Raw genomic sequence first — 56,478 nt, 5'->3', positions numbered from 1 at the left:
GGACGAAGCAACCAGCGCGCTGGATACGCGCACCGAACGCGCCATCCAGGAGGAATTGCGGCAGATCGCCAGAAACCGCACGACGCTGATCATCGCCCATAGGCTCTCCACCATAGCCGATGCCGACGAAATCATCGTGCTGGACCATGGCAGGGTGCTGGAGCGGGGCTCGCATCGCGAACTGCTGGCCAGGGACGGCCGCTATGCCCAGATGTGGGCCTTGCAGCAGGCCGGACAGGATGACGAAGCACTGGTTTGACAAATATAGTACCGGATTGGTACTATTTGGTTTGACGGGTTGAACCAGGAGAAAGCGTAGATGCTGCGCATCAGCAAAATCATTGATTACGGCACTTTGGTGCTTACCTACATGGCCGGGTCCCCGGACCGTGTATTCAGTGCCGCCGATCTTGCCGCTACGCTAGGCCTGGGCCAGCCCACCGTCAGCAAGGTGCTCAAGCTGCTGGGCCAGCGCGAACTGGTCAAAAGCAGCCGTGGCGCGCGGGGCGGCTATGTGCTGGGGCGGCCCGCCCACGACATCAGCATCGCGCACATTATAGACGCTCTGGAAGAACAGCCTTTCGGCCTCACCGAATGCACCTCGGTGCCGGGGGCATGCAGCGTCGAGGCGGGTTGCCATATACGCAGCAATTGGCAGCGCATCAATTCCGTCATCCGCCATACGCTGGAAGACGTCAGCGTGGCCGACATGCTCAGCCCGACACCCATTGAATTTCCACTGATTGCCCGGCCTTTGCCCGAGTCGAAAGTCAGAACCCGGGCGGCCCAGGCCCAGCCCACGACATGGAGTTTTCCTGAATGAATACCGTAACCGACAGCATCGACTCTTTTCTGGACCGCGAATATTCGGCAGGATTTGTCACCGCGATAGAATCGGACACCATCCCCAAAGGCCTGTCGGAAGACACCATACGCTTGTTGTCGGCCAAGAAGGGCGAGCCCGAATTCATGCTGGAATGGCGTCTTGCGGCATATCGCCACTGGCTGACCATGACGCTGCCCGAATGGGCCCAGGTCAGTTTCCCGCGCATCGATTTCCAGGATATCAGCTACTACTCGGCGCCCAAGAAGAAAGACGGCCCCAAGAGCCTGGACGAAGTCGACCCCGAATTGCTGCGCACCTACGAAAAACTGGGCGTTCCGCTGCACGAGCGCGCCCGGCTCGCCGGCGTCGCGGTGGACGCGGTTTTCGACTCGGTATCGGTCGCCACGACCTTCCGCAAGCAGTTGGCCGAAGTCGGGGTGATCTTCTGTTCATTCTCGGAAGCCGTCAAGGATCACCCCGATCTGGTGCGCAAATACCTGGGCACGGTGGTGCCCACCAGCGACAATTATTACGCGGCGCTGAATTCGGCCGTGTTTTCGGATGGCTCCTTTGTCTACATACCCAAAGGCGTGCGCTGCCCCATGGAGTTGTCGACCTATTTCCGGATAAACGCGCAAGATACCGGCCAATTCGAGCGCACCCTGATCATCGCCGATGAAGGGGCTTCGGTCAGCTATCTTGAAGGCTGTACGGCGCCCATGCGCGACGAAAACCAGTTGCACGCCGCAGTGGTGGAACTGGTCGCGCTGGACGACGCCCGCATCAAGTACTCGACGGTGCAAAACTGGTACCCGGGCGACAAGGACGGCAAAGGCGGCATTTATAACTTCGTCACCAAGCGCGGCGACTGCCGCGGCGCGCGCTCGCGTATTTCCTGGACCCAGGTGGAAACCGGGTCGGCCATCACCTGGAAGTATCCCAGCGTCATCCTGCGCGGCGATGACTCCACCGGCGAATTTTATTCCGTGGCGCTGAGCAACCACAGGCAGCAGGCCGATACCGGCTCGAAAATGATACATATGGGCCGCAATACGCGCAGCACCATCATTTCCAAGGGCATTTCGGCCGGCCACGGCAGCAACACCTTCCGCGGCCTGGTGCGCATGACCCCCAAGGCGGAAAACGCGCGCAACTACACGCAGTGCGATTCGCTGCTGATCGGCAAGCGCTGCGCGGCTCATACCTTCCCCACTATCGAAGTGCAGAATCCCTCGGCCAGCGTCGAGCACGAGGCGACGGCCTCCCGCATAGGCGAGGATCAGCTGTTTTACGCCATGCAGCGCGGCCTCTCGGCCGAGGATGCGGTATCCATGATAGTGAACGGGTTTTGCAAGGAAGTTTTCAAGGAATTGCCAATGGAATTTGCAGTCGAGGCTCAGAACCTGCTCGGCGTAAGTCTGGAAGGCAGCGTAGGCTAAGGAGAAGTTGTAATGCTGAACATCAAGGATTTGCACGTTTCGGTCGAGAACAAATCGATATTGCGCGGGCTGAATTTGACGGTCAATGCGGGTGAAGTGCACGCCATCATGGGGCCCAACGGCTCCGGCAAAAGCACTTTGTCGCAGGTGCTGGCGGGACGCGAGAGCTACAAGGTGGAAAGCGGCTCGGTGGACTGGATGGGCCAGGACCTGCTGGCCATGCCTATCGAAGAGCGCGCGCGCTCGGGCCTGTTCATGGCCTTCCAGTACCCCATAGAAATTCCCGGGGTCTCGAACGCCTATTTCCTCAAGGCCGCGGTAAACGCCGTGCGCCGCCATCAAGGCCTGCCCGAGCTCGATGCGATGGATTTTCTCAAGCGCGTCAAAAGCGAAATGAAAGCGGTGGGCATGAAGGAAGAATTCCTGTACCGCTCGGTCAACGAAGGCTTTTCGGGCGGCGAGAAAAAGCGCAATGAAATTCTGCAGATGACCTTGCTGGAGCCCAAGCTGGCGATACTCGACGAAACCGATTCGGGCCTGGACATCGACGCCCTGAAAGTGGTGGCCGACGGCGTCAACCGCCTGCGTTCGCCAGAGCGCGCGCTGGTCGTCATTACCCATTACCAGCGCTTGCTCGACTACATCGTGCCCGATTACGTGCATGTGCTGGCCGGCGGCAAGATCGTCCGCTCGGGCGGCCGCGAACTGGCGCTCGAGCTTGAAGAGCGCGGCTACGGCTGGATCGGCGAATCCGCGCCGGCCCCGAAGGGGCAAGCGGGAGCCGCGGCATGAGCACTGCACAAACCTGGGAGGCCGATTTCTCGGCCCGCGAGCAGGGTTTGGCGGGCGCCGGGCTGCCTTGGCTGGCCGCCATGCGCAAGCGCGCCATTGCGCGATTCGCCGACGAGGGCTGGCCCACGACCAAACAGGAAAGCTGGCGCCACACTTCGCTGGCCACGCTGGAGCAGCAGTCCTTCCTGCCGGCCGGCAAGGCTGCGCCCGCCGAGCTCGCGCAGGCGCTGCGCCAGGGCGAAACAGGCCATTGGATGGTATTCGTCGATGGCCGATTCGCCGCTGAGCTCTCGGATATCGGCTCCCTGCCGGCGGGCGCCCAGCTGACCCCGCTGTCGCAGGCGCTGGTGGATGCGCCCGACCAGGTGCAGGATGCCTTCGGCGATGAATCGCGGGGGTCGAGCAGCGCCGCATTGAATCTCGCGCTGGCGGCTGACGGCGCCTTCATCCGGCTGGGCCGCGGCGTAGCGCTCGAAGATCCGGTACACCTGGTGTTTATCGCCGCCAGCGGGCGGGCGGCCAGTTTTCCGCGCAACCTGATAACCGCCGAAGCGGGCTCCCAGGCGACCATCATCGAGCACTATGTGGGGCAGGGCGACAGCGCAACGCTGACCAATACCGTCACGCGCGCCAAGCTGGCGTCCGATGCGCGCATCACGCACGTCAAGCTGCAGCAGGAAAGCGCGCAGGCCTTCCACCTTGGCGCCCTGGACGCCGAGCAGGACAAGGGGTCGGTTTTCAACTCGCATTCCATGTCCTTCGGCGCCCGCCTGGCGCGCCACGACATCGCCACCACGTTCACCGGGCAGCGTTGCGAGACTCTGCTCAACGGCCTGTATTATGTCGACGGCCGGCGCCATGTCGACCACCACACGCTGATCGGACACGCGCAGCCGCACGGGGTCAGCCGCGAGTATTATCGCGGCATACTCACCGATACGGCGCGGGGTGTCTTTGGCGGGCGTATTCTGGTTTCGCCGGGCGCCGACGGCACGGACGCCGTGCAGCGTTCCGACAGCCTGTTGCTGTCGCGCCTGGCCAAGGCCGATGCGCGTCCTGAACTGGAGATCTACGCCGACGATGTCAAGTGCGCGCATGGCGCCACGGTCGGCCAGATCGACGAAGAAAGCATGTTCTACCTGCGCGCGCGCGGCCTGGACGAAGTCCATGCGCGCAGCCTGCTGACTTATGCCTTTGCCGCGCAGTCGCTCGAGCGCATCGAGCTCGAATCCGTGCGCCGGCGCGTGGCCGGCGCGATACGCACGCTCCTGCCCGGCGGCGCCAGCCTGGGAGGCCTGCTATGAACGCCCCTGCGCTGGCCGCGAGCCGCGCGCCGCTGCTGGACCGCGGCGCCGACTTTCCCATATTGTCCCGCCAGGTGCAGGGCCGCCGCCTGGTGTATCTGGATAATGGCGCCACCACCCAGAAGCCGGCGGCGGTGATCGACGCCGAACGCCAGTTCTACGAGCAGTCCAATGCCAATATTCATCGGGGCGTGCACTGGCTGTCGCAGCATGCCACCGATCTGTATGAGCAGGGGCGCGAACAGGTGCGCCAGTTGCTCAATGCCGCCCGCCACGAGGAAATCGTCTTCACGCGCGGCACGACCGAAGCGATCAACCTGGTGGCCTGCAGCTGGGGGCAATCGGCATTGAAGCAGGGCGACGAAATCGTGCTCACGGGCATGGAGCATCATTCCAACATCGTGCCGTGGCAGTTGCTGTGCGAACGCAGCGGCGCCGTGCTGCGGGTGGTGCCGGTGACCGACAGCGGCGAGCTCGATCTGGACGAATACCGCGCCCTGCTCGGGCCGCGCACCCGGCTGGTCTGCGTGGCGCATATCTCCAATGCCCTGGGCACGATCAATCCGATTGCTGAAATAGTGCGCCTGGCGCACGAAGCCGGCGCCAAGGTGCTGGTCGATGGCGCGCAGGCGGTCGCTCACCAAGCCGTCGACGTGCAGGCGCTGGGCTGCGATTTTTATGTCTTTTCCGGCCACAAGCTGTATGGCCCGACCGGGATCGGGGCTTTGTACGCGCGCTACGACGTCTTGAACGGCATGCCTCCCTGGCAGGGCGGCGGCGACATGATACATACTGTCAGCTTCGAGCGCAGCACCTATGCCGATGTGCCCCAGCGCTTCGAGGCCGGCACGCCGAACATCGCCGGCGTCATCGGCCTCGACGCCGCCATACGCTACGTTCGGGAAGTCGGCCTGGAGGCCATCGCCGCCCACGAGCAGTCGCTGCTCGCCATGGCGACCGCCGAACTGCAGGCGCTGCCTGGCGTTCGCCTGATAGGCACAGCGGCGCACAAGGCCGGCATATTGTCCTTCGTGGTCGACGGAATCCACCCGCACGACCTGGGCACCATCCTGGACATGGAAGGAGTCGCCATACGGGCCGGCCATCATTGCGCAATGCCGCTGATGACGCGCTTCGGCATCCCGGGCACCGCCCGGGCATCCCTGGCGCTCTACAACACGCAAGAAGATGTCGACGCCCTGATGGCGGGGCTGCGCAAGGCGCAAAAATTGTTTGGAACAGGACGCAAGGATGACTGAACCGTACGGCGATCTACGAGAGCTCTACCAGGAAGTGATCTTCGACCACAACCGCCATCCGCGCAATTTCCACGCGATGGACGACGCCAGCCACACCGCGGTGGGGCACAACCCCCTGTGCGGCGACCAGCTGACTATTTATGCGCGGGTCAAGGACGGCATCGTCCAGGAGGCCAGTTTCGTGGGTCATGGCTGCGCCATTTCGACCGCTTCGGCGTCGCTGATGACCGAGGCCGTCAAGGGCAAGCCCATTGCCGAAGTCGAAATGCTGTTTCGCGATATGCATGCCATGCTCACAGCGGCCCATCCCGAGGGCCGGGACTTCGGCAAGCTTGAAGTCCTTTCAGGGGTGCGCGAATTTCCGGCCCGAGTCAAGTGCGCCACGCTGGCCTGGCACACTTTGCACAATGCCATTACCCAGGCCAAGGATACGGCTCGCACCGAATAAGAGGCGCATTATGAGTTATGCACGTCAAGAAGTGATCGTGAACCGGGATTGCCCGGCGGTGACCATTCCTTATGGCTCTCCCGTGACCATTGAAGAAGGGTGTTCGGCGACGATCACCCAGCAATTGGGCGGAAGCTACACGGTGATGGTGGAAGGCAACCTGTACCGGATCGAAGGCGCGGATGGCGATGCGCTGGGCTTCGAGCCCGACGAGGCGCAAGTGCATGTGCCGGAAGGTCCGGTCACGGCGCAGTCGGTCGAGGATGCCGCCTGGAGCCTGCTGGCGACCTGCTATGACCCCGAGATTCCCATCGATATCGTCAACCTCGGGCTGGTTTATAGCTGCATAGTGTCGCCGGCCGGCGATGATCAGTTCCGCATCGAAGTCCAGATGACGCTTACGGCGCCGGGCTGCGGCATGGGAACGATGATAGCCGACGAGGCGCGCAGCAAGTTGTTGTCTATACATGGTGTCGACGAGGTCAAGGTGGACCTGGTCTGGGACCCGCCATGGAGCCGGGAAATGATCAGCGAGCCGGCGCGTTTGCAAATGGGTCTGTTGTAAAGCCTGGACCGGGGCCGGCCCGCAATTGCGGCCCCTTGAATACACCCTACATTCTTACACTCAAGGAGCAGTCATGATCAAGAAAGCATCGGCAGTCTGGAAGGGCGGCATCAAGGACGGCGGCGGCACCATTTCGACCGAGACGGGCGTGCTGGACCATGCCCCTTACGGCTTCAAGGCGCGCTTCGAGGACGGCCCGGGAACCAATCCCGAAGAGCTCATCGCCGCGGCGCACGCCGGGTGCTTTTCAATGGCTTTGTCGCTCATGCTGGGCGAGGCCGGCCTGACCGCTGAAAAAATAGAAACCCAGGCGGCCGTAACGCTGGAGAAGGTCGGCGACGGCTTTGCCATCACTTCCAGCCATTTGACGCTGGTGGCCACGATACCCGGCGCCGACCAGGCCAAGTTCGACGAGATCGCCAATCAGGCCAAGGCCGGTTGTCCGGTATCCAAACTGCTTAACGCCAAAATCACCATGGACGCCACGCTGCAAGCCTGAGCGTTTCCTTGCTTCTTCCCGCAGCAGCCCGCATGGCGCGCCGTATCGGCCGACCCGGTCAGCGGTTCAGGACCTGACTCCGACGCTATGCCTGGCTTGCGGGCTGGACCTGACATCGATGGCGGACTGGCCGTCGATGCCAGGCTTGGGCGGATCCGCGCAGGCCTGCTGGGCTCCGCTGATCGACGCCCACCCCAGCGTGGCACCGCGCGACACCGCCGCATACACGGCGGCGTTGCGGTTGTGGACATCGAGGCGCTGATACAGCGTTTCGGTGTGGGCTTTGGCGGTGGCGACCGAAATGTTCAGATAGCGGCCTACGGTTTTCATCGGATAGCCGCGGGCCAGCAGAACCAGCACTTCGTATTGGCGCGGCGTCAGGCCCAGCATCTGGCATTCGGAGTTGGCTTCGGGAACGATCTTGCTCTTGACTTCCGCGGGCGGCGGCCACTTCACGGGTTCGTACAGCGGCATCAGCGATTGCGTCGCCTTGTTTATATTGGGTCGCAGCGGAAAGCAGGTGCCTCCGGCGAGGACCAGCCGCACCGAGGCTTGCAGCACTTCGGGCGGTACGTTTTTCAGCACGTATCCGGCTACGGAAGGCGGCAGGCCTTTTACCGATTGCGGCATCTCGCTGCTTTCCGACAGCAGCAGCATGGCTTTCGGCGAATAGGCGCGATCGGCGGCGGTGGTCAGATCGTGGATATCCTCCAGCGATGACACTGACAACAAAAGCAGGTCGCAATGGCGGGATGTTGCAGCTTCATGTGTAGGGGCGGCATAGTCGGCGCCTTCGAGCTTTACGCCGGATACGACATCTGACAAGAGCTGCAAGATACCGAGCCGTAGCAAAGGATGAGGCTCGACGACAATAATGATCGGCATTCTTTCTTCTTCCTAAGTTCCACGTCGCTTGTTGCGTCGATCGGGAGGCTGAAGCATCCGAGGAGTTGCAGAGCTGACTGCCCTTCACACGACATCCGGGCAATGCATGTCAGCGGCTCTTTCGCATCATATTCAGCCATCTGTCAGGTTTCGCGCTGGGCGAAACAAATGATCCAATTGGATTATTACGTTTTGTATGGTATTGGCACACGGCTTAATACGCAAGTATTTACTTACTTTAGTAAACGGCCGTAAGTTATTACTATAATTAACAAATTTCTCCGCCTAAATATTATTTTGGGCAATCGAAATGATAGCGCCTTTCACCGGCCCCGCTTTCGGTCAGTATCAGGTCTATCTGGCAGTCGTCGGCGGGGGAGCGGTTCAATGACATGCGTGACAATGCGGCCGGCACGTTCGCCACTATGGTGACTACGCCCCCTTGTCCCAGTACCGACTTGCCCCCGCTGCCTTGCCTTACCGCGCGGACCTTATATCGCAGCGTCATATTCTCAGTGCTCTTTACGTATGGAACGATGACAGCGGGTTGAGTTTTCGCAAAGGTTTCGAGCCAGACCTGTATATCGCTATCTGCAGCCATGTTTTTCCCCTTTGTTGTATTCTGATTTGTATCAAATTTACAACGCCGCCGGCAGCGAGAATCATTCCAATTCTTGTTGGGCGGGTCACGAGCAAGCAGCGTGCCTGCCCGTGACCGATTCCGCGATAGCGCCGTTATCCGACGCTATCGTTACCGCTGATTGATATACGCGGTGTTGTAGGCGCCGCTGGATTGCGAGACCGTCGCGGTCTTGTTGGCTCCCGTTTGAAGAATGGTCGCTTCCTGGCCTACGCCGACCTGGCTGATGGAGGCGACCAGGTTTTTGCCGGCCTGGGTAATATAGGCGTCGTTGTATTTACCGACTTGGCTGATGTTGGCCTGGTCGGTCTGGGTGCCCGTGCCATTCTGGACAATGCCGGCGGTATTGCGTACGCCGGCTTGATAGATGGAGGCTTCGACGTTGCTGCCGGTCTGGGTTGCCCATGCATCGTTGTTCGAGCCGCTGGCCTGATTGATGCTGGCGGTCTGATTCAGACCGTTGGTCCAGCTGCCGTCGACCCAGACTTGGCTGTGCCGGCCGTTCTTGACCCAATGGCCCGTTCCCCATGCGCCGCCTTGATCAATGGTTGCCGATCCGGCGCTGGCGGTCTGGATGATGGTGGCCAGGCCGCCGTCGACCTGCTCCTGCAGGACGACGGCGTCATTGCGGAATCCATCCTGGGAAATGGTGGCGACGGCTCCGTTGTTGTCATACTGTTCAATGGAGGCGTCGTTATACCAACCCTTTTGATAGACCGTGGCATTATCGGCTGCCATTGCCGCGGTGGCGCCGTAAGCCAGGGTGATGCCCAGGGCGAGTGCAGACAATTTGATACTCATATATTTCTCCTGAAAATAAAGACCAGGTACTGCAGGTTAATCCGGCGGTCTTTAATACCGGACTACTGGACGACGCTACGGCTGCTATGCTTGCGCCTAGTTGCCAGGGGCCACTAGCGCAGCAGAAGTCTTGTTCACGTCCGCGGCTAAGTCGATCGGGGTAGCGGCGTAGTTGGTTTCTTCCCGCAGGTAGTTCTGGATGATCGGCAGGTTCCAGTCGCTTTCATTCTTGAGCACCCAGTTCCTGTCCTTGAGGCCTTGCACGGTCAGGTGCAGCACCGCCGCTTCTATCGCTTCCTTGACGCACAGCTGGGCGGGCTCATTGCTCGTGACGCCGCCCTCGATTTCCAGCAAGTCCTTGAAGTTCACGAACTTGTAGACGCTGGGGCGCACCTCGTACGAGAAAATGGTCTTGGTGGTGGATACGGTCTGCAACACCTGGCCGGTGCGGATGTCGACGCTGCGCAAGCCTATCGTCACCTGATCCATGCGGTACTGGGTGGACAGCCCGACTCCCAGGAATTTGGCTCCCAGCCCGCCAGTCCTGACATTGCTTTCATAGGAAATGATTCCGCCATCTATCAGGATGGAGGCCGGCACCAGCGCCGGGATATAGATTTCGGGCGCATCCTTGGCCTGCGAACCGTCCAGCGCCCGGACTATCCGGCGCTCGGTCAGCAATTCCTGCAGGCTTTCCCGCTCGACGGGGGTGAACCAGCCGGATTCCTTCAGGGCCTTGACCAGCATCGAGGCGGCCCCTTGCGTGACGGAAGTCGAAAATGAGCTGTCCGGCGAGGGCTTGTACTGCCCGGTCTGGTCGCGGAATCCATACACGGCCACTACGACTTTCCCCTTGGGCGGCGGCAGCTTGCGCAAATCGTGCGATGACGGCGTGGGCGGCGTCAGCTGCGCGGCGGTCGTGACTTTGACGGGGGTGCTGGGCACCGCGCAGGCACCGAGCGCGCCGCACATCATCGCGGCCATGCCGGCGCTTGCCAGGCGCCGATAGGCGGCGCTGTTTTTCTTGTCGGTATTCATCCTGGATTGCTCACATTGAAAACGGTCGTAGCGCCTGTCAGCTTGTCTATCGTGGTGATGGTCAGGTTGTTCGGGTTGGTCGCGGAGACCGCGACGGTGATGGTGAAGTTGCTGGTTTCGAGGCTGCCCGGTATGAAATTGCCGTTCGCGTCCATGATCTGGGCGCTGGCGGCGTTGGACATGCGGTTGACGACGTTGCGCTCTATCGCCTCATTGAGCAGCTGGGCGGGCGTCTTGTCCTCTATGCCGTACCTGTCCGAATCGATATCGGGGTCCTTGTGCTTGTTCGTCGCCAGCGCCGAGTTCAGCAGCACCGACCCGTTCAGCGGATTGCCGCCAAAGGAGGGATTGAACGGGTAATACACCAGCTCGGTGGCGGCGGCCTGGCCGGCCAGGGCCCAGGATGCAAGCATCAAGGCGTTGCGCAGGCGATAGGGTTTTCTCTTCGACACGGTAGCTTCTTTCATTTACATCTCCTCTGGCCCCAGGTCAGGGCTTTTAACCATGATGCGTTCGACTTCACTGTCGGTGATGTTCTGGTAGACGATCTCTACCGCGGCCGCGCTTATCTTCTTGGTCGCGGCCCGCGCGGGCGGCAAAAAGGCGTGAAACATTTTTTTTTGCCGGAATTGCACCCATATCTCGCTGCCGAAGCGCGCCGATGGGCGCTCGTATATCGAAATCGAGAACTGGCCGCCGGTGTCTTTCTGACGCCACAGTGAGGTGAAATACTGGTAGAAATCCTGGCCCAGCACCGTCACGGTGCGATTGACCACGACACCGGCCAAAGGATCGTCAAATACGCTTTTCCGGGGTCCGTTCGCACCATTCATGCCATTCGCGCCATTCGCGCCATTCGCGCCATTGAGGCCGGGCTTGGGCAGCTTGTCCTTGGCGACGGCGGCCTTGCTTTCGGCCGCCTCTGTCGCCTGCGTGGCGTCCTTGATTACCGTCATGGCGGCGGCATGGGCGGCCTGGCCGCACAAAGCGAGGGCCAGCGGAGCCAATACGGTGGCGAATGTGCGCATCTAATCCTCTCCCTGCCGCGGTTTCGCGTTATTGTTGCGGTTAAGCGATACGACAAAGGTCAGTGCGTGCTGCATCGTTGACCTCTTCCCCTTGCTGCTTATGGTTACATTCCTGAGTCTTTTCTTAACTTGAAGAAACCAAATGCTTTGATGTATCTTAAGGTCCTACGCTGCGAGATACATGCGTCAGAAGGCGTAGGCCGCACTCCGCTGTATGTCTTAGTTCATGCTCCGCCAAATGACCGAGGCCAAAAGCGTTCTTTCGCCAGGCGTCGTTACGCCACTTTGACCGCTACATAGGCCTTGTCGTCGTCGGCGCGCTGCATGCGCAATTGGTCGGTTTCCAGGTGCGCAATGGCGCCATCCGGGGCGTGGTAGATCACCGTCACCCGGCTGTCCTGGATTTCACGCAATTGGTTGCAGGACAATCGAAAGTGCTGGGCCACGCTGGCGTCGTCTATGGGGGCCGGCGCGCGCACGCGGCGCAGGTCTTTGAAGAAAAGCTTGCGGTAGCGGGCCCACAGGACGAGCAGCAAGGCGTTGAAGGCGGCCACCAGCAGGTAGGCCGCCAGCGTCGTCGCCGTGGGCAGGAAGGGGTCGAGGATGGCGATTCTCGGGCTGTCGTAGGTGCCGTCGATGATGCTGGCCACGCCTTTGGTGAACAGATAGAAAAAGCCTATCCAGCCTAGGGCGGTCAGCGTCGCGTCTATGGCCTGCGCGATGGACGAGCGTTGGGTGGTGATGATCATGACAACTCCTTGATGCCGCGATCCGGGCTCGACCAGCGGGCGCGCTGGCGCCGGATGCGAAGCATGACTTTGGGGAAACTGCACAGGGTGGTGAACAGGTTGATGATCCAGTAGGCGAACGGATACCAGATGATCCAGTACAGCGAACGCGCCAGGGTAGGCTCGTAGCGCCGGTCTATCAGTATGCTGACGGCGAACTGCATCAGGCAGACCATGGCCAGCACCATGCCGGTGAATGAGGGAGGCATGAGTATCGACACTTGTATGTTGGGCGGCAGCGCCACGGCGTGGCCCAGCAGCCACAGCACAATGGAAAGGGCGAATGCGAAAGCCCAGGCAATCGACAGGCAGTATTCGAGCAGCAAGGGCCATAGGCGGCGATGCCGCCAGCTCCAGATGGTGAGCAGGTTCTTCAGAAAGACTTCGGCGCCACCCTGCGCCCAGCGCAGGCGCTGTTTCCACAGCCCATGCAGGGTTTCGGGCATCAGGATCCAGCACAGGGCGCGCGGCTCATAAAAGACCGCCCAGTTTTCGCGCTGCAGTTTCCAGGTGATGTCGATGTCCTCGGTGATCATGTCCAGGCTCCAGTAGTCCACCTGGGCCAGCGCCTGGCGCCGGAACGCCGTAACCACGCCGGAAACCGTGAACAATTGCCCATAGACGCGCTGGGTGCGCTTGATGAGTCCGATGATCGAGGAAAATTCGCCCACTTGTATGCGCCCGATGAGCGTGGACCGCGTGCGGATGCGCGGATTGCCGGTGACGGCGCCCACGCCTGGATTGTGTATCAGGGGGGCCGCCAGGTAGCTGACCGCATCCCTGTCGAGCAGGGCATCGCCGTCGATGCAGACCAGGTAATCGCTGCAGGCCGCCATCGCGCCCATGCGCAGCGCCATGGCCTTGCCCTGGTTGTGCGCCAGATGGATGACGCGCAGCCTCGGATGCTCGGCGGTAAGCTTGTCGAAAAGCGCCGCGGTGCCGTCGGTGGAGCCGTCGTTGATGGCGATGACTTCGATATTGGGATAGTCCTGCCCGAGCGCGGCCAGTATGGTTTCTTCGCCGTGGTCCGCTTCGTTGTAGCAGGGGATGATCACGGTGATCAATGGCTGGCCGGGAAACTGGGGCGGCCGGTGGGGCCGCCAGGCCCAGTGCCGTTCCCAGTGATACCAGAAGTACAGCCCTCCCGCCATCCAGATGCCTGACATGAACAGGGGATAGAAGAACACGAAGTTGAGCAGTACGCTGCTGGTCAGGACCAGGGTGAGCCCGAACGGGGCGCCCAGCGCGATGCACAATACCAGGAAGGCTATGAGTCTATCGATCATTGGAAGGGATACCAGGCGTTGGAAATGGCGGGCCGGATGATGTCCAGCCGGGGCTGATTCTGGGTGAAATCGTCGGGGTAGTAGCCGAAGCTGCGCGCTCCGCTCAGTTGCAGGCGCCTGAGCCAATGGGCCATCAGCGCAGAGTCCACATGCCCCGAATCCTCTTGTCCGGCGGATGGCCGCCAGTCGCGGCCCTGCACCTCGAAGACGGTCTTGTTCAAGGCGCCAGGCCGCGATCCGACCGCCTTGACGAGCTTGTCCAGCCACGCATCGGCATGGTCTGCATGAATGTTTTCCATCCACGGCATGGCCATGGGCGCGGTCCAGTCGTAGGCCGCCAGGAAGTCGTCCAGGTTCTGCGCGAACCAGGCTTCGCTCTCAGGATGAAGAATGGGCTCGGCAAAGATATTGCGCGCCGTCTTGATCTGCGGCCCGCGGATGGCGCGCACATGCTCGGCCAGCGTCTTGGTGAAATCGATCAGGTACTGGCTTTTGTAGCGGGTCCAGCGCTGCAGGGTGGCAGGATCGGCGCGCAATTCCCGGAGCGTGCCGGGCAGGCCGGCCGCGCGGTAGGCCGCGAGCGCCTGCGGGCCGGCGTCCTCGAAGTCCGACAGGATCGCGTCGTCGTGGAAAAGGATGCCATTGAAAAGCGCGTGCCGGGAAAGGTCTTCATACAGATCGATGATCTGTTGCCGGGCGCGGGGATCGAAGGGCGACAGGCGCTGATATTGTTGCGGGTTTACGGCGGTGGCGCCGGTCGACGGATCCCAGCTGGCCACGCGCGCGATCGAAGGCGCCAAGTCATAGCTCAGCACCGGCAGCCAGGCATAGACATCCACGGCGGCGCGGCTCTTCAGTTGCCAGGCGGCGCGATTGAACAAGTCCGCCCGCATGGGCAGATGGCGGTTGGGAAAATACACCGACTTGACCAGCCCGTCGCCCGCGGGGTCGGCAAAGGCCTGCAGGAAAACCGTGGTGATCCTCATGTCGGCGATGCGCTGCACCAGGTCGCCCAGGTTGCGGTCCATTTGCGCCGGATCGGGGTCGTACACATAGTCCAGGTCGACATGCGCCACCCGCATCACCAGGTTGTTCTCCATGACCATGCTGGCATTGGCGAAATTGCGCAGTTGCGGATCGTTCGACACCAGCACGCGCGGCGTGTCGGCCAATTTGCCGGCGTCCCCCAGGCCCTCGTCCAGCGTCAGCACGAGGGGATAGCCGTTGGCCTGGATGATCCTGGAGGCTTGCCCGCTGGCGGCGCCATAAGGCCATACCCAGACGCGCGGCGCCTTGCCCGTCACCCGGCGGATTTTCCCGGTGATCCGTTTTACATCATTGGCGATGCGCGCCTCGTACGCGGCATCGGTTTCGTATTGTCCCGTGCCGGCATCGTAGGCATGGGCCGCCGCGGCGGGCTGCTGGTTGCCTTGCGGATTCGCCGGGACGCCATAGTGCAAGGCATCGGTATGGGCGCCGATTTCCACCAGCCCGGAACGCGCGACTTCCCTTATCTGGTCCCAGGTAAGAAAGCGCTCGCGTTCCGTCGGGCGGCCTCCGAAATCGACGTCCTGGTCCTCGGGCGTGTCCACCCATACGCCCACGGGCGCCAGGATGGCCGGCCACCCATAAGCCTTCAACAGCGGGAACACGCGCGTATAGAAGCTGCGGTAGCCATCATCGAAAGTCAGCAGCACGGCTTTTTCCGGCAGCGGGGCGCCGCCCTTGCTGGCCGCCAGGATTTGATCCACCGTAATGGGCCGGTAGCCGTTCTCGCGCAGCCAGGCGAATTGCTCCGCCAGGTGTTCTGTCTTGACGCTGACGAAGGCCTGGTCCGGATCGCTGTCCTCGATATCGTGATAGGCCAGCGCCAGGTATTTATTCTTGGGCCAGGGCTCGTTGAAATTATGGCTGGGGCGCTGCTCCGGCGGAACGAAGGCGGGAATATCCTTGGCGCATCCGTTCAAAAGGAAAAGCGAGCACAGCAGGCCGGCCAGTGAGCGTATGCGGGGTAGGTGGGCAAACATGGCGGCTCTCTAGAAACGGAAGTTCATTTCGAACAGGATGCGCAGCTCGCGTTCGCGGACGCCGTCGTACGGCCGGCTGATGCCTGTCAGCGTGGCGCCGATGTCGGCCGCGTCATTGAAGTGATAGCGCATGCCATAGCCCAGGGCGGCGATGGCGCCGGGGCTGTAGCCGCGTTGCGCATAGACCCCGCCCCCCAGCAGGAAGCTTTGCTCCCATACGGTTTCGTAGCGGCGATAGAGAATATGGGTAAGGTTGACCGTCGGCACGGCTTCCAGGTCCGCCCGCGGGTTGAAATAAGGGACGTTTTCCATGGAATTGCGCGACGCCGCGATACTCATTTGCAGATCGGCCTTGAGCCTGGGCGATGTGTATAGCCTTTCGCGCCCCGAAATGACCGCGGTCAGGCGGTCGTTGCCGTCGCTGAAACGCGCGGGAGACAGGGAAAAAGTCCATTCGCGGCGTTCGTTGGCGCGCCAGCGCACAAAGGCGCCCAGGGTGTTCGATGAAATGTCGCTGCGCAAGGCGCGCAAGGGGGTGTCGCGCGAGCGCAGTTCCGCCGAAGCGCCCACTTGCCAATGGTCGTCGAATTCATAGGCGCCTGTGGCCCGGGCGCCCGGCTTGGTGCCATAGCCATAGTTGTGGGTGGAGACTTCCAGCTCGGCCGTCAAATCGCGCCCGCGCCATTCCAGTCCGGTGCGCAGCCAGCGGTAGTTGCCGCGGCCTTCTTCGAAATCGCCGGTGGCGTAGCCGCCGCCGCCGAAAACACGCCAGTTGTAGTCCAGCGGCGCGGAATAAAGCACGGTATCGATGCCGAAGTCGCCGCTGCCGCTTACCGGACTGTCGGAGGCTATGCCGCCATTGCCCGTCACCCTGAGTTCGGCTTTGTTGTGGACATCCCATCGGCGCGCCAGGGTGTCGGTGGATTTTTCCTCGGGAAAGCGGGCCGCCAGGTCCAGGGCCAGGGATCTCGCCTGGCGCCATTCCTGCAAGTCCAGGGCCGTCAAGCCTTGTCCGGCTTCGAGCTCCACCGACCGCGGCTCCAGGGCCTCGGCCATTTTCAGCTGCGCTTCCGAGCTTCGGGGCCGGTCGCGCCCCCGATATACGTTGGCCAAGGCGGCGCGCAAGCCCACATTGCGCGGCGCCTGGCCCACCAGTTCCTCCAGGCGGCTTTGCGCGGCCACGGTATCGTCGACATAAAACAGGCCCAGAGCGGCGGTCTGCTCCGAATACAAATGCAGATCATTGGGGATCTTCTGGGCAACGCCCTTGATGTGCCGCCAGGTCGGCTGTCGCGCCCGGGCGGCCTCTATCACCCGGGTCGCCTCATCGAACTGTTCGCTTTCTATCAGGGAATAGAACAGCCCTGTTTCGTTGCTCAAGCGATCGCCCGGGCTGTCCAGTCTGCTGGCGCTGTCGTTGATCACCTGCCGGTAGAGATGGGCGGCGGTTTCCGGCTGGCGCAGATAGAGATAGGCGCCCGCCACGTCATCCAGCGCATAGCGCGGAATTTCGATGCCTTCGGCCTGCAAGGCTTCATAGCCGGCCACGACATCCTGCATGCGCATGCGGGTGTACAGAGCCTGCAGCCTATCCACCCGGATACGCAAGAGGTCATTGCGCGCCTCGGGCCCCAGCGCTTCCCACGCGGGAATCAGGCGCTCATATTCGGCCAGCGCGCGGTCGGCGATCACAAAGCGTTCCGATTCCTGGCGAGCGGGCATGTCGGCCAGCCGCGACAGTTCGGCGGCATGGTCGGCCTCCAGGTTGCGCAACTGCGTGTCGCTCATCAGCCCGGCGTGCTGCCTGGCTATGGCGAGCGCCGCCACAGGCAGCCCGGCGTGCTCAAGGGCTGCGACGTACTCGCGGATGACATAGGGTTTTGTGGGCGCCAGTGTCCTAGCCTGGTCGGCCTCCTGCAAAACGGCGTAGGGCGAATGCGCGCCCCTGTAGGCATAGCCCAGCGCCAGGCGGACATCGGGGTCGCCGGGATGCTCCGCCACTTGTTCTTCGCCCAGGCGGACGGCCTCGTCCGTTCGTCCCGCATCCGTCAATACCATGATCTCCCCGACGACGAAGGATGTCTGGCGCGGGTAGCGCGACCTGCCTTGCCGATAGCGGGTCAGCGCATCGTCCCAGCGCTGCCTGTCGCGGTAGGCTTGCGCCATGGTCTTGAGCACATCGGCGGGGGGGCGGTTGGGCGCGGGCTGCAGCGCCTCATAGGTGGCGATGGCTTCATCCGGCCTCGCCGCCCATCCGGCAATCAGGATGTGGTCGTAGGCGGCGCGCAGGTCCCCGGGGTGCTGCGCCCCGTGCTCGCGCAACATGGCAAGGGCGGGCTCATAGTTGCCGCTGCGCGCCCCGCGTATCAGCGCGTCGTAATCGGCGCGCGATACCCGGGCCGACGCCGTGTTCGCGGCCAGCAGCATTGTCACCAGGATCAGGCATTGAAAGGCTGGCTTCATGATCGCCCGCTTAACTGGAAACTGGCGGAATCGATCGTTTTCCGGACTGGCACATGGTGTCCTTCCCTTGCGGTTTTCATTCGTTTTATTGGTGGAGGGCAGCGGGAATCCAGGATGTATGGCCTTATGCCAACACGCGCCCCCTCCATGCCTGCCAGAATTTTTAATATCTGGATACAGACTTGGTTAAATGCATCATAGAGACGAATACCCGCCGGCAAAATGCGGTATATGGCTTACGCTGCGCCTGAGGCGAACGCCTTACGCCGATATGTGGAATATGCCGCCGGAGCGCCAGCCCGCGGGCGGCGCGATGCGAACGGCCCGCCGCGCCGTCGACGGGAGTCGCAGGCAGGGGCGGTTCGGCGGGAGAGCGTTGCGGCGCTTGCGCCGCGGCGTCCCCGGCCGCCGGGGCCGGGGTTGTCCGGGTGATGCCGGATTAATTGATGCCTGGCTGATTGATGCTGAGCTGATTGATGCTGAGCTGATCGATGCCTAGCTGATCGATGCCTAGCTGATCGATGCCTAACTGATCGATGCCGAGCCGATTGATGGCGGCCTAATTGACCTTGATATTGGCCTGCTTGGCCAACTCCCGCCACATAGGCAGTTCGGCCTGCACGACTTCGTCCAGCTCGGCGGCGGTCCCGCCTACCGCCACCGCTCCCTGGGCCAGGAAGTCATCCTGTATCTTCTTGTCCCGGGCCGCGCCGGCAACGGCGCGCTGGATTTTTCCGATGATGGCGTCCGGCGTATGGGCGGGCGCGAAGATGGCGTACCACGAGTCGACATTGAAGCCGGCTATGGTTTCGGAAACCGAGGGCACGTCGGGGAATACCGGGGTGCGTTCCTTGGTCGACACCGCGAGCGCCTTCAGCTTGCCGCTTTTCACGAATTGCGTAACCGAGGGCAGCGACACCCACAGCAGAGGTATGGTTCCGCCCAGCACGTCTATCGTGGCCGGGCCGCCGCCGCGGTATGGGATATGGGTCAGTTTGAGCCCGGTTTTCAATTTGAGCAGTTCGCCGGCGATATGGCTGGGCGAGCCGGTTCCCGCCGAGCCGTACGGAATATCGTTTTCGGAGTGCTTGGCGTAGTCGATCAGCTCGGCCAGGGATGAAGGCGGGAAGGCCGGGTTGGCCACCAGGATTTGCGGCGCGGACGCCACCATGGAAATAGGGGAAAAATCGGTCCCGGTGTCGAACGACAGCTTGTCATAGATGGCGGGGTTGATGGTATGGGACGACAGCGTAATCAACAAGGTATAGCCATCGGGCTGGCTCTTGGCGACGTAGGACGTGCCTATGGTTCCCCCGGCCCCGCCCTTGTTCTCGATGACCACCGGCTGGCCCAGCGCCTTGCTCAGCGGTTCCTGCAGAATGCGGGCGGCTACGTCCACGCTGCCGCCCGCGGGATAGGACACGATCAGGCTTATCGGCTTCGCGGGGTAGGCGTCCGCGCCGGCGGCCTGCGCCGGCGCGGACGCCATGAGCACGGCCGCCGCAGCCGCCGCCACGGCCGTGCCGGCCGTTAGAAGGCCTGGCGCCTTGCCCGAATGAAAACCGCGTTTATTCCGCTGCATGCTGTGGCCCCTTTCAAGCCGCAGCCCCTGCTGCGACCGGCTTTCTGTTTAAGAGTATGGTTGCTCTACGACCGAAAATTCTATGGGTGTTTCTTGCCGTCCACAACGACGATTCTTGTATATAGTAATTATGAATCGCGCCTTGCGCCGCTTTATTTATTATGATCCTGTGCCGAGAACGACATTAGGCGCCATTTACTGGCGAGTCGGCATGGCTCATGTGGCGGTCTCCTGACGGTAAAGGTGCTGGCCGGCCCACGCAAGGACCGGTTTACTGAAAGCGGGAAATGGAAAAAGGTTCGATCGGCAGGTCGGTCGCGCCCCGCGCGATGAGATCGGCGATGATTTTCCCGACAATGGGACCCAGCTGGAAGCCGTGCGCCGAGAATCCAAAGGCATGGAACAGGCCTTCTTCCGTCGAGCTCGGGCCGATCACAGGAATGGTATCGGGCATGCTCGCTTCGATGCCGGCCCAGCCGCGGTTGACGATGGCGTCCTTCATGTGGGGGAAGAGGTCGCACACCGTTCGCGCTCCCATGGCCAAAGAGTGAAAGTCCAGTTCGGTGCTGTTCCGATCGCGATCCACCCAGGCCAAACGGCCGCCGCCGATCAGGACCGTGCCATTGCTGCGTTGTTTGAACGACAGTGGCCGGCCGGTGCCCAGTACGACGGGACGCAAGAACTGAGGCATGCGAGTGGTGACGAGCATCATCGGTCCGATGGCTTCCAGAGGAACCGGTTCGCCGGCCTGAGCGCTTATCTGGTCGGCCCAGGCACCGGCGCAGTTCACCACGACTTCCGTCTGGTATGTGTCGTGATCGGTCTTTATGTGCCAGGCGCCGTGCTGGCGCGTCAGCGTGCGCACTCGGGCGCCTTCGACGAATCGACTTCCCAAACTTTGCGCTTTCAATCGAAACGCCCGCGTGGTCTGGTAGGGATCGGCCGAGCCATCGTCGCGCACGATCAAGCCACCCCTGATTTGCGGCGCGATGGCCGGAATCATTGCGCGGATTTCATCCGCTTCGATCCATTCTTCGTGGGTATAACCGTGCTTATGCATGATGCTGAGCCGGGTCCTCAGGGTTGCGACGTCTTCTTCATTTTCGGCCACGCGCATTTGGCCGTTCTTGTCGAAGCCGCAATCGTCGTCGACCAGTTCGAAAATGTTGAGCCACATCTGACGCGAGGCGAGTGACAAGGGGATTTCGGCCAAGTGCCGTGACAAGCTTCGCACGCCTCCCGCGTTGACGCCGGAGGCGTGGCGCCCGATGTAGTCTTTTTCCAGCACCAGGGCCTTGATGCCGGCTCTTGCCAAATGCAGGGCTGTCGCGCAGCCATGTAGACCGCCGCCTATGACAATGACTGGCGCGGAGTGTCTCGAGCGGCTCATTCAGGGCGCCTTTGCCACACGTATCACAGCCTGTCGGGAATCGTCGGTTTGTGGCAGCGATGCCAGTTCGCCCAGAGTGAGCGGCTTGGTTGGAAATCGCAGACGATAATGTCCAACCTCGGCCGGACTCACGCCGCGTTCCTGAGCGATCAGTTCGGTGACGGTTACATTGCAGAATCGTCCCTGACAGGGACCCATGCCACAGCGCAAGAACGATTTCATCTGATTCGGTCCCGGGCAACCCAGCTTGACCGTCTCGCGCACTTGCTGCGCGGTGACTTCTTCGCAACGACACACAATCGTGTCGCCCTTGGGCAGGCGGAAGACATCGGCCGGCTGATACAGGATGTCGAGGAAATCGCGGCCACGTATGGCTTTGGCCAGCGCCTCGCGATGCGGGGCGCTTCTGCTGTCGCGCGATGGCAAGTCGATTTTGCCAAGTTGCCTGGCAGCATCGAGGCCGGCAAGCCGACCGCGGTGTTCCGCGGCTTGAGCACCGGCAATTCCGGCGCTGTCGCCGGCGAGGCTGACATTTTGAACCGTGCTGTTGCCCCAATCATCAACCTTGGGTTCCCAGCATTTCTGCGCATTGTTCCATCGCAGTTCGGCGCCCATCGCCTGGGCCAGGTTTATATTGGGCATGACGCCCTGGTGCAGCAGCAGCAGGTCAGCTGCCAGCGTCTGGAGGCTGGCGTTGCCAGTGGCGTAGCGAATCTCTGTGAGCTCGGATTCTCCTGACGCTTCGAGCGAAGTGACATGCTTGATAATCCGCGTGTTGGCTTTCACTTCACGAATCAGCTTCAGGCCCTTGGCCAGATAAGGAGAGCGCAGGAAATCCCAGGCCTGCGGCAATGCCTTCCCGAGTCTGCCCGCGGGCGTGGTATCGAGCAGCGCGTCGACCTTGACGCCGGCATTCAGGTATTGCCACGCCAGCAGATACAGAAGTGGTCCGCAGCCGGCGAGCATCGTACGCTGGCCGGGCACCATGCCCGCGGACTTGAGCATGATTTGGGCCGCGCCCGCCATTAACACACCCGGAAGCGTCCAGCCAGGTATTGGAAACGGACGCTCCTGAGCGCCGGTGGCGAGCAACACATGCTTTGCCGTCAACATGCGGGCTTGACCGTCGACGGAATAGGCGATCTCGAATCCGTTCGGAGGTTCGGGCGTCGTCATGCGGGAGACGGCCCAGACTGTGGCCCCCGGTTCATATTGCGCTCCCGAGTTCCTGAACGGTTCGATCAAAGATTCGCCATGCCAATAGTCGTTGCCGAGGATGGCGCGATTGTTCAGCGGGCTGCGGGTGATGGCGCGGTAAATTTGCCCGCCTACGGCGGACTGCTCGTCCAGCAGCACTGTGCGCACGCCAAGCTGGGCAGCGGTAGTGGCGGCCGCCAGGCCGGCCGGACCAGCACCGATGATCAATAGTTCACAGTCATTTGCGGGTATCATACGTCGACCTTGCGTGCGCCATGCTGGCGCTCTATGTTCATGCCAGTCCTTGCCGGCGTCATGCAGCCTTGCTGATTGGGTTGTCCGTCAATGGAAACGAGGCAGTCGTAGCACACGCCCATCATGCAGAACGGTCCTCGTGGCGTGGCGTTCACCGGTGTATCGCGACAGCTGTTGAAGCCGGCCGCGAACAGGGCTGCAGCGACGCTGTCGCCTTCGCGGCACTGTACGGGCCGGCCGTCGATCGTGATGGTGACAGGTTGTTGGGAGAGGGCATGCTGAGCCTCATGCAGCCTTTTGAACATGGAACCTCCTGGTCGAAAAATCTTTCATTTCGTCGTGCAGCCGGCCCTCGACGATCATGGGAGCGAGCCGCAGCGCATGCGCTGCGGCCAGTGTTACGCCGCTATGGCAGGTGGCGACAAAGGCGCCGGGGTGGATGGAGGATTGCTCATAAATCGGGAAGCCATCTTGGGACATCACCCGCAGCGCGGCCCAGCTCCGTACGACTCGAACGTCTCTAAGCGCAGGCAGCGTACGCACAGCACGGTCGGCGAGGGTTGCAAGGACAGGCAATCCCACCTGGCCATCGGCATAGCCGGCCTCTTCCTGAGAGTCCCCGATGAGCCAAGTGCCTTCATCCATCTGGCGCAGCGTGCTGAAGGGCAAGTCGAGCAGGCGCTTCGTGCGCTCCATGACGATGATTTGCCCCCGCTGTGGACGCACGGGTACAGTGAGCCCCAATTTCTCGCCCAGGACCGCGTTACCGAGACCGCAGGCCAGGACGATTTTGCGCGCTTTGACGGCCCCTTGTGGTGTGGCCAGTTCGAAGACATCCTGGTCTTGCATGATGTCGCTCACCGGATGCAGCGGCAGATAATCGATGTGCTGGCGATCGAAGGCCGTATGCAAGGCGCGCAGCAATTTCAGGGGATTGGCAATTCCGTCCACCTTTGTCCAGCTGGCGCCGCGCACCTCGGGGCCAATGCCGGGTATGAGACTCGCCAACTCTTTGCGGTCGAGCATTTTCCATTCGTATTGCACCATGCCGGGCTGCGACAGCAGCCTGGTCATGAATTCCATGCGAGCTTCATATTCCTGATCGCTCAGTACGGCATGCAGGCCGCCGCGCTGTTCCAATGCGACGTCCACGCCGGTGATATCGGCAAGGCGCGCGGCCAATTCCGCCCACCCCCTCTGCGACGACATCGTCCAGCGGCCATAGGCTGGCAGCCCCATGCCCTTGCTTTGTACCCAGACCAGGCCGAAGTTGCCGCGCGATGCCCGATATGCCACATCGCCCTCATCCAGAACCGCTACGTGATCCAGGTGCTGGCGCAGGCCGAAGGCAATTGCAGAGCCGACGAGTCCACCCCCGATGACCGCGGCGTCGTATATGCCTTTGTGACGTCTCGGCCGCGGTGTGGGAACAGGCTGGTTTTCCGTGGCGTGGCTCATGTATTTCCTTTACCTACGAAAAGCTTTTCAAGCCCGACTGTCCGGTCGAGAATGAAGATGGCGATGATGGTCAGATAAATTAATGCCGCTGAGACGGCCGTGACCAGCGGGTCGATCGTGTCTTCGATCTGTAGAAAGATACGTACCGGCAAGGTGGTGGTCGATGGCGAGGCGATGAAGATCGACATGGTGAGTTCGTCGAAGCTGGTAATAAAGGCAATCACCCAGCCGCTCACGACCCCTGGCATGATCAGCGGCAGCACGATGCGCCTGAAGGTGGTCCAGGGCGACGCGCCCAAAGACAACGCGGCTCGCTCGAGCGACGGATCAAGCCCCGTGGCAGAGGCCAGAACCAGACGCAGCGCATAAGGCATGACCACAATGATGTGAGCGACGACGAGTCCGAAGTAAGTTCCCGCCACACCAATCGATGTGAAAAACCGCAGGAAAGCCAGGCCGAGCACGACGTGCGGAATCATGAGCGGCGACAGAAAGAAAGCCATAAGGGCATCACGGCCGGGAAAGCGAAACCGGGCAATCGCAAGCGAAGATGGAATGGCGAACAGCATCGCCAGCGTGGCCGAAATCAGTCCGAGACCAAGACTGAACATGAAAGCGTGGATGAAGCGGGGATTGTCCAGAATCGCCTGGAACCAGCGCAGTGACAGCCCATTTGTGGGAAGCGAGATGAATCCCTCGCTGGTGAAGGCCACGGCGCATACCATAATGAGAGGGGCCAGGATGAACGCGACGAACAGCGCGTGGAAAGCCAGACCTATGGGGCCATTGCGCACAAACATGGTGTCCTCCTTAAGTTTCGCCGAACACGGCGCCGTAGCGCCGTTCGATCAGACGGTTGGCCGATAGCAGTACGATAACCGTGGCAATCAGCAGCAAGACTCCCAGGGCCGAGCCCAGTGGCCAATCGAGTGTGTTGAGGAATTCATCATAAGCGGCCATGGCGACGTTTTTCAGGCGGCGTCCGCCAACGATGGCTGGCGTCGCGAAGGCGCTGGCCGATAGGGCGAAAACCATGATCGAACCCGACAGAATGCCTGGCATGACCTGCGGCACAATAACGCAGCGAATCACGGTGAATTGGCTGGCCCCCAGGGAGAGAGCGGCTGCCTCGGTGGAGGGGTTGATTCGCTGCAGCGACGCCCAGACGGCAATCACCATGAATGGCACCATGACATGGGTCAGGGCAATGATGACACCCAGGTCGGTGTACATCAGGTTGACTGGCCCTGAAGCCAGGCCGGCGGCCTGCAGCGCCTGGCTGATCAGCCCGGTGGAACCGAAAAGCAAAGCCCAGCCCAGGGTCCGGACCACGACAGAAATAAGTAGCGGTCCCAGGACGACCATGAGGAATACTCCCTTCCAGGGATTGCGCATGCGGGACAGGACATACGCTTCAGCCGTTCCCATGACGATGCAGGCTAGCGTCACGGCCAGGGCCGTGCCAAAGGTGCGTCCATAGATCTCGTAGAAATATCCCTCCGTGAGGATTTCAATGTAGTTCTTCAAGGTGAAGCTCGCCCGTATGCCGCCGTAGAATTCGAAACTGTAGAGACTAATGAGAAAGACGCTCGCGATCGGGGCAATGACGAAGGCGGCGTAGAGGACGAGCGCCGGGGCGCTGAGTAGCCAGGGAGCCTGGATCCGCTTCATATCAGGCCGTCCTTCGAGATGCTGCGACCACACGCATGTCTTGGGCGCGCCATGTCAGGTGCACGGCCGATCCCTCTGCCGGCACAGTGTCGCCGTCGTTTTGCCGAATGACCAGTACATCGCCCGCGGATGTCTGGACCTGGCACAGCCAGTGGTTTCCCTGGAAGACGCGAGTCTTCACTATTCCTGGAAGCGTGGCCGGACTCTGCTCGGCGAACAGGACTTTTTCGGGGCGGACCAGGATGCTGCCCATGGGCATGGGCGTACCACAAAGTTCGATAGTCGCTTCGGCAACGCGGATGGCGGGCTTTGCAGAGTCCGGGCACGGTTCGACCTTGAAGATGTTGGCTTTGCCAAGAAAGCCGCCTACGAATTCCGAGGCAGGTCCTTCATAAGCTGCGTAGGGTGCGGCAATCTGTTCCACGTGGCCCTGATTCATGACAACGATGCGGTCGGACAGCGCAAGCGCTTCGGACTGATCGTGAGTGACCAGGATTGTGGTGGTGCCGACTGTCCGTTGAATGCTGCGAAGTTCCAGTTGCATCTCTTCGCGCAGCTTTGCGTCGAGGTTGGACAAGGGTTCGTCCAGGAGGAGGACGCTGGGTTTGATGACAAGCGCCCGAGCCAGGGCCACACGCTGCTGCTGCCCGCCCGACATGCGGGCGGGGTAGCGGTCGGCCAAGTGTGAAAGGCCGACCAGCTTCAGCGTGTCGCTGACGCGGTCTGCGCATTCGTCTTTTTTGATGCCTTGCATCTCCAGGCCGAACGCGATATTTTGCGCCGCGGTCATATGGGGAAACAAGGCATAATTCTGAAAGACAATTCCCAGGCCGCGTTTGTTCGCCGGTGTTTTGCGCAGGTCTTTACCATTAAGAACAATACTGCCTTCCGTAGGTTCGAGGAAGCCGGCCACCATTTGAAGCGTGGTGGTTTTTCCGCAACCGGATGGACCGAGCAGAGATATGAATTCGCCCTGATCGATGGACAGATTGAGGTTCTCGACAGCGGTCACGGAGCCATATCGCTTGGTGAGATTAATAAGCGCAAGGTAGCTCATTACTACTCCGACTTTATATTGGCGGTCTGGGAGAGTGGTGCTTCATTGGTGCTTCATTTAACGCTCGATCTGGCGCGTCCAGCGTTTATTCCAGTCCTCCCGATGGGCGTTGATAGTGTCCCAGTCGGCAATGACCAAATCGGCCGCCCGCTTGCCTATCGGGAGGGGTACGTTGGGGTCGTCCTTGGCATCGGCTTTCTTGTTGACAGGGCCGTAGCCATAGAACGTACCGAGCTTGGTCTGGATTGGGGGGGTAAGCAGGTAGTTGACGAAAGCTTGCGCTAGCGGTGACGACTTGGGTTTCGCGATGGGGCACATTGAAGCCAGCAGCGCGTATGCGCCTTCTTGCGGATAGACGAATCCAACCGGGAACCCTGTATCGGCAAACGACTTGACCCGGCCTGAACCCCATACGCCCAGGACCGCCTGCCCGCTCTGGAATAACTCTGTCATCTTGCCGGGCGACGGCTCATAGACCAGAACATTGGGCCCGACACGTTTTTCAAACGCGTCAAAGCCTGGATCAATGTTTTTTTCGCCTCCGCCGTTCAGCTTGGCAAATTCGACCACGGCATGAAGGCCATACGAATTGTTCATGGGGGGGATGACGACCAGTTTTTTATATTTCGGGTCTTCGAGATCTTTCCATGAGGTAGGGGCTGCCCAGCCTTTTTCTTCAAAATACTTCTTGTTGTACATGAGGCCGGTGGCCACGATGCCCAGGCCGACGGCTTTGTCGTCTTTGTAGCGTGCAGTCTTGTAGATATCATCGACCGGCATGCCTTCGATCGCTGCGCAAAAGCCCAGCGCGATCGCTTGATACATGGGGCCGTCGTCGATGATTGCGACATCGATTTCCTGGCTGCCGCGCTGTGCCTGCAAACGCGCCACTGTATTGGTCGAATTGCCGGCGACGTAATCGATTTTGATGCCATGTTGTTTTTCGAAGTCGGGAAATATTTCTTTGCGCATGATGTCTTCGAAGGAGCCGCCATATCCGGCGACCACCAGTCTGTCTTGGGCCGAGGCGCCGTTGTTCATGCTGATCGCGATCGCCGCTACGGCGAATACTGCTACAAGCTTGCTCATTGATTTCTCCAATCAAGAATAATTTGTCAGCGCTGTTTGTCTGGACATATAATGTCTGGACAAAGCACTTTACTACTTGAAGAGAATTTGCCAATAGTGGTTTCCCCCAATGAGCCCTGTTGCCAGCATTCCGCGCCCGTGAGAGGATAGACATATGAAAAGCTACAAAAAAGAGCCCGCTTTCGAGGGGCTTATGACGCAGGAAGAGGCGCCATTCAACGAAAGGCTGGTCGATGCGGTTTCTGTGGCGCCGCCCTCCGAAGGAGGCTTGCCTCGTTACAGAACGATTTACGAAGAGTTGCTGGCGAGGATACGCAGTGGAGCCTACCCAGTGGGAAGTCTGCTGCCGCCCGAGCTGCAGCTTTGCCGTCATTACAACGCCAGCCGTTATACCGTTCGAGAGGCCGTGCGCTTGTTGTCTGAAAGCGGTATGGTGTCGCGCCGGCCCGGCGTGGGAACGCGAGTCGAAACAACAAGGGCCACGACTCGTTACACCCAGCAGATATCGAAACTCGAGGATTTGTTCCAGTACATCAGCCACGCTACGCTGCAGGTCTTGAGCGTGAGCTTGATGCGCATAGGTGTTCGACGCGCACAGCTGCTGCAGAGCGATGCCAACAGCAAGTGGCTGCACATTATCGCGGTCAAGTTGCTGGAGGGTGAGTCGGCGCCGGTGGCGCACTCGGAAGTGTATGTCCATCCGGAGTATTCGGCGGTAGGCAGCGACGTGGGAAAGGTCAAACTACCCCTTTCACTTCTGATCGAACGGCGCTTCAGCAAACGCATCATCGAGGTCCGACAAGAGTTTTCCGCCACGCCTATCAGCGGTGAAACCGCCAAAAAGTTGAAACTTCGCAGCGGGACCCCGGGCTTGGTGATTACGCGCAGATACTATGGCGAGAAAGACGCTCTCATGCTCCTTACCATCACAACGTTTCCCTATAAAAAAATGAAATATTCGATGTCTCTTACCTTCGATGCTCCCGCCCGCTGATCGTTGGCAGGATGGCGTCAATATTCCGTCATAGGTCTGATTTTCACGCGCAAGGATTTCGCAGCGTCAGGCTCTCTTCAATGATCAGGCCGTGGCGTTCAGCGAATCGCCGGGCCAGGTCGTGAATTTCAACCGTCAGCGGCACGACCTTGCACAGGCTTTTCACCACGCCCAGAAACTGATCGACCTCGCTCCAGGCTATATGGAAATCGCCTGCGTCCAGCGCGCTGCCACCGTACGGTTGCAGCTGTTGCAAGAGCGGGCGAGAAAGCAAGTCAACATACCACGAGCTGATTCGTACGATGACGCTTCCGGCGACGGATGAAAAACAGAAACAAAATCTGTGCTAGAATTCCGTCTTTCGCTGATCGGCACTTAGCCGTCAACGGATGACTAAGGGTAGCAAAACCCATAGTTTCGGGGCGTAGCGCAGCCTGGTAGCGCACTTGCATGGGGTGCAAGGGGTCGTGAGTTCGAATCCCACCGTCCCGACCAACAAAATCAAGGGGTTACGAACGTCAAGTTCGTAACCCCTTGTTCTATGGGCGGCTCATCCCACTTGGAATTCCGTCTCCGGATAGCGCACCCGGCTGCGTTTTTGGGTCGCCAGGCTATACACCAAAGTCAGCGGCCCCAGTCTGCCCGCAAACATCAGCAGCGTCAGCAGCGCCTGGCTGGCGGTCGATAGATGCGGCGTCAGATCGCGGCTCAGGCCGGTCGTGCTCAGGGCCGACACCACTTCGAACAGGATGCTGATAAAAGGCGCTTTCTCGAAGGTGGTCATCAGCAGCACGCCGACGAAGGCCAGGGCGCTGGTGACCAGCAGCAGGGCCAGCGACTTCTGCACGGTGCCGGGTGAAATCGACCGCTTCAGCAATACGACTTCCTTTTTGTGGAAAATATACGAATAGACGGCGGCCAGCAGCACGATGAAAGTGCCTATCTTGATGCCGCTGGCGGTGCTCAAGGAGCCTCCGCCTATGAACATCAGCAGAATGATGATGAGGGTGGAGCTGTCGTGCAGCTGGGTGATGTCTATGCTGGTGAATCCCGCCGTGCGCGCGGTCACGCTTTGCATCCAGGCGGCGAGGGCCTGGCCATGCACGGGCAGGCCGCCCAGCGTGCCGGAATTGCCGGCTTCCAGCAGCCATATCGATGCGAAGCCCGCAAGGTTCAGCGCCAGGGTGCCCAGCAATATGACTTTGGTATAAGGCAGCAGTTTGGCCCAGCCTTTCTTGTGGCCCACATCGCCCAGCACTGAAAACCCGATCCCGCCGAGGATGATCAGGAACGTGATCACCAGAATGGTGACGGGGTCATTGACGAACCTGGCCAGGCTCGAGGGGAAGAGGGAAAAGCCGGCATTGTTGAAGGCGGCGATGGCGTGGAACACCGCAAGGTACAGCGCCGTGGCAAGAGGGTGGTCGCGCCACCACCACAGGGCCAGGATCAGGGCGGCGACGGCCTCTATGCCTATCGAGGTCTTGAATACCAGGAAGGCGGTGCGCCGGATCTTCGAGACGCTGGTCTGGTTGAAGGCCTCGAGCGCCAGGGCCTGCTGCTTGAGGCTCATTTTATTGCCCAGGGTGATCGCGGCGACCACGGCGAAGGTGACGAAGCCCAGTCCGCCCAGCTGGACGAGGGTGATCAGGACCACCTGGCCAAAATGACTGAGCGCCACGGCGGGATCGATGACCGCCAGTCCCGTGACGGTCACCGCCGAGGTGGCCATGAAGAAGGCGGTGAATACGCTGATGGGATGCTGGCTGGCGGCCGGCAGCGACAGCAGCAGGGTACCCATGAGGATCAGGGCCAGAAAGCCGGCGGCCAGCACCACGGGCGGACTGGCGCGCAGCAGGCCGGTGCGCTTGATCCGTTTGTACGTTTGGTAGCTATATAGCGGTTGCCAGTTGCGCATGGCTCAGGCGAGCTTGGGGGCGATGGTTTTCAGGGTGTCGAGCTGGCCCAGCAATACCAGGATATCCTTGGCCCGAAGGATGAAGTCGGCGGGCGGATGCACGGTAATCTGGGTTTTGCGCTTGACCAGCAGCACATGGATGGTTTCGGGCTGGTCCTGCAATACCTGGCTCAGCGGGACGCCTTCGAGGTGTTCGCTGATATCGATTTCCACCACGAATTCACCGTTTCCTATGGAAATGTAGTCATTGACCATGGGGTAGCTCAGGGCCTGCGCCACGCGTATGCCCATTTCTTCTTCAGGATGCACGATGCGCGTCACCCCCAGTTTGCTCAGGATCAGGTGCTGGGCATGCGAAGAGGCCTTGACCCAGAGCGTCTGGATGCCCATCGACTTGAGATGGACCACGCACAGCAGGCTGGCCTGAATGTCTTCCCCTATGGCCACCAGCACGACATCGTAGTTGTCCAGCCCGAGTTCATCCAGGGCGGCGGGGTCGGTCACGTCGGCGATTACCGCATGGGTCAGTTGGTCGGCATACTTGTCCACCAGTTTGCCGTTGGTGTCCACGCCCAGCACCGAATGGCCCATTCTCATGAGTTCCAGCGAGGCGGCGGAGCCGAAACGGCCCAGACCAATGATGGCGAATTGTCCCATGTGGCTTCCTTTTTTTTGCCTGCCGCGGCCGGGGTGATACCCCGGCCGAATGGTAGCTTAACGCAAATTCTGGTAAAAACCCTTATGGACTTGCGTCTATGTCTGCAGAGTTTGCCGTTTTCGTGCAGACTAGGGGACTAGGGTTAACCTTGATTTGAATAGTGGTATTAAAATATGGCTAGTTTGTTTGACCCCATTCAATTGGGTGCAGTGGCATTAAGCAATCGGATTGTAATGGCTCCATTGACGCGTACGCGCGCCTCAATGGGGCGGGTTCCCAACGATTTGATGCGTACTTATTATTGTCAGCGGGCGTCGGCCGGTCTGATCCTTTCCGAAGCCACCGTGGTTTCACCCCAGGGCGTCGGCTACCCCAACACTCCCGGAATCTGGAGCAGCGCGCAGGTCGAGGGCTGGAAAAAAATCACCCAGGCTGTGCATGCCAAAGGCGGCAAGATTTTCTTGCAGCTTTGGCATGTGGGCCGGGTTTCCGACCCCGAATACCTCAATGGCGAAATACCGGTGGCGCCCAGCGCCATTGCCTGCGAGGGGCAGGTCAGCCTGTTGCGCCCCGAGCGCGATTATGTGGTGCCGCGCGCCCTGCACACGGAAGAAATCCCCGGCATTGTGGCCGATTTCGCCGAGGCGGCGCGCAACGCCCGGGAAGCCGATTTCGATGGTGTCGAGGTCCACGCGGCCAACGGCTATCTGATCGACCAGTTCTTGCAGGACGGCACCAATAAAAGGCAGGATCAATACGGCGGCTCGGTTGAAAACCGGGCCCGTTTCCTGTTGGAAATCGTGGATGAATGCACGGGCATCTGGGGCGCTGGCCGGGTGGGGGTGCATTTGTCGCCGCGCGGCGACGCTCATTCCATGTCGGATTCCGATCCCCGGTCCATATTCGACCATGTCGCCCAGGAACTGGGGCGGCGGGGCATTGCCTTCGTCTTCGTCAGGGAAGCGGTGGGCGACCACAGCCAGACGGCGGCGATCAAGCGTTTGTTCGGCGGTCCCGTCATCGTCAACGAGCAGTACGACTTGGCCATGGCGCAAGACGCCCTGGCCAGCGGGCAGGCTGATGCCGTGGCGTTCGGCAAGGCGTTCATCGCCAACCCCGACCTGGTGGCGCGCCTTAGAGCCGGCGCCCAGCTTACCGAATGGGACGCCAGCACTTTTTACTCCGACGGCCCCAAGGGATATATCGATTATCCGGCCCGCAGCGCCGCCAGCATAGCCCTGAACGAAACGTGTTCTTGACGCGGCTTGCCCGCGGCGATAAAAAGTTTTCAAAGATGGCCGGCGGCGTGCTACCTTTGCGGGTGTAGCATGGTGTTGCACTTGGCGGTCGGGTGCTCATGCTCAATCAACGGCTGGAGATGGCCAGGGAGGCAGGGTGAAAGCTCTCGTTATCAGTATCGGCGCCGCGGGGCTGTTGTCGGGGTGCGCTTTGGGCATACAGCCGGGCGGCGATTCCCCCAGTGTTTCCTATACGGTTCCGCGCAGCTACCAGACGGTGTATCTGCGCGCTCAGAACCAGGCCGACGAATGCCTGCGCGGCAAGAAACAGTACGATGTCTACGCGCAGGTCGATCCGGCGCTGCAGACCGGCCTGGTATCGGTGCGCGGCCCCATGGGGAGCATAGAAGTGGCGCGCACGGAAATCAAGGCCATCGACGCCAGGCATACCGAGGTCAAGCATACCGTGTGGGGGCACAGCCCCTGGGACAGGAACGCCCTGGAGGCCATGCGCGAATCCATACGCATGGATACCTCGATTTGCATTGTGTACAAATAGGGCTGAGCCAGCGCCTTACATCAGTCTCGCCTTGACCTGGGCGGAAACGGCCGACATGTCGGCGCGCCCGGCCAGTTCGGCTTTTACCAGGGCCATGACTTTCCCCATGGCCGGCGCGCCGGTAATGCCCTGGCCGTTCACTTGCGCAATGGCCGAGGCGATGGCGGCTTCCACTTCTTCCGCGGCAGCGGCTTGCGGCAAGAACTCCTGCAGAACCGTCAGTTCGGCTTTTTCCTGTTCGGCGGTTTCGGCGCGTCCGGCCTGTTCGAAGGCGGCGATGGATTCCCGGCGCTGTTTGACCTGTTTTTCGATGATGGCGATGACTTCGGCATCGTCCAGTTCGCGGCGTTCATCGACTTCTTTCTGCTTGATGGCGGCCTGCAGGAAACGCAGGGTGCCCAGGCGCGGGGCGTCTTTGGCGCGCATGGCGGTTTTGACGGCGTCGGCAAGTTGAGGCTTGAGCGTGTTGCTCATAATGGAATCCCGGTCAAAGAATTTCATTTTAGCGCAGCGCGCGCGGCGCATGTCCCGGTTCGGCATCTGGCGTACAATTTTCCAGACTGCCCTTGGGCAAGCCCGGAATATTTTATCGTTATGGCTATGAACCCCGATTTTCCCCGACCTTTTGTTTTTGTTCCCAAGCAGGGCGATCCCCGCCTGCTTTTCGTCCTGCTGCATGGAGAATCGGCCGGTCCCGAGCAATTATTTCCCCTGGCCGAGGCGATCAAGCAGGCGTTTCCCCTGGCTCTGGTGGTTCTGCCCCATGCTTTCGTGCATGTCGCCGGCGGCGGGGCCGGCGCCGCCGGCGGTCCGCGCGGCTATCATTGGATCGACCCGGCGGGCCTGGAAGCACATAATTATGCAAGCCGGGTGGCGCAAGCCCTTCCGGGGCTCATCAAGCAAATCCAGCAGATCCAGGCCCGGTATGGCCTGTCCGGCGAGCAGACCGCCTTGGGCGGATTTTCCCAAGGGGCCTGCATGGCGCTGGAAGCCGGCCTGGCCCAGCCCGATCTGGCCGGGCGCATCCTGGCATTTTCAGGCCTGTATGCCAGCCAGCCGGCCAAGGCGCCGCCGCTGACCATGCTGCACTTTTTCCACGGCGCCGAAGACCGGCAGCTTCCCGCCGGCGAGGTTCAGGCGGCGCTGGCCCACCTGGGCGAATTGCAGGGCGACGTCACGCTGGATGTGGCCTCGGCGATCGGGCATGAGCTGCATCCCGCCTTGATACGCCAGGCTATCGTGCGCTTGCAGACTTGCGTCCCCTTGCGCAATTGGGAAGCGGCCTTGAGCGCGTTGCAGGAGCAGGCCGCCGTAGCGGCCGCGGCCGACACCGGCAAACCGGCGCCTGCATCAGGCAGGACGCTGCATTAATCCGGACCGGACGCGGGCCTGTTCCATTGGAAGGTGAGGCGCGCGCCGCCGCGGGGGCCTATGCTTACCTTGCGCGATTGGGTCTGGTTTTCATAAGTGGCGAATACCCGGTAATTGCCGGGCGCCAGCTTGACCAGGAGAAAAGGGCCATCGGAGGCAACGTTCAGCACATTGGCATCGTTGTCGTCGCGTATGACCACCTGGACGTCGGCCGCGTAGGCCGCTTTGCCGTCGACCTGGCTGGCAAAAGTCAAAGCCAGCGGAAATTGCGCCATGGCCTGTTTGAAAGCGGTCGATTCGTCCAGCCCGAAGCCGCCGCTGACGTATTCGGTGCCGCCCTGCGTCTGCATGGGGGGCAACTGGGCATATGCCGGGGCGCCGGGGCCGGCGGCTGCAAGGAGGATTGCCGCCGCGGCGATCTTCAGGCAGATTCCAGAAAACGGTGCATGAGCAGGTGTCGTGTGCATATGGATGACCTTTTCCCAGAGAGAACGTTGGCCTTCATTTTACTGCGCTTATTGTTTCCGGGCTCGAGGCGTCGATCTGGAAAGGCCAGTCGTGCCGCTCCGTGAGGTCGCCCGATGCGTCATAGCTGATTTCGCTGAACAGGGCGCGGCCGCTGGCATGCACGGCAATGATGGTCGAGCAGCGCGTGCCGTAGTCGGGGCTGATGATGAAGGGGCTGCTGAGCAGGCGCTCGCGCTCGCGCGTCAATCCCGTGCGGGGCAGCTTGTCCTCATCCGCGCGAGTGCCGTCCTTGAGCATGTGGAAAATGGGCGTCAGCGATTGTTCCAGCGCGTCCAGCGGATACAGGTCCAGCGCCAGGCGCAGCCTTTCGGCCTTGGGCCAAGGCGTGTCGAGCAGATGATTCGAAATAATATAGCGGCCCGGCCCCAGCGCCTGGGGGGCGCTTTGCATCGCCCGGTTCGCGACATAGCTGGCCGCCGCCAGCTCGCCCACGATCAGGTTGAATCCATTATAGGCAGCGGCATTTGCGTGCACCGCGCTGGCGTATGAATCGTGGGATTGCGCGCCGGCCAGGTAGCGGCTTACCAGTTCGCCGCGCGAGGGCGCGCCGCTCATGATCGATGCCGGATCGCGATAATTGGTCAGCAAGGCGAACCGGCCTTGCCGGGTAATGCCCAGCCAGGTGCCGCGGGCCTGGCAGTCTATGCCGGCGATCACGTCGGGATGGTCGGCCCAGGGGGCGGCGGCCAGGCAGGGCCGCCGATGGAATTCATCGCGATTGGCGGCGATGAACAGCGGCCAATCAGGGTGGGCGCCGAGAGCCAGATAGGCTATGCACATACCGGCACGGCCCGGCTACAGCATCGCCACATTGCTTGCGTTTTCGACCAGTGTGCGGATGCGCACGGCATCGCCAATGCGTGAATAGCGGCCGGAAGAATTGAGCAGGACTATGGCCACATCGCGATTGTCGATGCGGGTAAGCATGACCAGGCATTCGCCGGCTTCATTGATGAAGCCGGTCTTGGAAACCTTGATGTCCCAATCCGATTTACCCACCAGGCGGTTGGTATTGTTGTAGACCAGTTGCCGGCCGCGGGCGATTTCGACCTGGTATTTGTCGTCGGTCGTGTAGCGGTGGATGAGCGGCTGCTTGCTGGCGGCCCGCAGCAGCTTGACGAGGTCGCGGGGCGTGGAAACGTTTTCGCTGGACAGGCCGGTAGGTTCGATAAAGCGGGTTTTGCGCATGCCCAGCGCGCGCGCCTTGTCGTTCATGGCGCGCACAAAGGCCGGCATGCCGCCCGGATAGTAGCGGCCCAGGGCATGGGCGGCGCGGTTTTCCGAAGACATCAGCGCCAGGTGCAGCATGTCGGCGCGGCTCAGTTCGGTGCCCACCGACAGGCGCGAACGCGAATAGCGCAGGCGGTCGACGTCGGCGTCGGTGATTTGCATGACCTGATTCAGGGGCTGGCCGGACTCGGCAATGACCAGGGCCGTCATGAGCTTGGAAATCGACGCGATGGGCCGGACTTCGTCGCTGTTCTTGTCGTACAGGACGTCCGAGCTTTCCAGGTCCTGCACGAAGGCGACCTCGGAGCGCAGCATGGCATGGCTGGTAAGGGGTTCGATATGCGGCGCGGCGCGAGGGGCCTCTATGCCGCTGTCCTCGCTATCGCGCAGGCCGACCCGCAGCCTGGAGGCCGCGGCGCCTTGCTCCGGCTGGTCGACATAGGCGACGGGATGAAGGTTGCGGCGCACCGCAATATGCGTCTTGCGCGCGCTGGTTTTGACGGCCTTGGTTTTCTTTGCGGCGGTCTTCTTCTTGACGGTGGTTTTTTTGGCGCTGGAGGCGGTCTTCTGGGCCTGCTGCGCCTCGCCGCGGGTGCCGGCCCGGGCGTCCACGCTGGCGCCCAGCGCAAGCAGCAGGAGCATGGGCAGAAAAACCGACAGGGAAAGGTAACGCGGCGTGGAATTCCAGGTAGGTGGCATAGCTGGCGCTTGAAAATTGTTTTTGATTGAAGCGATAGTATCAGAAAAAACGTCAATATATTAGTACGTTACAAGATTCTTTTAAGTGTTTTTTTAACTTCCGGGTAAAACTGCCTGATAAATAGGGATAATGCTGTATGCGTATACAGTATGCCGACGGCGGCATCCAACGCTTGCGCTAATTGACGTAATCCTATGCACGCAGCGGGCCGCTGAAAACGCCAAGGCCGCGGCGCGCCCGGTACAGCAGGAAGCCGATGATGCTCAAGTTGAGCACGTTCCAGCCTATGCCGTTGAGGAAGGCGGCATGGTAAGAGCCGGTGAGGTCGTAAATGGCGCCCGACATCCAGCCGCCCAGGGCCATGCCGAACAGCGTGGCCATCAGGACGGTGCCCACGCGCGCGCCGGCTTCGTCGGGGCTGAAGTATTCCCGCACGATGAGGGCGTAGGCGGGGACTATCCCGCCCTGGAACAGGCCGAAAAGGGCAGATATCAGATACAGCGACACCAGGCCCTTGCTGTTCAGGAACAACAGCAAGGCCAGGCCTTGCAGCAGCGAGCCCACCAGCAAGGTGCGCAGCCCGCCGATATGGTCGGACATCCAGCCGGAAACCAGGCGGCTGACTATGCCCAGGCCGAGCATCAGCGCCAGCATTTCGGCGCCGCGCGCGGCGCCGAAGCCCAGGTCGCCGCAATAAGCCACGATATGCACCTGCGGCATGGCCATCGCCACGCAGCATGCCACGCCGGCGAAACACAGCAGGCCTTGCAGGGCGGACGGCGTGAGCCCCAGAGGGCGGCGCGGGTCCGATCTGGCGGCTTCGCGGGCGAATCGCGCATCGCGCCTGGGTCCCAGGCCGACCACGGCCGCGACCGAGGGTGGGCGGCGGCGGTACACCAAAGCCAGCGGCAGCATGGAAAGCAGGCAGAACACGCCTATGCCGACATAGGTCATGCGCCACCCGGCGGTATCGATGAAGTGCTGCATGACCGGGGGCCAGACGGCGCCCGCCAGATAATTGCCGCTCATGCATATGGCCACGGCGATGCCGCGGCGCCGCGTGAACCATTGGGACGTATCGGCGACGAGCGGCGCAAAAGTGGCCGCGGTGCCCAGCAGGCCTATCATCAGGCCCTGAACCAGGACGAACTGCCACAAGCTGCTGGCATTGCCCGCCAGGATGAAGCCGCTGCTCAGCCCCACGGTGCCCACGATAATGGGCAAGACCACGCCGTAGCGGTCCGAGAGCCGGCCCATGAGAATGCCGCCGAGGCCGAAACCCACCATGGTCAGCGTATAAGGCAGCGATGCATCGGAACGGCTCACACCGAATTCGGCCTGGATTTGCGGCAGCACCACGGTGACCGAATACATGCCCGAACCGCCTATCGTCATGAGCAGCAGCGATACGATCAGCCGCGTCCAGGCATAGGGCGATTCAATGTTGTCATGGGGGGCGGCGGGGGTGGCGGAACGGGTCATGATGGCTATTGAACACGATAAGAATGGATTTGTCTTGAGTTCCTGCGGTAAATATTGCCCGGCCCGGCAATATTTGCCCCGCGGACGCGCGGCTGGCGGGCCGGCCATGGGCTTATCCGGCCCGACCGGCGGGGCACGCGGTTTGCTGTTTCATGGCCAAGAGGCTTACGAATGCTGGGGACCAGGATGAAGAATACGCAGGAGCGGCGCGCCGAAGGCAGTTATTTCGCGGACGAAAGCGCCGCGCGGCAGGCTATGCCGCTTTTGCCGCTACCGTCGCGCACTGCCTGAAAGCGGTGTCCAAGGGACGGGCGCTGGCGCGGGCGGAATCGCCCATGTTGGGTCTTTGAAAAGGATGGCGCCATGCGGGTGAAGGAATTTTTCCATTTGGCCAGGGAGTCCGTGGCGGCATGGCAGGACGACCGCGCGTCGAGCATGGGCGCCGCCATTGCCTTCTATACGGTTTTCTCCATTGCGCCGCTGCTGATCATCGTGATTGCGGTGGCGGGATTCGTCTGGGGCGAGGACGCGGTGCGCGGCGAGATCATCCGGCAGTTGGGCGGGCTGGTGGGCGCCGACAGCGCGTCGGGCGTGCAGAATCTGATAAAAAGCGCCGACCAGCCCGCCCAAGGCATCACCGCCAGCGTTGCCAGCGTGATTGTCCTGATCATCGGTTCGACCACGGTGTTTGCCGAACTGCAAAGCGCGCTGGACCGGATCTGGAGGGTTTCGGCGGCGGCGCAAGACGGAATGTGGAAAACCGTGCGCGCGCGCCTGCTGTCCTTCGGACTCGTGCTGGGCCTGGCGTTCCTTCTATTGGTCTCCTTGATTTTGAGCACGGCCCTGGCGGCGCTGAGTCAGTGGAGCAGCGGCCTGTTCGCCGGCTGGGAGTTTCTGCTGCAGATCGTCAACGCACTCGTGTCGCTGTCGATAACAACGGTTCTGTTCGCCATGATCTACAAATTCATGCCGCAGGCAAAGATAGCCTGGCGCGATGTATGGGTGGGCGCCATCGTGACGGCGGTGCTTTTCGAGGTCGGCAAATTCCTGATCGCGCTGTATGTGGGCAGAAGCGCTACGATTTCCTCCCTGACCGCCGCAGGCTCCCTGGTCGTGGTCCTGATCTGGGTGTATTACGCCGCCCAGGTGTTTCTCCTGGGCGCCGAATTTACCTGGATCTACGCCAAGCATTACGGTTCGCGCGCGGCCGGGGACGGCGCCGGCGTGCCTGCAGGCAATCGGGACGCCCATGGAGAGGACGACATGGCCCCGCCCTGAAGCTTTCCTCGGTGAACCCGCTGCTCCCGCCCGGCGCTGGCGAGCCGGCGCGGGCACGTCGCTTGCCGCGCAAGGGGCTGTTGTTCTACAGGCAGCCGGGGGGAATGCATGGAAGGCGTAGCAGGCGAGGGACATCGCGCGCGCGAGGGCCGCAACGGGGCCGCCGCTTCGGCGTTTGCGCGCCGCGAGATTTTCAGGACGGTGGGCCAGGTCTTGTGGCGCTTCCGGCGCCGGGCCGGTGCGGCGCTGGTCCTGCTGGTGAGCGCCAAATTGTTTGCGGTGCTGGTGCCTGTCCTGCTCAAGCGCATCGTCGACAGCCTGGAGTCGACCGGCTCGCCCCTGGTCCTGCCGGTGTTCCTGCTGCTGGGCTATGCCATGCTGCGTTTTTGCGCGGGCCTGTTCACCGAACTGCGCGATGTCGTCTTTGCGCGCGTCACGCAGACCGCCGTTGCGGACTTTACCGTGCGCATGTTCGAGCACTTGCACAGCCTGGACGTGAAATTCCTCGGCAGCAGGCAGACGGGTGGCTTGTCGCGCGATGTGGAAAGGGGGACCGCCGGTGTCGGCTTCCTGATGGGAACCGCGCTCTTCACCGTACTGCCGACCATCGTGGAAATCGTGTCGGTAATCGCAATCATGATCATGGCATACCGGCTGGGTTTTTCCGGCATCGTGCTGCTGACTTTTATTGTCTACGCGGTGTTCACCGTCGTTTTCACCGAAAGGCGCACGTTCTATCAGCGCCAGCTGAATGAGCTCGATTCGGCGGCGAACGGCCATCTGGTCGACAGCCTGCTCAATTACGAAACCGTCAAATTCTATGCCAGCGATAAATTCGAATCCCAGCGCCTGCGCGACATCATGAGGCGATGGATAGGCATAGGCGTCGACAACCAGCGTGCCCTGTCGGTGCTGCATGTGGGGCAAAGCGGGATCATCGCTTTCGGCGTGGCGGCCGTCATGCTGCTGGCGGGACAGGAGGTGGTCAACGGCAAGATGGCGATAGGCGACCTGATTCTGATCAACGCCTACATGATACAAGTGTGCCTGCCGCTGAACACGCTGGGACTGAGCTTTCGGCAGGCCCGCGAGGCCCTGGTCAATGCCGAGCGCATGTCGGAACTCTTGCGCTATCCGCCCGAAGCGGACCCGGCGGACGCGTCGCCGGCGCTGCGATTGAGCGGCGGGGCCGTGGCGTTCTCGGCAGTCGATTTCTCGTACGAGCCCGGGCGGCAGATTCTGCACGAGGTGGATTTTCGCATCGAGCCGGGCGCCACGGTGGCGGTGGTGGGCGGCAGCGGTTCGGGGAAATCGACGCTGGCCCGGCTGCTGCTGCGCTTTTACGATGTGGACAACGGCAGCATCGCCGTCGACGGCCAGGATGTCAGGTCGGTAAGCCAGAAAAGCCTGCGCTCGGCGATAGGCGTCGTGCCGCAGGACTCCCTGCTGTTCAATAACACGATAGCCTACAACATCGCCTACGGCCGCGTGGGCGCCTCGCTGGCCGAGGTCATCGAGGCGGCCAAGGCGGCCCGCATACACGAACTGATACAAAGCCTGCCAGCGCAATACGAGACGCTGGTCGGCGAACGGGGCGTCAAGCTGTCGGGCGGAGAACGGCAACGTATTGCCATTGCCCGCGCGGTGCTCAAGAACCCGCCCCTATTGGTGTTCGACGAGGCCACTTCCGCGTTGGACACCCGCACCGAGCGCGCCATCCAGGTGGAGCTGGACCGCCTGGCGCAAGGCCGGAGCACGCTGATCATCGCCCATAGGCTGTCGACCATCGTGGATGCGGACATCATACTGGTCATGGATCACGGCCGCATCGTCGAACGGGGTTCGCATGCGGAGCTGCTGCGGGCCAAGGGCCTGTACGCCCAAATGTGGAATCTGCAGCGCCAGCAAAACGAACTGGACGAATCCGGCTCGCGATTGAGCGCCCAGCCGGTCAATCTTGTCACCCTGGTGGCCGGCGTGCTCGACGCGATGCGCCCGGCCATCGAGGCCAAGGGCATCGTCCTGTACACCTTGATCAGCCCGGATACCACGCGCGTCACGGGCGACCCCAGCGCCCTGCAGCAACTGGTCTGCGACTTGTGCGACAACGCCATCGCCTTTACTCCCGCGGGCGGCCGCATGGAGCTGCGCCTGGAGCGCGACGGCGACGCGGCATTGATTTCGGTGACCGACGGCCGTTTGTCGCCGGCCGATGCGACAAGCCAGCCCGTCGAGGACGCGGCGCCGCTGCATGCGGTGCAATTGCTCGACCCGCTGCAGGCGGCGGCGGTGCTGGAGCAAATGCAGGGAGCCTTCGACGCCAGTCCGGCCGGGGACGGTTCGGGCATGACTTTTTCGATACGCCTGCCTTTGCGCGCGGTGGCCACGCTGGCGCCGCCTTCGCCGCTGTCCGAAGGCCAGGCCAATATTCTGGACGGACTGAGGATCTTCATCGCCGACGATCAGCAGGAAGCCCGGGAACTGCTTGCCGCCGTGCTGCAGGATTTTGGCGCGCGCACGGAACTGTTCGATTCCGGCGGCGCGCTCTTGTCGGCCCTGCATGAAAGCCAGCGCGCCGGATGGCCGGATGTGCTGGTGTGCGACATTTCCCTGGGCGAGCCCGACGGCTACCAGGTCATCGCCGATATACGCCGCCTGGAAGCGCAGCGCGGCTCGTCCCTGGCGCAGCGCCTGCCCGCGATTGCCCTGTCAGGCTACAGCCAGCGGGAAGACCGTTTGCGCGCCTTGCTGGCCGGCTTTCAGGTCCATGTGGCCAAGCCGGTGGACCCGCGCGAATTGATAGCGACTGTCCTGGCCGTGACGCGCCCTAAGGTTTCTTAGCGTAGCGCAGCACACTGACATCGCCGGCTTCTTCTATGTACGCGCGCCGGACCTGCGCAATGTCGTCTATGCCCTGCAGACGCAGTTCGGCCATCAGCTCGTCCTCCGTCACGTACTCCTTGCGCATGCCGCGCCGCTGCATCACGCCGTCTTTGATCAGGCATATGCGCTGCGGCGCGAGCAAGGGCCGCGTGGCGGGCACGTAGTAGCTGACCCGGTCCACGGCCACGCTCCAGAACACCAGCGTGGCGATGAGTATCATGCCTTCGCCCACGGATTTATAGTCGGCCGCCATGGCGTTCTGCGCGGCGTCGGCGATCAGCACCAGGAGCAGGATGCCGGATATGCCTATGGAGCCCAGGTCGCGCCGCCCGGCCATGCGCAGCAATAAAAAGATGAACCAGTAGACCAATGTGCCGCGCACCACGATTTCCAGCGGCGGCATGGTCAATTCAAAAAGCGAACTCCATTCGACATCCATTCCGGGCCTCCTCTGCTAGGCATTCTTGCCGTCTCGCGGACAACGCCTGGCGCCTTATTCGGCCGCCGTCAGGCGCGGCGTGTCCGGCGCCGCCGCGGCATTGTTTCTTGGAGCCGGCGGCTGCTTCCAGGATCGGCCATGGTCGATGGCCGCAAGGCGCTTTTGTCCCGGCCGGTAATGGCGCAGGCCAAACGAGTGCAGCTCGCGGGACTGGTACAAGTCCCGCGCGTCGAACACCGCTGGGGTTCCGAGCGTGGCGGCAAGCCAGCCGAAATCCGGCGCTCTGAATTCTTCCCATTCCGTCATGACCACCAGCGCGTCGGCGTTCTCGCAGGCCTGCCGCGCGCTGTCGACGAGGGCAAGGTTGGCGTGCGGGATCAAAGACCCGACCGCGGATTCGGCCAGCGGGTCGTAGGCGCGCACCCGCGCGCCGGCTTCCAGCAGGCTCTGGATCAGCGCCACGCTGGGCGCTTCCCGGATGTCGTCGGTGCCGGGCTTGAAGGCGAGCCCCCAGACGGCTATGCGGCGGCCTTTCAAGCGTCCCCAGAAGTGCCGGGCGATGGCGTCGTACAGCAGTTCGATCTGGCGCTGATTGACCTGCTCGACGCTGCGCAGGATGGCCGCGGGCTCGTCCTCGTCCTGCGCCATGCGGATGAGTGCCCGCAAATCCTTGGGCAGGCAGGACCCGCCGTAGCCCGCGCCGGGCTGGAGATATTGGGAACCGATGCGCGGATCGGATCTCAAGACCCGGCAGATGGGGGCGATGTCGGCGCCGATCCGCCCCGCTATGTTGGCCAGTTCATTGATCAGCGAAATGCGCGCCGCCAGCATGGCATTGCATGCGTACTTGGCGAATTCCGCGCTGCGCACATCCATTTCCATCACCAGCTTGCCGCCGGGGTCGAAAGGAGCGTAAAGCTGCCGCAGCGTGCCCGCGGCATGGTCGTTGGCGGCGCCCACCACTATGCGGGCCGGGTTGCGAAAGTCGGCCACGGCGCTGCCCTCGGACAGGAATTCGGGATTGGAAGCGACGCTTACCCGGTAGGCCGCGTTGCCTTGCGCGAGCTGCATATCGAAGAGCGCCTGGATGGTGGCGCAGGTGCCGGGGGGCACGGTCGATTTGACCACCACCAGGCATTTGTGGCGCAGGGTGGCGGCCAGGTCCTGGGCGCACTGCAGCAGGGGGGCGACCTGCGCATAGCCGTCGGCGCCGGACGGCGTGCCCAAAGCCAGAAATATGATGTCCGCGGCGCGGGTGCCCTGTTCCAGCTGGTCCGTGAACCACAGCTTGCCGCGCTGGCGCGCCGCCGCGACCAGGTCGTCCAGCAGGGGCTCGTGGAAAGGCAGTTGGCCTTCGCGCAGGCTGGCCACCTTGGCCGCATCGTTATCGATGCAGACGACGCTGTTTCCGGATTCAGCGAGGCAGGCGCCGGTGACCAGGCCTACGTAACCCGTGCCGATAATCGCTACATTCATGGGCGCTCCTTGTTCAACTCAGATGCCGATCCGGCTGAACCAGAGCAAATGCTGTGCCCGTCTTCAGAAAGTGCTTTCCGCCACCTCTTGCTCCAGGACTTTGCGCATGGTGTGCGGCTTGGCGCCCGCAAACACGCATTCCGGGTCGATGGCCATGTTTTCCTTGCATCCGCCAAGCAGCGAGCAGCGCTGGAACAATTCGCTTATCCAGTCCACGAACACCCTGACCTTCGGCGACAAATGCCTGTTGTGCATGTAGACGACGGAAATAGGCATGGATGGCGGCTTCCATGCCGGCAGGATTTCGCGCAGGGCGCCGGATTCGAGGTGGTCCGCCACCATGTAGCGCGCGGGCTGGATCAGCCCGAAGCCTTTTACGCCGCAGGTGACATAGGCTTCGGCGTCATTGACCGATACGGCGCCTTTGACGGCCACATCGGTGACGCGGCCGTCCACCGTGAAGCTCCAGTCGATGTTGCGGCCCGTGCGGCCGGAAAAATAATGGACGGCGCGGTGGTTGCGCAACTGGTCGATGGTCTCGGGTTCGCCATAGCGCGCCAGGTATGACGGGGCCGCGCAGGTAACGCTTTCGAAGGTGCCGATGCGCTTTGCCACCATGGTCGAGTCTTCAAGCTCGCCGACCCTTATCACGCAATCGATTGCTTCCTGCACCATGTCGACCGGCCGGTCGCTCATGCCTATGGCCAGTTCGATATCGGGATAGCGGTCGTGGAACTCGCACAGGGCGGGAATCAGGATCAGGCGCCCTATGGACGGCGGGGCGTCGATCCGCAGCCGCCCTCGAGGGCCGCGCGTGACGTCGTGGAAGGAGGCCTCGGCTTCCTCGATGTCGGCAAGTATGCGCACGCAGCGCTCGTAATATGCGGCGCCATCCGGCGTCAGGCTCAGGCGGCGCGTGGTGCGGTTGAGCAGGCGCACCCGCAACAAGCGCTCGAGGCCCTGGATAGTGGTGGTCACGGTGGCGCGGGGCAGCCCGAGGCTGTCGGCGGCGAGTGTGAAGCTATTGGCGTCGACCACCCGCGTAAATACTTGCATAGCCTGGAAACGATCCATGAGGTCCTCCGGAAAAGGAATATCCGTACCGCGCGCCGCAACGGACAAATGCTGGCGCCTGATTGTTCGTCGATGGCGAATAGTGTTAGCAAAAAATAGATATTTATCTGTTTTGGCGAAAAGTAAATAATACTCGCTCTTTTCCAGAATTCATACGGGTCCATCATGTTTTTACTGCGCAACCGATATGTCATGGTGGCAATTGCCGCGGCCGCTCTATTCGGCGGCATTGCTGTTCTTCGCGTCAACGCCGGCGCCGCCCAGGAGGCCGCGTCCGCCAGCCCGGCGCCGGCCGTGGCGGTGGAGGTCGCGACGGTGGCGAACCAAACCATTACCGACTGGCACGACTATTCCGGCCGGCTCGAGGCCGTGGACCAGGTGGAGATCCGCCCCTTGGTGTCGGGCACTTTGACCGCCGTGCATTTCACCGATGGCAGCCTGGTCAAAAAGGGCGACGAGCTGTTCACGATAGATCCGCGCCCCTACCAGGCCGCGGTGGACCATGCCAAGGCGCTGGTGGCGGCCGCGCAGGCCCGCGTCGCCTATACGGCGTCGGACCTGGCCCGCGGAGGGCGCCTGCTGGCGAGCAACGCCATCGCGAAACGCGACTATGAGGAAAAGCGCAACGCTTCGCGCGGGGCGGCCGCCGATTTGCAGGCGGCCAAGGCGACGCTCGAAGCCAGCCTGCTGGACCTCGAACATACCCGCATTCTGGCGCCCATTGCCGGACGGGTGTCGCGCGCGGAAGTGACCGCGGGCAACGTCGTGGCGGCGGGGGCCGGCTCGACGCCTCTGACTTCCCTGGTATCGGTGTCGCGCATCTATGCGTCGTTCGATGTCGACGAGCAAAGCTTCTTGAAGTTCGTGAATCCGGCCCGGACCTCCGGCAGCGCCGGCGCGCCGATATTCCTGGGCCTGGCCAACGAAGACGACTACCCGCGTCCCGGCAAGCTGGCTTCCGTCGACAACCAGTTGGATACCTCTTCCGGAACCATACGGGTGCGCGCGGTATTCGATAACGCCGACGGCACGCTGGTGCCGGGGCTCTACGCCCGCATCCGCCTGGGCGGCGGGGCGCCCCACCATGCCGTGCTGGTCGACGAGAAAGCGATAGGCACGGATCAGAACAAGCGCTTTGTCGTCGTTGTGGACGACAACAACAAGACGGCCTACCGCGAAGTGCGCCTGGGCGCCAGCCAGAAAGGCTGGGCTGTCGTCGAAACCGGCCTGAAAGCCGGCGAGCGCATCGTCGTCAACGGCCTGCAGCGCATCCGGCCCGGCGATATGGTCACGCCCAAGCCGGCGCTCGCGGCGACAGATCCCAGGCTTGCCGTATGGGATGGCGCCGCGCAGGCATCCGCTCCTGGCGATAACTCCTAAGAGCCTCTTTGGATTTTCATGAATATTTCTAAGTTTTTTATCGACCGCCCGATTTTCGCGGGCGTGCTGTCGGTTCTCATCCTGCTGGCGGGCAGCCTCGCGGTGTTCCAGCTGCCTATCTCCGAATATCCGGAGGTGGTGCCGCCGTCGGTGGTGGTGCGCGCCCAATACCCGGGCGCCAATCCCAAGGTCATCGCGGAAACCGTGGCCGCGCCATTGGAAGAATCCATCAATGGCGTGGAAGGCATGCTGTACATGCAGTCTCAGGCAAACAGCGATGGCAACCTCGCCGTGACGGTGAACTTCAATCTCGGCGTGGACCCCGACAAGGCCCAGCAATTGGTGCAGAACCGCGTCTCGCAGGCGCTGCCGCGCTTGCCCGAGGACGTGCAAAGGCTGGGTGTGACGACAGTAAAAAGCTCGCCTACCCTGACCATGGTGGTGCATCTGATTTCGCCGGATGACCGCTACGATATGACCTACCTGCGCAATTACGCGGTGCTCAATGTCAAGGACAGGCTGGCCCGCATTCCCGGGGTGGGCGAGGTCCAACTCTGGGGCTCGGGCAATTATTCCATGCGCGTGTGGCTGAACCCGCAGAAAATCGCCCAGCGCGGCCTGACGGCGACGGACGTGGTGGCGTCGATCCGCGAACAGAACGTGCAGGTGGCCGCGGGCGTGATCGGCGCTTCGCCGAGCCTGCCCGATGTGCCCCTGCAATTGTCGGTCAACGCGCAGGGCCGGCTGCACACCGAAACCGAATTTTCCGACATCGTGCTCAAGACCTCGGCGGATGGCGGCGTGACCCGGCTCGGGGACGTGGCCCGGATCGAGCTTGCCTCGTCGGAGTATGGCTTGCGCTCCCTGCTGGACAACAAGCCGGCGGTGGCGCTGGGGATCATGCAGTCGCCCGGGTCCAACGCCCTGGCGGTGTCGGATCAGGTGCGCGCAGCCATGAAAGAGCTGTCGGCTGATTTCCCCCCTTCGGTGGAAAGCCGCATCGTGTACGACCCCACCCAATTCGTGCGTTCCAGCATCAAAGCGGTGGTGGTGACGCTGCTGGAGGCCATTGCGCTGGTGGTGCTGGTTGTGATCGTGTTCCTGCAAACTTGGCGGGCGTCCATCATTCCGCTGCTGGCGGTGCCGGTTTCCATCGTCGGGACTTTCGCATTGATGCTGGCCTTCGGCTACACCATCAACGCGCTGTCGCTCTTCGGCCTGGTGCTGGCCATAGGCATCGTGGTGGACGACGCCATCGTGGTGGTGGAAAATGTCGAACGCAATATCGCCGACGGCTTGTCGCCGCGCGACGCGACCTATCGCGCCATGCGGGAAGTCAGCGGCCCCATAGTCGCCATCGCGCTGACGCTGGTCGCGGTATTCGTGCCGCTTGCCTTCATGACGGGCCTGACCGGGCAGTTCTTCAAGCAGTTCGCCATGACCATAGCCATTTCCACGGTCATCTCGGCCTTCAATTCCTTGACGCTGTCGCCAGCATTGGCGGCCCTCTTGCTCAAGGGCCATGCCGAGAAGCCGGACTGGCTGACGCGCGCGATGAATCGGGTATTGGGCGGATTTTTCGCCGGTTTCAACCGTTTCTTCGGCCGCTCGTCCGATCGCTACGCCAAGGGAGTCTCCGGCGTGATTTCGCGCAAGGCCTCGTCGATGGGCGTGTACCTGGTTCTGCTGGCCCTGACGGCAGCGGTCTCATACATCGTGCCGGGCGGGTTCGTGCCGGCGCAAGACAAGCAATACCTGATCAGCTTCGCCCAGCTCCCGAGCGGGGCATCCCTGGACCGCACCGAGGCCGTGATACGCCGCATGACCGATATCGCCCTGAAGCAGCCGGGCGTGGAGAACGCCGTGGCCTTTCCGGGCTTGTCCATCAATGGCTTTACCAACAGTTCCAGCGCCGGGATCGTGTTCGTCACGCTCGCGCCTTTTGACAAGCGCCATGGCGAGGCGCTGTCGGCCAACGGCATAGCGGCCGCGCTCAATCAGCAGTTTTCCGGCATCCAGGACTCCTTCATCGCCGTTTTTCCGCCGCCGCCCGTCATGGGCCTGGGGACGGTGGGCGGCTTCAAGCTGCAGATCGAGGACCGCGCGGCCGTGGGCTATGCACAGCTCGACGCCGCGGCCCAGGCCTTTCTGGCCGAGGCGCGCAATGCCCCGGAGCTCGGCCCGGCCTTTTCCAGCTACCAGATCAATGTGCCGCAGCTGGATGTCGACCTGGATCGCGTCAAAGCCAAGCAGCTGGGCGTGCCCGTGACCGATGTCTTCGACACCATGCAGATTTACCTGGGTTCGCTGTATGTCAACGATTTCAACCGCTTCGGCCGCGTGTATCAGGTAAGGGCGCAGGCCGACGCGCCATACCGTTCGCGGCCGCAAGACATCCTGCAGCTCAAGACCCGCAACAGTTCAGGCGACATGGTGCCGCTGTCCTCGCTGGTCAAGGTAACGCCGACCTATGGTCCGGAGATGGTGGTGCGCTACAACGGCTATACCGCCGCCGATATCAACAGCGGGCCCGCGCCGGGGTATTCCTCGGATCAGGCCCAGGCCGCGGCCGAGCGGATTGCCGCCAAAACGCTGCCGCGCGGCGTCAAGTTCGAATGGACCGACCTCACCTATCAGCAGATACTGGCGGGCAACGCCGGCATCTGGGTATTTCCGATAAGCGTGCTGCTGGTGTTCCTGGTGCTGGCGGCCCTGTACGAAAGCCTGACTTTGCCATTGGCGGTCATCCTGATTGTCCCGATGAGCATCCTGGCGGCGCTGACGGGGGTTTGGCTGACCGGCGGCGACAACAACATCTTCACGCAGATCGGCTTGATGGTGCTGGTCGGGCTGGCATGCAAGAACGCCATCCTGATCGTGGAATTCGCCCGAGAACTGGAATTGCAGGGAGCGACGCCGAGGACGGCCGCCATAGAGGCGAGCCGGCTGCGGCTCAGGCCCATACTGATGACGTCGATCGCTTTCATCATGGGCGTGGTGCCTCTGGTTACTTCGACGGGGGCGGGCTCGGAAATGCGCCATGCGATGGGGATAGCCGTGTTCTTCGGCATGCTGGGCGTCACCTTGTTCGGCCTGTTCCTGACGCCGGTGTTTTATGTGTTGCTGCGTTCGATGGGCGGCCGCGCATTGCATTCGGCGGCGGTACACGAGGCGCCCATGCTGGCATCGAACATCGAACACTAAAGAAATAGCGGAATATAGCAATGATCAAGTCCTTACGAATCAGCCTCGCCCTGGGCGCCGCGTTGCTGGCGCTGGCCGGATGCGCGGTCGGGCCGCAATATCAGCGGCCGCCGGTCGATACGCCGGCCGCTTTCAAAGAGGCCTCTTTGTCGCCCGAGGAGGCGCGGCACTGGAAGGACGCGCAGCCGTCCGACAGCATGGAGCGCGGCCGGTGGTGGGCGGTATTCGACGACGCTCCCCTGAACGCGCTGGAAGAACAGGCCATGGCCGCCAATCAGGATCTGAAGGCCGCGGCGGCCCGCGTCGGGCAGGCGCGCGCTTTGCAGCAGGGCGCGCGCTCGGATCTCTACCCGAAGATCGATGCGGGTTTCGGGCCGACCCGGCAGCGCGCCTCCAACGCATCGCTGGGGCTGCCCGACGACGCCGCGAATGCGCCCTCGACATTGTGGCGGGCGCAGGCGGGGGCATCATATGAAGCCGATCTGTTTGGCCGGGTGGCCGCCGATGTCGATGCGGCGACGGCCGACACGCAGCAAAGCGAGGCCTTGTTCCGCTCCGTGCAACTGGCCCTGCAGGCGGACGTGGCGCAAGCCTATTTCTTGATCCGCCGGCTCGATGCCGAGCAAGAGCTGTATCGCGGCACAGTCAGCCTGCGCAGCCAGACGCTCGGCCTGGTCGAGCGGCGCTACGCGGAAGGCGACATCAGCGAACTGGATGTCGCGCGCGCCAAGTCGGAACTGGCATCGGCGCAATCGGAATCCTTGGGCGTCGAGCGCCAGCGCGCCATCGCGGAACATGCTTTGGCGATATTGCTGGGCAAGGCGCCGGCCGACTTCTCGGTGGCGCAACGGCCCTTGCAGGGGATTGCCATCGGCATTCCCGCCGGCCTGCCTTCGTCATTGCTGGAGCGCCGCCCGGATATCGCCGCGGCCGAGCGCGCCATGGCCGCGGCAAATGCCCGCATAGGAGCCGCCCAGGCGGCATTCTTTCCGCGCCTGACGATAACCGGGGCGCTGGGTTACGAGTCGTCGCAACTGGGAGATCTGTTCCAGTGGTCGAGCCGCAGCTTTTTGCTGGGCCCTCTGGTCGGGACGATGCTGTCCCTGCCCATCTTCGACGGCGGCCAGCGCCAGGCCGGCCTGGATCGCGCCCGCGCCAAGTACGAGGAAGACGTGGCCATTTATCGCCAGACCGTCTTGAGCGCATTCAGGGAAGTCGAAGACAACCTGTCGAGCTTGCGCATCCTGGGCACCCAGACCGATGTCCAGGACAGCGCGGTGCAATCGGCCGCCCGGGCGGCCGAGCTTTCGCACACGCAATACCGCGAAGGCTCGGTCAGCTATCTTGATGTCATCGACGCCGACCGCGCGGTGCTTCAGCAAAAACGCGCGGCCGTGCAATTGAACGGCGACCGCGCGCAAGCCGCGGTCAACCTGATACGCGCCATCGGCGGCGGGTGGGACCGTGCGGGCGCCGCTACCGCCAGCCTGTAAGGCTGGCGGTAGCGCTGGCCGGGAAGCATGCCTGGCCCGCCCCGCTAGAGCATGAACCTCGCTGTCAGCCGCGCCAGCGGGCCCTGCAGCAGGCGCGTGACCGCGTCGGGCAGGCTAAGCGGCCTCAGCAGCATCTTGACGGCCATATCCAGCGGATAGTGGCGCCGCACCTGCTTGCCCAAGCGGCTGCGCAAGGCGCGGAAAGCCGCCTTGTCGGCGTGGGCCTCAGGCTGGCGGACAAGGTAGGCGTGCCAGAGGGCGCACTCGGCGTCGTCGTTGCGGGCTTCCAGCAGCCGCCTCTTGATGGCTCCCAGGATGCGCAGGCGTCCTGGCGCTTCCTTGCCGTTGTACAGCCGGAAGTAGCGGTAGAAATATTTGTAGTGGCCGATTTCATCGGCCCTGATGCGGGCGGCAATGCCTGCCAGCACGGGTTCCGTGGTCTGCTGCGTCAAGGCCTGGTAGAACGTCGCCGTGCCGGTTTCGACTATGCAGCGCGCCACCATTTCCAGGCTGCGGCTCGCCTCGAAATTGTCGGGCGTGCACAGCGGGGAGTATTCAGCGTAGAAGGCGGAATACGCCTGCTGCCAGTCGAATTCCGGCCAGACATGATTGACATAGGCCCGCAGGACATGGCCGTGGCGCACTTCTTCGGGCCGCCAGCGGCTTTCCAGCCACGCGATGACTTCCTCGTCGCCTTTGAAATAATGTATCAGGTTGTCGGTATAGAGATCGGAGGCGATCTCGACAAAAGAAGCCGCGGCGACCAGATAGAACAAATTTTCCTGGTCTTTGATTTGCGAAAGATCGATTGCTTGAAAGGGAACCTCACCGAGAGTCCAGTCGGTCGCTGTCCTGGTGAATTCGTGCATTGCCCGAACCTCCTGTGGCGTCTTGCCTAGCTGATTACTATATACCCGGTAGGGCCGGGTGCATATAGCATGCCCGAAATCAGGGCCGGCATAGCGCCGTTCGCTTTGCCCAGCCATCGCGCCGCGGAGTTCCCGGGCGACGGCGGCAATGCGATCTGACCTTGAACGCACGCGCCGCCTACACCAGACCCTGCTATGCCCATGCCATCGCCGCCCTGGCGAGGCGGCAAGGCATGGGCGGCAGCTAGCGGCGCCGGTCTATCAGCAAGCCGTCATTCGAGGCGTTTTTTCCACCTGCAGGCCGAACCACGGGCGCAGATGCACCCCGAGCGCGCTGCCGGCGAAGGCGGCGGGCAACCATAGCCAGGCATGCAGACTGCCCGACAGAATGCCACTGAAGTAGGCGCCGATATTGCAGCCAAAGGCCAGGCGGGCGCCATAGCCCAGGAAAATCCCCCCGATCGCGGCCGCCAGTAAAGAGCGCGCGGGGATTTTCCATATCGGGGCGAACTTGCCGGCGGCCGCCGCCGCGGCCAGGGCGCCCAGTATGAGACCCACGTCCATGACGGAGGTGATGTCCTGGCTTACAGGAGCCGTCAAGGCCGCCGGGTTCTTCGCCCAGAAGGCCCATTGAGCGGGGTCGGCGCCCAAGGCGAGCAGGCCCTTGGAACCCCACAGGGCGAAGGCGGACGTGATGCCCCATGGGCGGCCGGCCAGGGCGAGCGTAGCAAAATTAAGCAGCACCAGGGCGACGGCGCCCCATACCAGCGGCCATGGTCCGCGCAGCAGAGTCGCGGGGCGGGATGTTCCGGTCGCATGCGAAACCAGCTGGCCATGGCGGCGTTTTTCCAGCACCACCGTCAATCCGGCGATGAGCGCGAATACGAGCAGGTTGGCCAGCAAGGCCGGCCACAAGCCCCAGGCCTTGACCAAAGAAACCGGCGCCAGAGCGGGCAGGGTGCTCCACCAGGTAAAGTTCAGCGCCGCCAGTATCGAACCCACGATGAAAAAGAACAATGTCACCAACATGCGCGTGCTGCCGCCGCCCACGGCGAACAGCGTGCCGGACGCGCATCCGCCGCCGAGCTGCATGCCCAGGCCGAAGATGAAAGCGCCCAATAGGACCGAGACGCCGGGAGGCGAAACAAAGCCGCTCACAGCCTGGCCCGCCAAGCTCCCTTGCGCGAGAAAAGGGAAAAACAGTATGACGCCGAAGGCCAGCATCAGCATTTGCGCGCGCAGCCCGGCCCCGCGGCGGTCGGATACGAAGACCCGCCAGGCCTGGGTGAAGCCGAAGGACGAATGGTAAAGCGTGACCCCAAGCAGGGCGCCGACCACCCAAAGCGCGCTTTGCCGGACACTGACGGTGTCGCCCAGGTAAATCGCCCCTGCAACGATGAGCAGCAAGGCGATGAGCAAAGGCTTGAGATTCAGCCCGAGCGAGGGCAGGGGGCCGGGCAGCGTGGCGGTGGTGGTAGTCATGGCTAGGAGGGTAGGAGAGAAATAATGTAACTGTACAACGTTAATGTAATTTCCATAAATAATGATTTCTAATTTTGCTATACATACAAGTAATTAATAGCGAGCCGTAATAGTGAACCGCGTGTAATAGTGAGCCGCGTGTAATAGTGAACCGCGTGTAATAGTGAACCGCGTGTAATAGTGAACCGCGTGTAATAGCGTGCCGATATGAAGGCGGAGCTTATAGCGCAGTCATGGCGCGGCAAATTCCTGCTACGCTCTTGCGGTGATAAAAGGAGGAAGCAAGAATGACAGAGAAAACGAAGCAGGCGGAGGATGGCGCGACAATGGAAAGCCGGGTGCGCGATAGCTTCGAGCGGCAAGGCCTGATGCGCCATCTAGGGGCCGTGATCGCCAGCGTGGCGCCGGGCATGGTCCATATCCGCATGCCATACCGGCAGGAACTTACGCAGCAGCATGGTTTTTTCCACGCCGGCGCCACGAGCGCTATTGCGGATTCGGCCGGCGGGTATGCGGGCTTTACTTTGTTCCCCCCGGGGAGTTCGGTGCTTACGGTGGAGTTCAAGATCAATCTGATGGCGCCGGCGCGCGGCGAGTATCTGGAGGCGGTAGGCAAGGTGATCCGGTCTGGCCGTACCCTCACGATTTGCCAGCTCGAGGTGTTCGGAGTGACGGGCGAGGAAAGAACGCTGGTCGCGATGGGGCAGCAGACGCTGATCTGCATGCATGGCAAACCCGATTCGTTGAGCGCCCAGGCTTGATCGCGGCAAGGGGATTGCGCTTTTATTGTCCGCTGCTAGTCCGCGTTGCCGGTCCAGCGCCTTTGCGCTCACTTTATTTGTCGGCTTCCTCGACGCTTTGGCCGGCAGCTAGGTGAATAAAGAAATGTCGCGTATCCAAACGGTTTCAGCGTTCTTTCTAAATCTGGCGCCGTGGGTTTCCAAACCAGCGTAGTGGGTTTCTTAACCTGGCACCGTGGGCGGGTGTGGATCATGTAGTTCTAAACCCGTCGCCGGGGGCGGGTGTGGGTCATATTGTTCTTAATCCGTCGCCGAGGGCGGGTGTGGGTCATGTTGTTCTTAACCCGTCGCCGGGGGCGGGTGTGGGTCATGTTGTTCTTAATCCGTCGCCGAGGGCGGGTGTGGGTCATATTGTTCTTAATCCGTCGCCGAGGGCGGGTGTGGGTCATGTTGTTCTTAACCCGTCGCCGGGGGCGGGTGTGGGTCATGTTGTTCTTAATCCGTCGCCGAGGGCGGGTGTGGGTCATGTTGTTCTTAATCCGTCGCCGAGGGCGGGTGTGGGTCATATTGTTCTTAATCCGTCGCCGAGGGCGAGTGTGGGTCATGTTGTTCTTAACCCGTCGCCGTGGGCGGGTATGGGTTGGGCTCAATATCGCTGCGGTCCCGGGCTTCGCCCGTGACTGCCCGCGCAGTCGACCTGTTTCCGGGCGCCCGCGAACTCGCGGAACGGACAGCCCCCGGCTGTCCGTAAGCGTCTCGCTCAGACAAGCGCGGGCTTGCCTCCCGGAAACAGGCCGCCTGCGCGGCTTGCTCAACATTTCGCCCAACCCATACCCGCCCACGGCGCCTGGATATTGGGTTTATTGGACTGGCGCTGGTATCGGGCTTGGCGATCGGGTGTGTCGGACGGCGGCTCGTATCGGGCCTGGTATCGGGTGTGTCGGATGACGGCTGATATCGGGCCTGGCAATCGGCTTATTGGACAGCCGCCGGTATCGAGCTCGGCATTCGGGCTGGCAGGTCGGGCGGCTGTTGTCGATTGCCGGATTGATGGGTTTGATTTCGGCGCAGACGACACCTAGGCAAGACAGCGCCCTAGGCCATACCACCCCCGATGCCCAAGCGGGCCGGCTGGCGGCCCGCGCCGGGCGAGCGCAAGACCTCTTTCTTGGTAGCACCAAACACAGCAAGAATGCCAAGCGCGCAACTCGTCCCGGCAGAGGTGCAAAAACCAAGACGCAGCCGTTGGCGCGGTGGGGGAAGGTAGCGGTCCGTCCGGGGCCGAGCGAGCCGGCCGCGAAGGCAGCCCCGGAGGGGGCGAACGAGCGAGGCGAGGCGGGGTCCGGCGCGCTGGGCGGCGGACCAGGCCACGCGGACCGCTACCTTCCCCCACCGCGCCAACGGCGTGTAGAGACGCTCGCCACTCCCACTGGGGCCAAGCCGCCATGCCCGTCCCGGCGGCCGACCCAGGCAATCTCTCTATATAAGAGTAGCCAGTCCCCCCCAGCATTTATGTACCTGGAAGGGATAGCTGGAAGGGATAGCTGGAAGGGATAGCTAGAGAGGGAGCCGCCAAGAGATGCTTATCTCTACGCTATATAGATAGAGCGTGCTGCCCAGAGGCATACGGGAGCAGGAAGGTCAAAGGAACAGAGAAGGTCAAAGGAACAGAGAAGGTCAAAGGAACAGAGAAGG

At 62.0% G+C, this 56,478-nt stretch carries 51 protein-coding genes and 1 tRNA gene (1 of these 52 only partly in view); 20 read left to right on the top strand and 32 right to left on the bottom strand.

Going from position 1 to position 56,478, the window contains the following annotated elements; translation table 11 throughout:
• From BUB23_RS24860 to BUB23_RS24820, 9 genes are all read left to right on the top strand, one after another.
• Positions 1 to 259, top strand: the 3' end of a protein-coding gene (locus tag BUB23_RS24860; RefSeq protein ID WP_073109739.1) for an ABCB family ABC transporter ATP-binding protein/permease. The gene continues 1,535 nt to the left of window position 1, outside the view; the window shows 259 of its 1,794 coding nt (coding positions 1,536-1,794); the start codon falls outside the window, past its left edge; it ends in the stop codon at positions 257 to 259.
• 60 nt (positions 260 to 319) lie between these two features.
• Positions 320 to 823 carry an SUF system Fe-S cluster assembly regulator gene (locus BUB23_RS24855; RefSeq protein ID WP_073109736.1) on the top strand — a complete coding sequence of 168 codons (504 nt, stop codon included), beginning with the start codon at positions 320 to 322 and terminating at the stop codon, positions 821 to 823.
• Positions 820 to 2,265 (top strand): Fe-S cluster assembly protein SufB, encoded by a 1,446-nt coding sequence (gene sufB, locus BUB23_RS24850; RefSeq protein ID WP_073109733.1) that lies wholly within the window; start codon positions 820 to 822, stop codon positions 2,263 to 2,265. The genes BUB23_RS24855 and sufB overlap by 4 nt, the downstream gene beginning before the upstream one ends.
• A 12-nt stretch (positions 2,266 to 2,277) precedes the next feature.
• The gene (gene sufC, locus BUB23_RS24845) at positions 2,278 to 3,057 is read left to right on the top strand and encodes a Fe-S cluster assembly ATPase SufC (RefSeq protein ID WP_073109730.1); all 780 of its coding nucleotides are present in this window, start codon (positions 2,278 to 2,280) and stop codon (positions 3,055 to 3,057) included.
• The gene (sufD, locus tag BUB23_RS24840; protein WP_073109727.1) at positions 3,054 to 4,361 is read left to right on the top strand and encodes a Fe-S cluster assembly protein SufD; all 1,308 of its coding nucleotides are present in this window, start codon (positions 3,054 to 3,056) and stop codon (positions 4,359 to 4,361) included. The genes sufC and sufD overlap by 4 nt, the downstream gene beginning before the upstream one ends.
• On the top strand, positions 4,358 to 5,620 hold the full coding sequence (locus BUB23_RS24835; RefSeq protein WP_073109724.1) for a cysteine desulfurase: 1,263 nt from the start codon (positions 4,358 to 4,360) through the stop codon (positions 5,618 to 5,620). The genes sufD and BUB23_RS24835 overlap by 4 nt, the downstream gene beginning before the upstream one ends.
• On the top strand, positions 5,613 to 6,068 hold the full coding sequence (sufU, locus tag BUB23_RS24830; protein WP_073109720.1) for a Fe-S cluster assembly sulfur transfer protein SufU: 456 nt from the start codon (positions 5,613 to 5,615) through the stop codon (positions 6,066 to 6,068). The genes BUB23_RS24835 and sufU overlap by 8 nt, the downstream gene beginning before the upstream one ends.
• A gap of 10 nt (positions 6,069 to 6,078) precedes the next feature.
• Positions 6,079 to 6,633, top strand: a complete 555-nt coding sequence (gene sufT / locus BUB23_RS24825) for a putative Fe-S cluster assembly protein SufT (RefSeq protein WP_073109718.1) — start codon at positions 6,079 to 6,081, stop codon at positions 6,631 to 6,633.
• Positions 6,634 to 6,706: 73 nt separating this feature from the next.
• Complete coding sequence (locus BUB23_RS24820) at positions 6,707 to 7,132, top strand: OsmC family protein (RefSeq protein WP_073109713.1); 426 nt, start codon at positions 6,707 to 6,709, stop codon at positions 7,130 to 7,132.
• 66 nt (positions 7,133 to 7,198) lie between these two features.
• On the opposite strand, the gene BUB23_RS24815 is transcribed toward BUB23_RS24820, so the two are convergent.
• From BUB23_RS24815 to BUB23_RS24720, 19 genes are all read right to left on the bottom strand, one after another.
• A complete protein-coding gene (locus tag BUB23_RS24815; protein WP_073109710.1) occupies positions 7,199 to 8,017 on the bottom strand; it encodes a response regulator transcription factor in 819 nt (272 codons plus the stop codon).
• 292 nt (positions 8,018 to 8,309) lie between these two features.
• On the bottom strand, positions 8,310 to 8,618 hold the full coding sequence (csgH, locus tag BUB23_RS24810) for a curli-like amyloid fiber formation chaperone CsgH (RefSeq protein WP_073109706.1): 309 nt from the start codon (positions 8,616 to 8,618) through the stop codon (positions 8,310 to 8,312).
• A gap of 150 nt (positions 8,619 to 8,768) precedes the next feature.
• Positions 8,769 to 9,458 (bottom strand): hypothetical protein, encoded by a 690-nt coding sequence (locus BUB23_RS24805; protein ID WP_073109704.1) that lies wholly within the window; start codon positions 9,456 to 9,458, stop codon positions 8,769 to 8,771.
• 96 nt (positions 9,459 to 9,554) lie between these two features.
• The gene (locus BUB23_RS24800; RefSeq protein WP_073109701.1) at positions 9,555 to 10,496 is read right to left on the bottom strand and encodes a CsgG/HfaB family protein; all 942 of its coding nucleotides are present in this window, start codon (positions 10,494 to 10,496) and stop codon (positions 9,555 to 9,557) included.
• Entirely contained in the window at positions 10,493 to 10,963 is a 471-nt protein-coding gene (locus tag BUB23_RS24795) for a curli assembly protein CsgF (protein ID WP_143161131.1), read from the bottom strand. Before BUB23_RS24795 ends, BUB23_RS24800 begins: the two co-directional genes overlap by 4 nt.
• On the bottom strand, positions 10,964 to 11,524 hold the full coding sequence (locus BUB23_RS24790; protein WP_245801380.1) for a curli production assembly/transport protein CsgE: 561 nt from the start codon (positions 11,522 to 11,524) through the stop codon (positions 10,964 to 10,966).
• Positions 11,525 to 11,799: 275 nt separating this feature from the next.
• Positions 11,800 to 12,273 (bottom strand): poly-beta-1,6-N-acetyl-D-glucosamine biosynthesis protein PgaD, encoded by a 474-nt coding sequence (pgaD, locus tag BUB23_RS24785; RefSeq protein ID WP_073109698.1) that lies wholly within the window; start codon positions 12,271 to 12,273, stop codon positions 11,800 to 11,802.
• On the bottom strand, positions 12,270 to 13,598 hold the full coding sequence (pgaC, locus tag BUB23_RS24780) for a poly-beta-1,6-N-acetyl-D-glucosamine synthase (protein WP_073109695.1): 1,329 nt from the start codon (positions 13,596 to 13,598) through the stop codon (positions 12,270 to 12,272). The genes pgaD and pgaC overlap by 4 nt, the downstream gene beginning before the upstream one ends.
• A complete protein-coding gene (gene pgaB / locus BUB23_RS24775) occupies positions 13,595 to 15,625 on the bottom strand; it encodes a poly-beta-1,6-N-acetyl-D-glucosamine N-deacetylase PgaB (protein ID WP_073109691.1) in 2,031 nt (676 codons plus the stop codon). Before pgaB ends, pgaC begins: the two co-directional genes overlap by 4 nt.
• 9 nt (positions 15,626 to 15,634) lie before the next feature.
• Entirely contained in the window at positions 15,635 to 18,088 is a 2,454-nt protein-coding gene (gene pgaA / locus BUB23_RS24770; RefSeq protein ID WP_073109687.1) for a poly-beta-1,6 N-acetyl-D-glucosamine export porin PgaA, read from the bottom strand.
• A gap of 559 nt (positions 18,089 to 18,647) precedes the next feature.
• Positions 18,648 to 19,670, bottom strand: a complete 1,023-nt coding sequence (locus BUB23_RS24760) for a tripartite tricarboxylate transporter substrate binding protein (RefSeq protein WP_073109681.1) — start codon at positions 19,668 to 19,670, stop codon at positions 18,648 to 18,650.
• A 271-nt stretch (positions 19,671 to 19,941) separates the two neighbouring features.
• The gene (locus tag BUB23_RS24755; protein WP_073109678.1) at positions 19,942 to 21,060 is read right to left on the bottom strand and encodes an NAD(P)/FAD-dependent oxidoreductase; all 1,119 of its coding nucleotides are present in this window, start codon (positions 21,058 to 21,060) and stop codon (positions 19,942 to 19,944) included.
• Positions 21,061 to 22,512, bottom strand: a complete 1,452-nt coding sequence (locus BUB23_RS24750) for an FAD/NAD(P)-dependent oxidoreductase (protein WP_073109675.1) — start codon at positions 22,510 to 22,512, stop codon at positions 21,061 to 21,063. It abuts the gene before it with no gap.
• Positions 22,509 to 22,817 carry a (2Fe-2S)-binding protein gene (locus tag BUB23_RS24745; RefSeq protein WP_073109673.1) on the bottom strand — a complete coding sequence of 103 codons (309 nt, stop codon included), beginning with the start codon at positions 22,815 to 22,817 and terminating at the stop codon, positions 22,509 to 22,511. The genes BUB23_RS24750 and BUB23_RS24745 overlap by 4 nt, the downstream gene beginning before the upstream one ends.
• Positions 22,798 to 23,970 (bottom strand): NAD(P)/FAD-dependent oxidoreductase, encoded by a 1,173-nt coding sequence (locus tag BUB23_RS24740; RefSeq protein WP_073109670.1) that lies wholly within the window; start codon positions 23,968 to 23,970, stop codon positions 22,798 to 22,800. The genes BUB23_RS24745 and BUB23_RS24740 overlap by 20 nt, the downstream gene beginning before the upstream one ends.
• Positions 23,967 to 24,770 (bottom strand): ABC transporter permease, encoded by an 804-nt coding sequence (locus BUB23_RS24735; protein WP_073109668.1) that lies wholly within the window; start codon positions 24,768 to 24,770, stop codon positions 23,967 to 23,969. Before BUB23_RS24735 ends, BUB23_RS24740 begins: the two co-directional genes overlap by 4 nt.
• Before the next feature lie 10 nt (positions 24,771 to 24,780).
• Positions 24,781 to 25,641 (bottom strand): ABC transporter permease, encoded by an 861-nt coding sequence (locus tag BUB23_RS24730; RefSeq protein WP_073109665.1) that lies wholly within the window; start codon positions 25,639 to 25,641, stop codon positions 24,781 to 24,783.
• A 1-nt stretch (position 25,642) separates the two neighbouring features.
• A complete protein-coding gene (locus tag BUB23_RS24725) occupies positions 25,643 to 26,698 on the bottom strand; it encodes an ABC transporter ATP-binding protein (RefSeq protein WP_073109663.1) in 1,056 nt (351 codons plus the stop codon).
• Positions 26,699 to 26,755: 57 nt separating this feature from the next.
• Positions 26,756 to 27,787 (bottom strand): ABC transporter substrate-binding protein, encoded by a 1,032-nt coding sequence (locus BUB23_RS24720; protein ID WP_073109660.1) that lies wholly within the window; start codon positions 27,785 to 27,787, stop codon positions 26,756 to 26,758.
• A 154-nt stretch (positions 27,788 to 27,941) separates the two neighbouring features.
• Here BUB23_RS24720 and BUB23_RS24715 point away from each other — a divergent pair, with 154 nt between their 5' ends.
• Positions 27,942 to 28,781, top strand: coding sequence for a GntR family transcriptional regulator (locus BUB23_RS24715; RefSeq protein ID WP_084136245.1), 840 nt, complete (start codon positions 27,942 to 27,944; stop codon positions 28,779 to 28,781).
• Between the two features lie 43 nt (positions 28,782 to 28,824).
• Here BUB23_RS24715 and BUB23_RS24710 read toward each other — a convergent pair whose 3' ends face one another.
• A complete protein-coding gene (locus BUB23_RS24710; protein ID WP_073109658.1) occupies positions 28,825 to 29,037 on the bottom strand; it encodes a PIN domain-containing protein in 213 nt (70 codons plus the stop codon).
• Between the two features lie 162 nt (positions 29,038 to 29,199).
• On the opposite strand from BUB23_RS24710, the gene BUB23_RS24705 reads away from it, so the two are divergent.
• Positions 29,200 to 29,276: transfer RNA gene (locus BUB23_RS24705), tRNA-Pro, on the top strand.
• A 55-nt stretch (positions 29,277 to 29,331) separates the two neighbouring features.
• On the opposite strand, the gene BUB23_RS24700 is transcribed toward BUB23_RS24705, so the two are convergent.
• Together BUB23_RS24700 and BUB23_RS24695 are read right to left on the bottom strand one after the other, a co-directional pair.
• Positions 29,332 to 30,699 (bottom strand): TrkH family potassium uptake protein, encoded by a 1,368-nt coding sequence (locus BUB23_RS24700; RefSeq protein WP_073109654.1) that lies wholly within the window; start codon positions 30,697 to 30,699, stop codon positions 29,332 to 29,334.
• Between the two features lie 3 nt (positions 30,700 to 30,702).
• A complete protein-coding gene (locus BUB23_RS24695) occupies positions 30,703 to 31,356 on the bottom strand; it encodes a potassium channel family protein (protein ID WP_073109650.1) in 654 nt (217 codons plus the stop codon).
• Positions 31,357 to 31,530: 174 nt separating this feature from the next.
• Between BUB23_RS24695 and BUB23_RS24690 the strand changes: the two genes are divergently transcribed.
• Positions 31,531 to 32,616, top strand: coding sequence for an alkene reductase (locus BUB23_RS24690; protein WP_073109645.1), 1,086 nt, complete (start codon positions 31,531 to 31,533; stop codon positions 32,614 to 32,616).
• A 136-nt stretch (positions 32,617 to 32,752) separates the two neighbouring features.
• Positions 32,753 to 33,154: a BPTD_2524 family lipoprotein gene (locus tag BUB23_RS24685; RefSeq protein WP_073109641.1), complete on the top strand. Its 402-nt coding sequence runs from the start codon at positions 32,753 to 32,755 to the stop codon at positions 33,152 to 33,154.
• A 15-nt stretch (positions 33,155 to 33,169) separates the two neighbouring features.
• Here the strand turns inward: BUB23_RS24685 and BUB23_RS24680 are convergent, their stop codons facing one another.
• Entirely contained in the window at positions 33,170 to 33,631 is a 462-nt protein-coding gene (locus tag BUB23_RS24680; protein WP_073109780.1) for a GatB/YqeY domain-containing protein, read from the bottom strand.
• Between the two features lie 117 nt (positions 33,632 to 33,748).
• Between BUB23_RS24680 and ypfH the strand changes: the two genes are divergently transcribed.
• The gene (gene ypfH, locus BUB23_RS24675; protein ID WP_073109637.1) at positions 33,749 to 34,525 is read left to right on the top strand and encodes an esterase; all 777 of its coding nucleotides are present in this window, start codon (positions 33,749 to 33,751) and stop codon (positions 34,523 to 34,525) included.
• Here ypfH and BUB23_RS24670 read toward each other — a convergent pair.
• The 4 genes from BUB23_RS24670 to BUB23_RS24655 form a co-directional block, all read right to left on the bottom strand.
• Positions 34,522 to 34,992 (bottom strand): carboxypeptidase regulatory-like domain-containing protein, encoded by a 471-nt coding sequence (locus tag BUB23_RS24670; protein ID WP_245801379.1) that lies wholly within the window; start codon positions 34,990 to 34,992, stop codon positions 34,522 to 34,524. The two genes, ypfH and BUB23_RS24670, sit on opposite strands and share 4 nt — an antisense overlap.
• A gap of 34 nt (positions 34,993 to 35,026) precedes the next feature.
• Positions 35,027 to 35,833 carry an NRDE family protein gene (locus BUB23_RS24665; RefSeq protein WP_073109632.1) on the bottom strand — a complete coding sequence of 269 codons (807 nt, stop codon included), beginning with the start codon at positions 35,831 to 35,833 and terminating at the stop codon, positions 35,027 to 35,029.
• A gap of 15 nt (positions 35,834 to 35,848) precedes the next feature.
• A complete protein-coding gene (gene pbpG / locus BUB23_RS24660) occupies positions 35,849 to 36,982 on the bottom strand; it encodes a D-alanyl-D-alanine endopeptidase (protein ID WP_073109630.1) in 1,134 nt (377 codons plus the stop codon).
• A gap of 193 nt (positions 36,983 to 37,175) precedes the next feature.
• Entirely contained in the window at positions 37,176 to 38,465 is a 1,290-nt protein-coding gene (locus tag BUB23_RS24655; protein ID WP_073109625.1) for an MFS transporter, read from the bottom strand.
• Positions 38,466 to 38,828: 363 nt separating this feature from the next.
• On the opposite strand from BUB23_RS24655, the gene BUB23_RS24650 reads away from it, so the two are divergent.
• Together BUB23_RS24650 and BUB23_RS24645 are read left to right on the top strand one after the other, a co-directional pair.
• Positions 38,829 to 39,743 carry a YihY/virulence factor BrkB family protein gene (locus BUB23_RS24650; RefSeq protein ID WP_073109620.1) on the top strand — a complete coding sequence of 305 codons (915 nt, stop codon included), beginning with the start codon at positions 38,829 to 38,831 and terminating at the stop codon, positions 39,741 to 39,743.
• Positions 39,744 to 39,851: 108 nt separating this feature from the next.
• Positions 39,852 to 42,584 (top strand): ABC transporter transmembrane domain-containing protein, encoded by a 2,733-nt coding sequence (locus tag BUB23_RS24645; protein WP_073109615.1) that lies wholly within the window; start codon positions 39,852 to 39,854, stop codon positions 42,582 to 42,584.
• Here BUB23_RS24645 and BUB23_RS24640 read toward each other — a convergent pair.
• The 3 genes from BUB23_RS24640 to BUB23_RS24630 all read right to left on the bottom strand — a co-directional run bounded on the left by BUB23_RS24640 (position 42,571) and on the right by BUB23_RS24630 (position 45,615).
• On the bottom strand, positions 42,571 to 43,065 hold the full coding sequence (locus BUB23_RS24640; RefSeq protein ID WP_073109610.1) for a DUF421 domain-containing protein: 495 nt from the start codon (positions 43,063 to 43,065) through the stop codon (positions 42,571 to 42,573). The two genes, BUB23_RS24645 and BUB23_RS24640, sit on opposite strands and share 14 nt — an antisense overlap.
• A gap of 54 nt (positions 43,066 to 43,119) precedes the next feature.
• Positions 43,120 to 44,541: a UDP-glucose dehydrogenase family protein gene (locus BUB23_RS24635; RefSeq protein WP_073109605.1), complete on the bottom strand. Its 1,422-nt coding sequence runs from the start codon at positions 44,539 to 44,541 to the stop codon at positions 43,120 to 43,122.
• A gap of 63 nt (positions 44,542 to 44,604) precedes the next feature.
• The gene (locus BUB23_RS24630; protein WP_073109774.1) at positions 44,605 to 45,615 is read right to left on the bottom strand and encodes a LysR family transcriptional regulator; all 1,011 of its coding nucleotides are present in this window, start codon (positions 45,613 to 45,615) and stop codon (positions 44,605 to 44,607) included.
• A 165-nt stretch (positions 45,616 to 45,780) separates the two neighbouring features.
• Between BUB23_RS24630 and BUB23_RS24625 the strand changes: the two genes are divergently transcribed.
• Genes BUB23_RS24625 through BUB23_RS24615 form a run of 3 tightly spaced genes read left to right on the top strand, consistent with a single transcriptional unit; the run spans position 45,781 to position 51,692 of the window.
• Positions 45,781 to 46,995, top strand: a complete 1,215-nt coding sequence (locus tag BUB23_RS24625; RefSeq protein WP_073109599.1) for an efflux RND transporter periplasmic adaptor subunit — start codon at positions 45,781 to 45,783, stop codon at positions 46,993 to 46,995.
• 18 nt (positions 46,996 to 47,013) lie between these two features.
• The gene (locus BUB23_RS24620; RefSeq protein ID WP_073109597.1) at positions 47,014 to 50,199 is read left to right on the top strand and encodes an efflux RND transporter permease subunit; all 3,186 of its coding nucleotides are present in this window, start codon (positions 47,014 to 47,016) and stop codon (positions 50,197 to 50,199) included.
• A 20-nt stretch (positions 50,200 to 50,219) separates the two neighbouring features.
• Complete coding sequence (locus tag BUB23_RS24615; RefSeq protein WP_073109595.1) at positions 50,220 to 51,692, top strand: efflux transporter outer membrane subunit; 1,473 nt, start codon at positions 50,220 to 50,222, stop codon at positions 51,690 to 51,692.
• Positions 51,693 to 51,736: 44 nt separating this feature from the next.
• On the opposite strand, the gene BUB23_RS24610 is transcribed toward BUB23_RS24615, so the two are convergent.
• On the bottom strand, positions 51,737 to 52,561 hold the full coding sequence (locus tag BUB23_RS24610) for a ferritin-like domain-containing protein (RefSeq protein WP_073109592.1): 825 nt from the start codon (positions 52,559 to 52,561) through the stop codon (positions 51,737 to 51,739).
• A gap of 261 nt (positions 52,562 to 52,822) precedes the next feature.
• Entirely contained in the window at positions 52,823 to 54,043 is a 1,221-nt protein-coding gene (locus BUB23_RS24605; RefSeq protein ID WP_073109589.1) for a YeeE/YedE family protein, read from the bottom strand.
• Positions 54,044 to 54,330: 287 nt separating this feature from the next.
• Between BUB23_RS24605 and BUB23_RS24600 the strand changes: the two genes are divergently transcribed.
• Complete coding sequence (locus BUB23_RS24600; RefSeq protein WP_073109586.1) at positions 54,331 to 54,804, top strand: PaaI family thioesterase; 474 nt, start codon at positions 54,331 to 54,333, stop codon at positions 54,802 to 54,804.
• Positions 54,805 to 56,478 lie beyond the last annotated feature (1,674 nt).

It is taken from the genome of Pollutimonas bauzanensis (assembly GCF_900129885.1).
In the GTDB taxonomy this organism is placed as follows: Bacteria; Pseudomonadota; Gammaproteobacteria; order Burkholderiales; family Burkholderiaceae_B; genus Pollutimonas; species Pollutimonas bauzanensis.
This window is presented reverse-complemented; position numbering and strand designations above follow the sequence as displayed.

Excerpts from the sequence above, each read along its gene's own strand:
- BUB23_RS24855 (WP_073109736.1), top strand. The coding sequence starts at position 320 with ATGCTGCGCATCAGCAAAATCATTGATTACGGCACTTTGGTGCTTACC.
- sufB (WP_073109733.1), top strand. The coding sequence starts at position 820 with ATGAATACCGTAACCGACAGCATCGACTCTTTTCTGGACCGCGAATAT.
- sufC (WP_073109730.1), top strand. The coding sequence starts at position 2,278 with ATGCTGAACATCAAGGATTTGCACGTTTCGGTCGAGAACAAATCGATA.
- sufD (WP_073109727.1), top strand. The coding sequence starts at position 3,054 with ATGAGCACTGCACAAACCTGGGAGGCCGATTTCTCGGCCCGCGAGCAG.
- BUB23_RS24835 (WP_073109724.1), top strand. The coding sequence starts at position 4,358 with ATGAACGCCCCTGCGCTGGCCGCGAGCCGCGCGCCGCTGCTGGACCGC.
- sufU (WP_073109720.1), top strand. The coding sequence starts at position 5,613 with ATGACTGAACCGTACGGCGATCTACGAGAGCTCTACCAGGAAGTGATC.
- sufT (WP_073109718.1), top strand. The coding sequence starts at position 6,079 with ATGAGTTATGCACGTCAAGAAGTGATCGTGAACCGGGATTGCCCGGCG.
- BUB23_RS24820 (WP_073109713.1), top strand. The coding sequence starts at position 6,707 with ATGATCAAGAAAGCATCGGCAGTCTGGAAGGGCGGCATCAAGGACGGC.
- BUB23_RS24815 (WP_073109710.1), bottom strand. The coding sequence starts at position 8,017 with ATGCCGATCATTATTGTCGTCGAGCCTCATCCTTTGCTACGGCTCGGT.
- csgH (WP_073109706.1), bottom strand. The coding sequence starts at position 8,618 with ATGGCTGCAGATAGCGATATACAGGTCTGGCTCGAAACCTTTGCGAAA.
- BUB23_RS24805 (WP_073109704.1), bottom strand. The coding sequence starts at position 9,458 with ATGAGTATCAAATTGTCTGCACTCGCCCTGGGCATCACCCTGGCTTAC.
- BUB23_RS24800 (WP_073109701.1), bottom strand. The coding sequence starts at position 10,496 with ATGAATACCGACAAGAAAAACAGCGCCGCCTATCGGCGCCTGGCAAGC.
- BUB23_RS24795 (WP_143161131.1), bottom strand. The coding sequence starts at position 10,963 with ATGAAAGAAGCTACCGTGTCGAAGAGAAAACCCTATCGCCTGCGCAAC.
- BUB23_RS24790 (WP_245801380.1), bottom strand. The coding sequence starts at position 11,524 with ATGCGCACATTCGCCACCGTATTGGCTCCGCTGGCCCTCGCTTTGTGC.
- pgaD (WP_073109698.1), bottom strand. The coding sequence starts at position 12,273 with ATGATCATCACCACCCAACGCTCGTCCATCGCGCAGGCCATAGACGCG.
- pgaC (WP_073109695.1), bottom strand. The coding sequence starts at position 13,598 with ATGATCGATAGACTCATAGCCTTCCTGGTATTGTGCATCGCGCTGGGC.
- pgaB (WP_073109691.1), bottom strand. The coding sequence starts at position 15,625 with ATGTTTGCCCACCTACCCCGCATACGCTCACTGGCCGGCCTGCTGTGC.
- pgaA (WP_073109687.1), bottom strand. The coding sequence starts at position 18,088 with ATGAAGCCAGCCTTTCAATGCCTGATCCTGGTGACAATGCTGCTGGCC.
- BUB23_RS24760 (WP_073109681.1), bottom strand. The coding sequence starts at position 19,670 with ATGCAGCGGAATAAACGCGGTTTTCATTCGGGCAAGGCGCCAGGCCTT.
- BUB23_RS24755 (WP_073109678.1), bottom strand. The coding sequence starts at position 21,060 with ATGAGCCGCTCGAGACACTCCGCGCCAGTCATTGTCATAGGCGGCGGT.
- BUB23_RS24750 (WP_073109675.1), bottom strand. The coding sequence starts at position 22,512 with ATGATACCCGCAAATGACTGTGAACTATTGATCATCGGTGCTGGTCCG.
- BUB23_RS24745 (WP_073109673.1), bottom strand. The coding sequence starts at position 22,817 with ATGTTCAAAAGGCTGCATGAGGCTCAGCATGCCCTCTCCCAACAACCT.
- BUB23_RS24740 (WP_073109670.1), bottom strand. The coding sequence starts at position 23,970 with ATGAGCCACGCCACGGAAAACCAGCCTGTTCCCACACCGCGGCCGAGA.
- BUB23_RS24735 (WP_073109668.1), bottom strand. The coding sequence starts at position 24,770 with ATGTTTGTGCGCAATGGCCCCATAGGTCTGGCTTTCCACGCGCTGTTC.
- BUB23_RS24730 (WP_073109665.1), bottom strand. The coding sequence starts at position 25,641 with ATGAAGCGGATCCAGGCTCCCTGGCTACTCAGCGCCCCGGCGCTCGTC.
- BUB23_RS24725 (WP_073109663.1), bottom strand. The coding sequence starts at position 26,698 with ATGAGCTACCTTGCGCTTATTAATCTCACCAAGCGATATGGCTCCGTG.
- BUB23_RS24720 (WP_073109660.1), bottom strand. The coding sequence starts at position 27,787 with ATGAGCAAGCTTGTAGCAGTATTCGCCGTAGCGGCGATCGCGATCAGC.
- BUB23_RS24715 (WP_084136245.1), top strand. The coding sequence starts at position 27,942 with ATGAAAAGCTACAAAAAAGAGCCCGCTTTCGAGGGGCTTATGACGCAG.
- BUB23_RS24700 (WP_073109654.1), bottom strand. The coding sequence starts at position 30,699 with ATGCGCAACTGGCAACCGCTATATAGCTACCAAACGTACAAACGGATC.
- BUB23_RS24695 (WP_073109650.1), bottom strand. The coding sequence starts at position 31,356 with ATGGGACAATTCGCCATCATTGGTCTGGGCCGTTTCGGCTCCGCCGCC.
- BUB23_RS24690 (WP_073109645.1), top strand. The coding sequence starts at position 31,531 with ATGGCTAGTTTGTTTGACCCCATTCAATTGGGTGCAGTGGCATTAAGC.
- ypfH (WP_073109637.1), top strand. The coding sequence starts at position 33,749 with ATGGCTATGAACCCCGATTTTCCCCGACCTTTTGTTTTTGTTCCCAAG.
- BUB23_RS24670 (WP_245801379.1), bottom strand. The coding sequence starts at position 34,992 with ATGCACACGACACCTGCTCATGCACCGTTTTCTGGAATCTGCCTGAAG.
- BUB23_RS24665 (WP_073109632.1), bottom strand. The coding sequence starts at position 35,833 with ATGTGCATAGCCTATCTGGCTCTCGGCGCCCACCCTGATTGGCCGCTG.
- pbpG (WP_073109630.1), bottom strand. The coding sequence starts at position 36,982 with ATGCCACCTACCTGGAATTCCACGCCGCGTTACCTTTCCCTGTCGGTT.
- BUB23_RS24655 (WP_073109625.1), bottom strand. The coding sequence starts at position 38,465 with ATGACCCGTTCCGCCACCCCCGCCGCCCCCCATGACAACATTGAATCG.
- BUB23_RS24650 (WP_073109620.1), top strand. The coding sequence starts at position 38,829 with ATGCGGGTGAAGGAATTTTTCCATTTGGCCAGGGAGTCCGTGGCGGCA.
- BUB23_RS24645 (WP_073109615.1), top strand. The coding sequence starts at position 39,852 with ATGGAAGGCGTAGCAGGCGAGGGACATCGCGCGCGCGAGGGCCGCAAC.
- BUB23_RS24640 (WP_073109610.1), bottom strand. The coding sequence starts at position 43,065 with ATGGATGTCGAATGGAGTTCGCTTTTTGAATTGACCATGCCGCCGCTG.
- BUB23_RS24635 (WP_073109605.1), bottom strand. The coding sequence starts at position 44,541 with ATGAATGTAGCGATTATCGGCACGGGTTACGTAGGCCTGGTCACCGGC.
- BUB23_RS24630 (WP_073109774.1), bottom strand. The coding sequence starts at position 45,615 with ATGGATCGTTTCCAGGCTATGCAAGTATTTACGCGGGTGGTCGACGCC.
- BUB23_RS24625 (WP_073109599.1), top strand. The coding sequence starts at position 45,781 with ATGTTTTTACTGCGCAACCGATATGTCATGGTGGCAATTGCCGCGGCC.
- BUB23_RS24620 (WP_073109597.1), top strand. The coding sequence starts at position 47,014 with ATGAATATTTCTAAGTTTTTTATCGACCGCCCGATTTTCGCGGGCGTG.
- BUB23_RS24615 (WP_073109595.1), top strand. The coding sequence starts at position 50,220 with ATGATCAAGTCCTTACGAATCAGCCTCGCCCTGGGCGCCGCGTTGCTG.
- BUB23_RS24610 (WP_073109592.1), bottom strand. The coding sequence starts at position 52,561 with ATGCACGAATTCACCAGGACAGCGACCGACTGGACTCTCGGTGAGGTT.
- BUB23_RS24605 (WP_073109589.1), bottom strand. The coding sequence starts at position 54,043 with ATGACTACCACCACCGCCACGCTGCCCGGCCCCCTGCCCTCGCTCGGG.
- BUB23_RS24600 (WP_073109586.1), top strand. The coding sequence starts at position 54,331 with ATGACAGAGAAAACGAAGCAGGCGGAGGATGGCGCGACAATGGAAAGC.